We start from the raw sequence: 57,671 nt of genomic DNA on the forward strand, positions 1-57,671 counted from the left end.
GAGGTGGGTCTCATTATTTTAACCTTACTGGGTCTAAAATACTTGCCAGCGTGGGTCAAATTAGTGTGGCTTTTCCACTAAGAAACAACTCTACAGAGCCGGATTTTCGTTCTACTAATGATATGAAACAACTACTAATCTGCCATTGGAAAGCCCTGCTTTCTATTTTATTTGCCATTACAGTCTTTGTGTTTTGGTTCATTCCCGGCGTCAGTATCCTCAGTTACCAAGAACAATATCAACTCTTCCTATTCTCTTCCGAATACTTTTGGGAGCGTATCTGCGTTCCCGGAGGATTGGCCGACTACATCAGCGAGTTCTTGGTACAGTTCTATTACATCCCCATTCTCGGTGCCATCATCCTAGCCTTGTGTTACACAAGCATCCAAAGACTTACGTGGATACTGTGCCGTCGCCTTAGTAGTACAGACACTTGGTATATCCTCAGCTTCATTCCAGCTTTCGCACTATGGTTCTTTATGAGCGATGAAAGCGTACTTTTGAGCTTCACGATAGCTCTCATTGCTGCCTTATGTACTCTAATTGGCTACCATGCAATAAGCCGAAACGAAGCTTTTCCCACAAGAAGATGGCATAAAATCATCTTCCTGCTTATTCTTATTCCACTATTCTATTGGCTATTCGGAGCCTGCGTATGGGTCGTAGCAGCCTATGTAGCCGGCTATGAACTTATTAAACGCAGCTCGCCTACAAACTTTTTGGTAGGCATCTTAACCTTAATCTATACCGGAATCATCATTTACCTCCTCTCTTATAGTCTGCAATATCCCTTGTATCGACTCATGGGAGGTATCAACTATTACCGTTACCCGGCCTTGATCCCACGACTTCAGTGGGTAGTTATGGCTCTCATAGTGTGCATTCCACTGCTCATCTCACGTTTACACGAGCCGAAGAAAAGCCGCCTATGGCTATTTTCTTCTACGAGTATCATTGTCGCTGTTGGCTATTCATCACTTGCTTACGGCTATACTCGTCCACAATACGAACTCATAGACTATGATTATCTGGTACGTAATGAGCAATGGGACGCCATCATCGACAAAGCTACAAAGAAGCAACCATCATCTCCTATGTCGGTAGCTTGCGTCAACTTGGCTCTCAGCCAACGCAATGAACTATCCGATAGAATCTTTGATTTCTATCAAAACGGTGCCGAAGGACTCTTCCCCTCATTCAGTCGAGACATGACTTCGCCAGTCTCTACGGCCGAAATCTACTTTCGTCTCTGTATGGTTAACGAGGCTTTGCGCTACATGTTCGAGGCCCAAGAGGCCATACCCAACTTCCGTAAGAGTGGCAGACTGACCCAACGCATCATCCAATGCGAAATAGCCAATGGTCAATATGCCGTTGCCACGAAGTATCTGAGACGTCTACAACAGTCGCTCTTCTACCGCAAATGGGCTACATGGACGCTAGAAGTCATCGGCAACAAAGACAGATTGAAAATTGACCCGCTCTATTTGCGCTTGAGTTCCGATCGCCAACAGAAGACCGACTTCCTCTTTAGCGACCGCGAAATGGATCAGATGCTCGGCCTGCTTTTCGTGGGTAACTACCAAAACAAAATGGCTTACGAGTATCTGATGGCCTACGAACTGCTGCAAGGCGACGTACAACGATTCATGAAATACTATCCGTTGGGTAAATACGTGAACTACACCCATATCCCGAAAGCTTTCCAAGAAGTACTCGTGGGCGTGTGGCTGCAACAACATGGTAGCCTTCGAGACATTCCCTATAGTCTTGATAAGATGACGGTAGAGAACACGCTCAACTTCATCGGTACCTATATGCGCAACCAAGAGGCATCGGAACTCTCGCAGCCACCACTCTCTACCAATGCTTGGCACTACCTTCTTATTGGAAGCCGAAAGCAAGAGAAGCAAGGCAAACAGAAGATGCAACTCATCTATTGATTTCCATTAAAACATTAACGACATGAAACGTACCATCTCATACCTATTATATATACTCACCATCATGCTGATGACGAGTTGCACCGACACCCCGAAAAATGCCCAAAAGGTAGATAAACTACCGACCATCTTCCCCGATTACGTAGGCGTAACCATCCCTGTAGACATTGCACCCATGAACTTCGACTACACCGGAGGGACTTACGATGCTCTCAACATCGTTGTCAAAGGTTCGAAAAGCGGTGAAATAAACGAGAGCGGAAATGCCATAGACTTCGACATAGACGAATGGCACAACCTGCTCAAAGCAAATCGTGGGGGCAGCCTCAACTTCACGTTGAGCGTGAAAACCGATGGACAATGGACACAATACAAGAGTTTCAAGATGTACGTAAGCAAACATGCGCTCGACGAGTGGGGACTCACCTATCGTCGCATTGCACCGGGATTTGAGATCTATAGCAAGATGGGACTGTATCAACGCAACCTCTCCAACTTCGACGAAGAGCCTATCATCGAGAACACGACCGTTCCCGGAGCATGCCTCAACTGCCACACTTCCAATGGCACCAACCCTTCCCAATTCACCTTCCACGTTCGTGGAAGCCACGGAGCAACACTCATTTCCATCAATGGCAAGCGCGAATGGCTCAAAGCCAAAAGCGATACGCTGCATGGTTCGATGGTATATCCTTATTGGCATCCGTCGGGTCAATACTGTGCCTACAGCACCAACCAAACCCACCAAAGCTTCCATACCGTACGAAGCGAGCGTATAGAAGTGTTTGATCAAGCCTCCGATATCTTTGTCTACAAGCCTTCCACCCACGAATTATTACTCGACACGCTCGTCATGACCGACTCTCATTACGAGACATATCCCGTATTTTCGCCCAACGGACGCACGCTCTACTTCTGTTCTTCGGTAGCTCATCCCATTCCCGGAGGCTACAAACAGATACGTTATAATATATGTAAGGTAGCTTTCGACCCTGCTACAGGTAAGCTAGGGCAACGTGTCGACACGATCTTCAATGCTCGACAAATGGGCAAAAGCGCCACTCATCCGCGTCCATCTTACGATGGTCGATACATCATGTTTACCATGGCCGACTACGGGTGCTTCCCCATTTGGCACCATGAGGCCGATAATTGGCTGCTCGATTTACACACAGGCAAGGCTCAACCATTGACTGTTACCAACAGCCGCAACACCGATTCATACCACAACTGGACGCGTAATTCGCATTGGTTTGTATTTACAAGCCGGCGCGGTGACGGTCTTTACACACGTCTATACATCAGTAGTATCGACGACAAAGGCCGTGCCACCAAACCATTCTTACTTCCCCAGCGCCATCCGGCTCAATATTATGACCGCTTATTCGACTCTTACAACACGCCCGACTTCACCCTTCGTCCTGTAGAGCTCAATGCTCGCGAGGCTGCCAAAGAGATTTCCAGCGATGAAAGAGTCGTAACGAAAGCGAGATAAAGGCCTATTTTATCCGTTTCAGTTCCAACATCCAAAAGTTCATAGCTTCCTCGTTCTTAATCTTTTTGGTATGTAAGGATAAAGTTGTAGCACCTTTAGATAGGTTTATCTTGCCTACGAAACAAGGAGCAAAGCCTTTCGTATAAGACTCTTCTCTAGGAACTCGGTCTAAATCTGCACCGAGCATAGGCTGGTCATTTACTTGATTCAATGTACCTAGAGTACACAACAACACGGTATTATTTCTCATACAACTTAAAGTCTACTTCATCAATATTATAAATCTTTCCCACCCTAACTTTTAGCGGAAAGAATTAAAGTCTCTCGTGCCTTATTTGTAAATTAGTAATTGTAGTAATCTGATCATCATCAGAACCCATGAATGACATTCATGTGAACAAAAGTAGAAGAAGTATCCGACCTATCCAAGTGCTTAAGCGTTAAAAGTCGCTAAAGCTACTGTACAGACAGCTAGTCAGAAAGTATCATTTTCCACTTTGAGACCTCATCTCTCACGCTCGCAAGAAAAACCTAATGGCAAGTAGTATATAGCAATTAGTAAGCATGAAGCACAATGCTACGAACTCACTTAACAACTTATAAACTAAAAGACTTACAAACTAAAACCGAAACTCGTCTACTTGTAAACTTAAAACCTCGTTTACTTGTCTACTTGTTTACCTGTCTACTAAAACGATTGGGTCGGGGTGGGGCCATTGCAAAGCTTCTCCAGCATCGCTGCCTAGCCACTTCAGCAATGCTGCAAAGACTAGGCAGCAACGCTGAGTCGACCTTGCAGTAAGCTGATAGACAAGTAAACGAATTTACAAGTTGGCGAGTTGACAAGTTAATAAACACCATACTCCATATTGAAATGCTAGACAAAAGACACGAGGATTCTTGATTTATTTATATTTTTTTGTGTTTTTTATGTAAAATATCAACCATTCCACTCCCATCTCTTGCATAAAAAACAATTTATTATTTATACATTTGCAGCCGAAAACCAGAACTATCTGAGACGAATCCAAATAGTATTTAACCAAACATTTACAACAACAATGAAAAGAAATCTTTATTTATGCGTTGCAATGCTTTTACTTGCAACATGTTTTATGTTCTCTTCTTGCGACAAAGCCGGCTACGATCTACCCGAAAACACCAAAGAACTATTAATGGGTACATGGCAAACCGTATGGGAAGAATCTGAACTTATATCGGAAGGAGAGAAAGAACCTACCAAAGAAAGTCACGAATATACGAAGTATGTGTATACTTTTAACACAGATGGCTTCGGAAGTTCTCTCAACAAACTCAATGGTACCCCGGCAAAAATGAAGTGGAGTTTAGCCAAAGACCAACTCACTTGCGAAGCTGAGAATATTAAAGAAAAGTTTACTATAGTTGAGATTACTGAAACGAAACTCATACTACAATTGAATTTTACAGGTAAATTGAAAGGTTGGGTACGCTATACATTAAAGAAAGCAGGTAAATAATACGAACTCAACAAACTCTCATACACAAACCGGGGACAGGCTTAGCATTCGCCAGACTGCCCCCGGTTTGTGATAGATATAGCCCATCAGGCTATTAAAGATTTTATTCTGCGCTGAGTTCTATGACTCTACTACGCATGTCGCCGGCCGTAAAAGCATGGAGACCTACGTTCATTAAGAAGTCGCCCGAATAGACGTTGCCGTTCTCCGGCAACGAACTTTTGGCTCCGGGCATTAGGTTGATTTCCTCTATCCGGTACCTCTTAACCGGGTCTAAGCCTTGAAGTTTCACCGTCACCAACTTCTCTTCATAGCGTGGATGGATGTCGTAGCTGAACAACACAGCCTTGTTCTTCGCCTCATTCACATAGTTTACAGCAATATGGTTGCCCTCGTAGGGCGATACCAAACGATATTGTGCCCCATCCATAATTGCTGGTTGCAAGCGGTTCCAATTCTTCACAGCTCCTTGACAGAATGCCAACTCATCAGCACTCAGGTGTTGTAAACCTATATCAAAACCGAGTTTACACATCGAAGCCACATCGGTGCGAAACTTGACACTGGCACGTTTATTCCAGTCGGTGACGTGTGCACACATCGCTTTGACCGGATAGAACTGCGAAAATCCCCACTGTATATATAGACGTTCAACCGGATCGGTATCGTCTGAACACCAAAATTCTGAGAAATACTTCAATGCTTCGTAGTCATTACGGCCACCACCACCCGAACAAAGCATCAACGTGACGTTGGGATACTTGGCTCTTACTCGGTCACAAACCTTATATAGGCCACGCACATAGTCCACGTAAAGGTTGTTTTGATTCTTGGTGTAGTGCGAGAATATATTGGTAATAGGCGAGTTGCAGTCCCACTTAAAGAAAGTAACATCGGGATTTTCTGTCATGATACGGTCTATAACACCGAACACATGGTCTTGAACCTTCGGATTACTGAGGTCAAGTACCAATTGATGACGGTAATAATAAGGTTCACGGTTGGGCTGTGTAAAAGCCCAATCGGGGTGTTTCTCAAAGAGTTCGCTTTTGGGATTGACCATCTCCGGTTCTATCCAGATACCGAACTTAACCCCTGTTTCCTTGGCCGCTTTGACCAAAGCAGGGACACCACCGGGCAACTTGCTACGGTTAACTTCCCAATCACCCAAGCCAGCACGGTCGTCATTACGCGGATATTTATTGGCAAACCAACCGTCATCGAGTAAGAACAAGTCTACACCCAAAGTCTTAGCCTCTTTCATCAGAGCTGCCAATTTCTCTTGGTCAAAACTGAAATAGGTATTCTCCCAGTTGTTGAGCAGACTCATACGTGGCTCCTGTCCTTTATGAAGTTGATATTGACGTGCCCAATTATGCAAGTTCCGACTGCCTTGCCCCACACCGTTGGTACTCAAAGTGAAGATGAATTCGGGAGTCTTAAACGTCGTCTTGGGTTGCAACTCATATTCCGAAGCATACGGATTGATACCTGATATAACACGCAAGACACCTGAGTTGTCTATCTCAAAAGTAAAGCGGAAGTTACCTGTCCAGCCCAATGTACCGAGCAAAACCGTCCCATGGCGCTCGTTGGCAGGTTCGTCTAGCCCTACTTCGAAGAGTGGTTGCATGAACATATTAGCACGTGTGCCGAGTTTAGTATCTATTACTTTCTTACCGGGCAAAAGCTGTTGTGTAGCCTGTTGCGCCTCTTTAGCCCAGTCGCTGCTAAACTGTGTCAAATAGTATTTGTTGTTGTTGAGATACAACATGGCCGAAGCATACTGTTGCATCTTGATGCTTCGCTTCTCTTCATGGCGTATCTCGGCCCACTGTTTGATGACATTCTCCTTGGGATAAGCCACATAGTGTAACGTCACATAGACCGGATACTTGTTATCTTTCAGATTGAAGATATACTCCGTTCCACCTTTTACACTCTTCTCTGTGGCCGACTGGAAATACAAATACGTTGTGGCATTGTCATCGGCATGCATAATACCCAAAGCCGGCTCATAATAATCCTCTGCTCCAGAACAGTGATAAGCTTCCCAACCATCCACATTTGTCGCACCAACACGCCCTGCTCCCACTCGATAAGAGATTTTAGAAGCCTCGTCGGCAAACTTCAATTTCTTACCAAGATAGGTTTGATAGAGTCGTCCATTGTCTCCTACCTGCAACACAAGGTCGGTTTCGTCTGTACTGACTCGATAAGTCTTGTTGTCGGCAGCCATAGCTGTCGACATACTCATCAAGGCTATAAAGGCCAACAAGAGTTTCTTCATATATTTATATTTGTTTTTCATTTTGCTGATAAATGGTATGCATCGTTTAAACGATAGTTAGAAAAACCATCACAAAGATAAGAAGTTTGTTGAAATAAAGCAAACTCAAATAGAGTTTAAAATCACTTTAATACTGTCTATCAACACATAATAACCAAGAGCCACTACAATACCTAAAACAGATAATAGAAGACACATAAGGCATCACTTAAATCATCGTTTTTAGGTATTGTAACCCTTGTAAAACACTGTTAATTTTGCATTGATATTTTGGAAGCATCCAAATGCATACAGATAAATAGTAATATTTAAAATCAAATTTACACACAATTAATTCAAAAGATTATGAACAAGTCCTCTATTGTAGCTGGTTTCATGGCTATTTTATCTTCGGTTGTTTTGCTCTCTTGCAGCAAAGACGATATCAAACCGGGAAATGTGGAAGAAGGACAACCACAGAATCTAACGTCGTGCATCAAAGAAGAGGTGGCCTTAATTCGCCAAATTGCAGCAGCCAATAATATTGAAGCCGATTTCAAATCAGATAATCCTACAGAATGGGAGCGCAAAAATCTGACCATCGTATGGGAAGAAACTAAAGGCACCACAGGCTCTTCTATCTATCGTGTCAAGGAGTTGCGTAGCGGAAAAAGCAAAGATGGTGGTATCAAGTCGCTGGTACTCAACGATGAAAAGAATAATTTCCAACACCTACAGCGTATCGTCCTCAACTCGGCAGCATTGAAAGAGGTGAACTTGGCACATGCTCCGGCATTGCGAACATTGCTTATTGACGGTACGAGCACAGGCGCTACAGCTTTACAAAAAATCTCTTTACACGACCTAGCTGTACTCGATTCTCTGGAGTTGCAGAACCTTTTGGCGCTCGAAACGACCAGCGAAGACAACGGATTCAACATCTACGTGAACTATCACTATCCTAAATTATCTTACCTACACATCAAGAACACGGGTATTAAAAACCTGACTGTCGACCCCGAAAATCCACTGAAAGAACTAAAGTTGGAAGATAATAAGATGTTGACGACGCTTACACTTGCCACCACAAAGCTGGAAAACCTCTCGTTTGAAGCTAAGGATTATCCTGTATTGGAAAGTTTAAACCTTAGAAAATTAGACAAAAACTCAAGCAACACTGTCAATATTGCCGGTCTAACCAAGCTTACCTATACTAACATCAACAATTGTGAGTCAGTAAAAGGTATCAACGTTGACAATTGTAATAATCTGAAAGAGTTGACCGTATGCAACTGTAACCTGAAAGGAGAGACCTGTAAACTTGGCAATTTACCTAATCTCAAAGTACTCGACTTGAATGGTAACCAAATAGAAAGCATTGACCTTTCGGCCTTGAAGAGTGTAACCAACCTAAAATTAGCACACAACAACCTAGCTTCTAGCGACCAATTCAAGTTGCCGAAAATGGTAATCGACCTTGAATTACAAGGCAACGAGAAACTTATTAAAGCAGATTTCACACCTTATAAGCAGATAGAATTGATTAATCTGAAAGGTACTAAGAAAGGAGCGGAAAGCTACAATAAAGATACTCCTAATCCACTATCAGAGATTAATCTGAAAGGTCTTACCAATCTGAAACGTCTCATTGCTACCAACAACTCTTTGAGATCAATCTTTGATGGTACCGAGGTATTCGAGAAACTAGAGGCATTGGAAGTAGAATTCAACGGCATAGACCCTATTGGAATGATGAATATAGCCAAAGCCATTGAGGATATTGGAGTAAGAGTTTCAGCCAATTTCCAGACCTATGAAGCGACACTCAACGGCAGAACTATTGACTATACGACCGTAGCTAGTTATCTAGACGATAAAAGAGATGAATTAGAAGTAACCGTCAAAGATCAAGATAGTAAAGAGGTATCGACCGATTGCTACGATTTGAAAGACGGTCTGCTGACTTTCAAAAAGCCCGGTACATATAAATTATACGTTGGCGGATTCAGGAGAGTGGTTGATGGTATGTATACAACATTAGATTCCAAGGTCTTTACAGTCAAATAATTGAGAACTGAAATATATAATCAGCGGAAATCAACATCAATAAAAAGAAACGGGAGAAAGTCCCCGACTTTCTCCCATCAAATTACATTTTTTATATATAATGAACACAAAAACAAGATTACTGACTACACTCTTCCTCTGTGTATCCATATTCTGCCAAGCCAAAAAGGCGTTGCTAGTCATCGCACATGGCTCACCTAATCCTACATGGAACAAGCCGGCGATTGACTTAGAAAGCAGAGTAAGCGACACACTCAAGGCTCGTGGCATCAAAGACTTCGCTATTGTGCGCACGGCTTTGATGGAGTATACACACCCAAACATAAGTGAAGTGGTGAAAGACTTGGAACGTGAGCAAGTGGATACCATCTTCGCCATGCCCATATTCATCTGTCCTTCATCGCATACAGAAGAGGATATACCCAATCTTCTCGGCCATAAATACAACTCATATATAAGAGAAGGATTGGTAGAAGAGCATGCAGAGTTTGTCAAGACCCGCATCCCTATCACCATGGGGCCGACCTTTATGTTCAGCGATGTGTGCGAAAAGATTACACTTCACAACGTACAACAACTCTCAAAGAATCCTAAAGACGAGGCACTCATCATCCTTGCACACGGCGACGAAGCCTATATGCCCTTTTGGAAAGAACTGATAGAAAGTATAGATAGTAAGGTACGACGCGGTATGGGCTTCGATTACAGCAACCATGCGTTCGTAGAAATGGGACAAGAGTTTGTAAAAGACGCACTGCCTATCATCAAAGAAGCTGCCAAACACAAGAAACGCATCATCTTACAAGGCGTGTATCTCACTTCAGGCATCAAAGGAATGGCACAACGTTTCGGCTTAATTAAGGCTGTAGATGAAGCATTAGCCGGTCAAAATGTAGAAGTGGTATATGGCGAAAAAGGCTTATTACCCGATGGAGCTGGCGAAGTGAGCGGGTGGATAGTAGACTGTGCTCAGCAATGGTTGGATAGATAAACATATCAAAGATGACATTCTATCATATTCTACAATCCTTCGTGTGGGGCGGTTGTGTACTGTTTGGCAGTATGCAACCATTACCGTTGCAGGCCATTCATACCGTACAACAGAGTTCTACCGATGTATTACGCGGTAAAGTGACCGACTCACAAGGTGGCGAACTACCCGGAGTGACGGTCAAAGTAGAAGGTACTCGCCGAGTGACAGTGACCGATGCGCAAGGCAACTATACGCTCAATGTACGTCTGGGTGAAACCGTACGCTTCTCATACTTAGGCATGAAGGGTCAAAGCTTCAAGTATCGACGGCAGGCAAGAGCCAATATCTCGATGCAAGAAGACGACAACATGCTGAACGAAGTGTCGGTTAAGGCTCGCACCAACATCAATGCCATCGATGTAAGAGCACGTGCCGGCGTGGTAGACCAAGTGAATATGAAGCTTGTCACAGAGAAACCCAGCATCGATATGGGGCTGGCTTTACAAGGAGCAGTGCCGGGATTGCTCGTCATGAATACCGGAGAGCTGGGCAAAACACCCGAATTACGCATTCGTGGAAACTCTTCCTTGCGACGCGGAAACGTCTCCAACGAACCGCTCTATGTGCTTGATGGTAAGATTATCACAGCCGAAACGTTCTACAATCTGAATCCGATGGACATCAGCGAGATGAAGGTTTTGAAGGACGCGGTGGCCTGTGCTCTCTACGGAGTCAAGGCAGCCAACGGTGTCATAGAGATTACATCGAAGCGTGGAAACTCCGAAGGAACCACCATCAACTATAACTTCAATATGGGTATTACGACTCGTGGACGGCGCGGTCTAAAACTCATGGAGACATCAGAAAAACTGGAACTGGAGCGCTTGATGCGTAATCCGGCTGCTCCGGGCTATCGTTACAGTGCCGATTATTATAACAGATATGAGTCTGACAACCCCAACAAGGCACAACTAATAGCCGAAGGTGAGAAGCTTTTAAACAACCTCCGACAGACCAATACCGACTGGTTCAAAGAATTACTACGCAATAGTATCTACACCAGACATACGATAAGCATGCGCGGAGGAAATGAGGAAAGTTCATACTTCGCTTCGTTCAACTACACCAAACAGGGCGGAAGAATCAAAGGAAATGACAAAGAGCACATCGGAGTGAGCCTAAACTTGGATAAAACCTTGGGCAAGATAGGTTACGCCATGATTAGTATGAACGGCTCATATGCCAAAGTAAATACTCCGGTGGGAACTTCCAACGACCCCACACAGTTGGTTTACGACCTCAACCCATACGAGTCACCTGCCAGTGGGAAACTATATTCCTATCCCGGACGTACATTCTCCGACCTATTCAATCAATATCAAGAGAAGTCATCCGACAAATCTGTGGGCGTAAGTCTGAACCTCTCGCTCACACCAATCAAGGGATTGGACATCGAATACGTCGGTGGTATCGACTATTTATTGGATGAAAGCAATAAGTTTACGCCGGGTTCGTCGTATTCGGAACGCAATAGTGGCGTGGCGGAATATCAACGTGGTATTCTGCAACGTGCCAAAAACACCACCACCAACATTTCTTCCAATCTACGTGTAACATACGAAAAGACTTTCAACGAGAAGCATAGCGTGACCGTCGGAGCCAACTTTGACTACTATCGGTCTATTTATGACAATATCGGAACGATAGGCTACGGTGTCGGTGACATCAATTCCACATCGGCCATCAACCATTCTATCACGGGAGTACGCCGCGAACGCACATCGGGAAAGAAAGACCGCAATGCCCAAATAGGCGCCGGCTTGTTGGCAAGTTACACCTATAGCGACCTCTACGACGCATACGCATCATACAAAAGAGACGGTTCGTCCATCCTTCCAGCCGATAAACGCTGGAATAATGCATGGGCTGTAGGCTTGGGGTGGACTCCTTCAAACTACAATTTCCTCAAAGGCAACAAGCTATTGACACGCCTGAACCTTCGCACATCGTATGGTGTGATAGCCAATCTGAACGGAGTTTCAGCCTCATCTACAGTCGCCACATTCTCATATTTGGAATCCAGCTACGAGAATCAGCGCCAACTATCGCTCATCAGCCTGTTTAATGAGAACCTGAAACCAGAAGTTACCAAGTCGTTCGACGTGATGTTGACGACTGAACTCATGAAACGCTTGACGCTGAATATCAACTTATACAAGCGCAGAACGGAACAAGCGCTGCTCGATGTGCCCATCCCAACCTCCACAGGATTCAATACTTTGAAGCGCAACATCGGCATTTTAGACAACAACGGTATTGAGGCTTCGGCCAATTGGAGAGTATTGCAGCTCCCCGACTGGTCGCTATCGCTCTTCGGAAGCTTGGCTTACAATAATAATAAGGTGATAGATCTCTACTATGCACACGAGATTTACACCGCAGACGACGCCATTGTGCCCGACTACGAAGTAGGAAAATCCTACGATATGATATATGGTCCGCGCTCATTAGGCATCAATCCACTGACCGGTTATCCTGTTTTCTCAACCCCAAATGGCGAGAAACAGGCCAGCGAACCATTGACCCGCGAAGATGTAGTGGCCTTGGGACACTCCACACCGCCCTACTCCGGCAGCTTCGGAATGAACCTTGGATACAAGTCTTTTGAATTAGATATGAACTTCTACTATAATTTTGGTGGTAAGAAACAGTTCAACTACACCTATGTACGCAACTACGACCACGTGACAAAGAATGCTGCTTCGGGGCAGATAGACAACATGTGGTTCAAGAGTGGCGATGAGAATAAGATTTATCCGACACCATTCTGGACCTCGGCTGTGGCCGAAGACAACCTCAGCCGTTTTGCCAATTCACGTACACTCGGCAACAGCAACTTCATCAGACTGTCGATGTTATCGCTCCGTTATCGCATTCCGGGAAACCTACTCAAGCGCAATCTGCCTTTCATAAGGTTTGCCTCAGTGGCACTGCAGGCTTCCAACCTGTTTAATTGGACCTCTTATAGCGAGTCAGACCCCGAAAGTGGAACCCTAGCCGGTACACTTCAACCGGTCTATACACTAAATGTAAATCTTACATTTTGATACTTTTCAATTTCATGAAAATGACTTTCAAATACCTATCACATCTCTTAATGGCAGTCCTATGTGGCACTTTGCTCACTGCTTGCACCATCAATATACCGCCGGCCGATGAATATAGCGACCCGGATGCTATCTCTGGACTGAAGCAAGCACGCTCTTTGCTTGCTTCAACTTACGCCCTCTACCCCCATTGCGAGTTCGATTTGTCGGTCATGGGAGAAGACTTTATGCCCACAAACTATACCAATAAGGATATTAGCAAGCAGAACCTATACTCGTGGAAGGACAGTGAGATAACCACAATGGCCGAAAATCTGTGGTTACAATTCTACAACACCATCGCTTCGTGCAACACCTTGCTCGAACGAGTAGAGAAGATTGAGGTGACAAACGATAATGACAAGTTCTCGAAAACAGCTATTATAAGCGAGGCAAAGACGCTAAAAGCACTCTGTTACTTCAAGCTTCTACAGCTATACGCCCCCGCTTACGACCGCAACCCACAAGCCGACGGTATCATTTTAACCGATAAAGTGGGACTCAAATTCCCCAAACGTTCGTCAATTGCCACTTGTACCGACAGCATCCGCGCCTTGTTAACTCAAGCAACCGGCGTTAACAACATCCCCACGGCAAACGGTTGGTTGTCAAGGAAAGCCGCCATCTATCTGCAAGCAGAGGTGGAACTCTATGCCGAAAACTATAGTAAGGCTATCCAACTGGCCGAAGACATCATCAAAGACTGCTCTACCGACATGTTCACACAGGGCGGAATAGAAAGCCTTTGGACTACAACTAGCAACAAGAACCGCATCTTTGCATTTTACAACGACGGTAGTTACTACACCAGCATACAATTTGGAGCTGCCAATGGAGATTATTTCGCAGTGAATCCAAACATATCTTTCACTCCCGAAGACCATCGAACAAGCAGCTATGTGCTTACTTTCAACATGGATGGAGCCCCGCGAACGCTGCTGGGCAAGTACAATAAGAATCTGAAAGCAGGCACCGATAATCGCTACATAGACATGATGCGTCCGGCAGGAGCCTATTTTATTGCTGCCGAGAGCTATGCTCAATTGGGGCAAAATGCCAAAGCTATCTCCACCATCAATGCTTATCTCAATGCCGTCAAAGCTACTCCACTCACAGAAACGCTCACCGGTGAAACACTCATTGACGCAATCCTGCAAGAGAAACAGAAAGAGTTTGTAGGCGAAGGACAAGGATTTCTCGACTTGAAACGCCTCCACAAACGCTCCATTCACCGGGGTAGCGCCTTCAACAAGGGCATTATCTCTACCATCAAAGCCGACGATTACCGTTGGACATTCCCCATTCCGCGTTCTGAATATCGCTATAACGAGAATGTGACACAGAACGAGGGATGGCCACTGAATCGATAATTAAAAACGAATTTAAAATCAATAATATGAAACAGATTATTTCTTTGACGTTATCACTTCTTGCTTTCGTGCTCGCAACCGTATCATGTAGCAGCAACGAGGACAATGGATATCAAGGCAAAAACTACGTACAACTATCGACAACTGTAGACCCTTCGATGACAGAAAACAGCACCGAAGGCATCACGGTAAATTTGATGGCTACCTCGACCGTCGAGAAAGACGTCACCATCAAACTACAATTGGTTAACAACGACGACGGTGTACTAAAACTCAATAGTAATGTCGTAACGATGAAAGCAGGTACTAAGACGGCTCAGGTCACCATCTCGTCGAACCAGAAGAATCTCCTCAACGAGCAGCGTACAGTCGTACTGAAGGCCGCGGAGTTCTCCGATGCCAACATGGTGGCGCAGGGCGACCTCTCCATAACGGTACGCCCGAATCCCGCACTCCCCGTATTGACCGCCGAACAGATAAAACTTATCGACGGCTATCGTGCCAAGTACGGTATTAATCTGAACAATATCCTTGGCACGGTCAACTGCAAAGTAGAGGCAAAATCGCCCACCGACGAGGTTGGCGTGTACACCGATGCCGAGACAAAGACCTTCGAGGGCGTCACCGTCATCACCTTGAGCGAGGCCTCTACAGCCGATACACCGGTGCTTAAGATGACCGACAACCCCCTCGGACTCACCGCCTTCCTCGGCAACTGGCTCCATAAGGAGACCGATGAGAACGAGTTTTGGCAAGATGTATCGACCGCTTATCCCCACATGTTCAAGGCTATCGGCTTTGATAAAGCCAAAGAAACCTTCACCGCCACACTCGATGGCATCGCCATTAACCTAAAGGATAAGACCATCAGCTTTACAAGTAAGATCAAGGATAAGTACGACGAAGACATCACCACCGTTCCTTTCAGTTTCACATACACGGCTTGGGACCGCTGGAAAAAGATGAGCGACGAGGGCAAGAGCATTCAGACACCCAATGGAACCGACGAATCCGGCAACGTAAACGCATGGACTACACAGACCGTTAAAGAACTCATTGGCAACGGAATCACGCTCATGCCCGGTTATTTCTTGTTCAAGAGTACCATTGATAAAGACGACTGGGGAGAAACGCCCAGCAACTGGGTGGCTCCGAAAGGTACCATCGACTTCGGCAACGGAAACATGATCTACCGGTTTGCATTAGACCATGAGACAGCCTCCGGATACACACAATTCACCGTAACATATACTTTTAATCACTAATCCAAGTGTTGAATGAGATTAAAACTTCGATACTTGGCAGTTTGGGCATTGGTGGGAACTAGTATTCCTATCAATGCCTTTGCTGTTGATAAGCCCATCAATTTCCCTAAAACATGTATAGAGGGTAGACTAGACAATGGTCTACGCTATATCGTCATGCCCAATCAAGCTCCTCAAAACTGCGTAGAACTGCGCTTGGTATTGCGAGTTGGCTCCATGCAGCAGTCGGCTATGCAGGGCGGAACGGCTCATTTTTTGGAACACATGGCCTTTGCCGGAAGCAAGCAATACCCCGGATTAAGCATGATAGACAGCCTTGAGACGTTGGGAATGCAATACGGTCGCGACATCAACGCCATGACCGGGTTCGATAAAACCTACTACATGCTCACCGTTCCTGTAAAGGATAGGCAATCTTCTACGCTTTCTCGTACCTTGGGGATGCTTAAAGAGTGGCTCTGCAACCTCACTTTTACCGATGAATACATACAAAAAGAACGTGGCATCATACTCGAAGAGCTACGCCAATACGACATTTACGACCCCTTCTACGACCTGAAAATGGGCAACACCGTGTATCGCCGGAAGCTCCCACTAGGCAGTATAGACGACATACAAAAAGTTACCAAGGCCGATTTGCTTGACTTTTACCATCGTTGGTATACTCCCCAACTAGCTGCCATCGTCGCTGTAGGCAATCTAGATGCCCTCAAAACCGTGCAAACCATCCAACAATTATTTGGCGGAATACAACCCAGAAAGTTGCGAGGGTATCAAGTCTATCCTTTCAAACACGATAAAGGCATCTCCATATCCACGATGCTTGACACGCTCAAGAAAGGCGAGCAACTGGAAGTAATGGTGCCTCACGCCACCGTCATCAGCAAAACCATCACCTCTACTACACAGAAGCTACGAGGTCGCATGCTCATATCTGCTCTGAACAAACGCGCTTCATGGATGCAAGGCAGCGTAGATTTTTCCGACGCATGGTATCTGGCCGATAAAAACTTCTTCACCTTGTCGCTACAAGGTAGCAACAAACGCGAGTTATTACAGCGTTTAGAGCGAGTCGTAGCCTGCCTCCGACACACCTGTCAACAGGGTTTTTCGGAAGAAGAGATGGCACTGCTCATCTCCGAATCTACCAAGCATTTGGCATCAATCGATAGCGAACAGAGTTCGGAAGCATGGTGCGAGGACTTCACCGACTACTTGATAGCCGGCGACCGCAAACTCTCTACACCGGAGGAAGTGGAACTTGTGCGCGAGCAACTGGCCAAGACCACCGCGCAACAATTACAGACCATCTTAACAGAATGGTTAAAGGCAGCCGACCAAACCAAACTCGTAAGCTATGTACAACGTAGCGGCCATTCGCTCACCAAGCAAGAGATAGCTGGCATTTGGCACCGTGCGAAAAACCAAAAGGTCGAACCCTACGTCTACACACCGCACGTCGAATCGGTCGAAGAAGTCAAGCCTACCCCGGAATGTCTTGCCAAGAAGTACGTATTTGCCCCATTGGCTATCGCCAAAGAAACTCACTATCCACAAACCAACACTTATGATATCGTGTTGAAAAACGGATTACGACTCGTACTAAGGCCTACTCGCGATGAGAGTGGCATTTTCACGATAGAAGGATTCGGGCGTGGAGGCACGGCCGACTTGCCCGATAGCACTTATCACCAATATGCCGGAACGGCTGGATACATCGATATGGGCGGTTTAGCCAAGGTACCTTATGAGCAGTTATCTGACTATATGGCACAGAGCGGACTATCATTGGGCGTGAATATCGCTTCTTATTGGCACGGTTTTATAGGCAATGCCCCGGCAACAAAAGCCCAAGAGATGTTGAATCTTATCGCAGAGAAGACTCATCACCCGGAAGTTAATGAAACTGAATTCAACGAGACCAAGGCCGAGGAAGTGGCTTCGTTCGGAATCACTACACCCTTACAGATGCAACTGAAACAGGATGCCAACCGCATGCTTACAAATCTTAGAGACTCAATAATGGGCGATGCTCCGTCCATGATACGCCCACGCCAGACTTGCCAAGACTTGGAACGCCAAGACATTCACCACATGACGGCTTACTTCAAATCGCTTTATGCCGATCCGGCACAGCTCACAATAGTCATCGCAGGCGATTTCGATGCCGACAGTATGAAGCAAGTGACCGCAGCCACATTGGGCAGTCTGCAATCTCATAATATCCCCACAGTTTATCGCGAAGTGAGAAACGTCTTGCCAAACCAACGGACTACTCACGTCATAGATAGCCATGGTGACGAGCAAACCACGCTCCATATTCTGCTAAGTGGCAACTATGAACCATCATTACGCACCACACTTACGCTCAAACTGATGCGCGAACTCCTGCAAAAGCAGCTTATCGACATCATACGTCGCCGAGAAAACCTCACCTACTCGCCTTTCACCGACTTAGCTTATCACGGTATAGACGGCCATTCTTACTACTTCGACCTCATCTTGACACTCGATGAAGCCAACGTAGGTAAGGCAGAGAAACTCATACAGGGCATCTTGACCGACCTACAGACACACAAAGTAAAGGCTGAGACACTGGAGAATATCAAGCGTTCGTTCCGCATGACCAAGGCTAAAACGCTGACCGATGATGCCACCGGAGCATGGCGTGGAGAGATTGTTGGCCGACTCAAGAACGGCGAATCGCTAGCCGACTTCGAAAACTACGACGAATTACTGTCGTCTATCACACCCGACGACGTGCTCCAAGCATTCAAACAATACATCCATCAAAAGACAATAACAATTCTAAAACTCAAAGGAAAATCATGAAAAAGAAATATTTACTGCTCTTACTATTGGTAATGCCCCTGTTGACAATGGCCAAATCCGACTTGAAAGCATTCACACTGGTCGACAACGCAGGCCACGAAGTCCCATTCCAAGAGATGATAAAGCAAGCTTCCAAGAGCGATGTCGTCTTCGTAGGCGAAATGCACAACTGCCCTATCACCCACTGGCTGGAACTCAAAATAGCCGAAGCACTCTATGCCAAGCACAAAGACAACTTGATGTTGGGGGCAGAGATGTACGAGGCAGACAACCAACTCATCATGGACGAATACCTGAATGGCAACATCAAATACGAGCAGTTCACCGATGAAATGCGTCTATGGCCAAACTATGAGACCGACTACGAGCCGGTATTCTCGTTCGCCGAAGAAAACCATCTACGATTTATTGCCACCAACGTACCGCGCCGTTATGCCAACGTGGTGAAGTATCATGGCCTTGATTACCTCGATAGCCTGAGTGCAGATGCCAAGAAATATCTCCCTCCGTTGCCTATCCCCTTTACGATGGAAGGCAAAAGTACGGCCGCATTCTCGCTCATGGCATCTATCCATGGTAAGAAAGACGACCCCATACGCATGCACATGGCACAAGCATTAAAGGATGCCACGATGGCTTGGAACATCTCAAAGAACATCGGACGTCACCATTTCCTACATTTCAATGGTAGCTATCACACAGCTGGAAAGACGGGTATTATAGACTATCTCAACCGTTATCGTCCCGAAACAACTATCACCACCATCATGGCAGTGAAACAAGAGGAGATTGATAAACTCGATAGTGCGTATCAAGATCAGGCCGATTACTACATCATCGTGCCACAAGATATGAGCACTTCGTACTAAATCATATTACTGCAGGGCTTTGGCAGCAATGCTGCAAAAGCCCTGCAGCAATACTGCCGAACCTAGACAGCAAAGTTGCCTCGCCCCTGCACCAACCTATTGAAAGCTTTTTAAAGAGGTAAAACAAAAAAAAGAGAGACTCAAGGTTGAGTCTCTCCTTCTATATATTGTTCCATAAACATGTGCTCACCATCAAACACTGCGTAGGTAAACTGCCATATCCAATCACCCAAAATCATCATCCGAGCCTTCTTGCTAAGCATCAAGTCGAGTTCTATATGGCGATGGCCGTAAAGGAAATAGTCTATGTCGGCGTGCGTCTTCATGTACTCTTTGGTGAAAAGAACGAGATATTCCTTGTGCTCACCCATATAAGGAGCCTCCTTACCATCGGCTCTTTTCAACCTACTATGCTTGGCCCAATTAAGCCCAAGAGCCATTCCCCAACGCGGATGGATGGCACATAGCAGGCGTTGACAGGTGTGGTTGTGGAATACTTTACGCAAGAATTTGAACTTATTATCGGGATCTCCGAGTCCATCTCCATGTGCCAAGAAGAACACTTTGCCGTATATCTCGGTGGTTAAAGGCTTGGTATGCACAATGAGACCACACTCTTCTGCCAAATAACCATACGTCCAAATGTCGTGATTACCGGTAAAGAAGTGTACTTCCACGCCATTATCAGTCAGCTCGCTCAGCTTCCCAAGGAAACGTGTATAGCCTTTTGGAACCACATAACGGTATTCGTTCCAGAAGTCAAACATGTCTCCGAGCAGGTAGATAGCCGATGCCTTGTCCTTAATACTGTCAAGGAAACGCACCAGCCGACGCTCTTGCGTACGACCATGCTCTATGGCTAGCGATCCCAAATGGGCGTCTGAAAGGAAGTATACATTCTTCATGGGCATGCAAATTTTAGTCGAAACCGAGTTCCACGCGAGCTTCTTCGCTCATCATACTTTGGTCCCAAGCAGGTTCAAACACCAGATTCACACTGCTGGATACCACTCCTTCGACGCTATCTATCTTTGTTCTAACGTCCTCAAGAATGAAATCGGCAGCCGGACATGAGGGTGATGTGAAGGTCATATCAACCTCCACATTACCATCTTCTTGCACATCTACTTTGTAAATCATGCCTAAATCCCAGATATTCACAGGTATTTCAGGATCGTAGACGGTCTTCAACACGTCCACGATACGCTCTTCTATTGCTATTTTTTGTTCTTGTGTCATTGCTAAGTCTATTAATACACCTTCTTAACCACGTTCTTTTTACAAAGATAACGTTTTCGATGAATCCCACAAAGGATTCGTCTTATTTCTTCAACATCAACTCTACGGCACGTTTCAGTTGTTCATCGTTTCCCTGTAGATAGTCTTCAGGAGTGTTATATACCTTTATATCGGGCTGCAAAGTGTTGTTTTCGCCATACACACCATGCATATCCCGACAGCCAACTTGCGGGATTCCGAACACCATTTGGTTGTCCATGAGTCGCTCCCACCACACAGCTGTCATCGTACCTGCTACAGGTGTGCCGATAATCTTGCCTATTCCGAGAGTCTTATAGACGAATGGGAAACCATGGCCATTGCTGTAATCGTCTTCACAAACCATAACACAAGATGGTTTTACCCACTTGTTCCAAGGGTCGTATCCAATGAATTGGCCACGCGGAACGAAGCTTTGATACTGCTTACCCGACAGTAATGTGCACAAATCGTCGTGTAACCAACCACCTCCATTGTGTCTTTCGTCGACGATGACGGCCTCTTTCTGTCGATTCTTATCGCTCAACAACTCACTGAATACAGTGCGATAACTCTCGCTATTCATCGCTTTCACATGCACATAAGCCAATCGTCCGCCCGAAAGACTGTCTACAATAGCACGGTTACGATCCACCCAACGCTTGTAAAGGAGCTCATCTTGCTGCGATTTAGAGATGGGACGAACGGTCACATCAAACGATTTGCCACCATTGTTGACCGTTACTCGTACCGGTTTTCCGGCCTTTCCATCGAGCAACATATCGTAGGCTTTACCTGCTTCTATCCTCTGTCCATCGATAGCTTCGATGATACTACCACGCTGAACCTTTGTATTCTTCACGGCAAATGGGCCACGTTTGATGACTTCATCGACTTTCAGACCATCTCCAGTGTACGTTTGGTCGAAGAAAAGCCCCAATACAGCCGTCTTCAACTTGGCTCCATCGGGATAGAAACGAGCGCCGGTATGCGAAGCATTCAGCTCGCCTAGCATCTCGCTAAGCATGTCTCGGAAGTCGTAACGGTTGTTGATATAAGGTAAGAAACGCTCGTAGGTGGCGCGATAACCAACCCAATCTACTCCATGCAGATTAGTATCGTAGAATTTATCCTTCACTTGTTGCCATACATGGTCAAACAAATACTGTCTCTCTTTATAGGGTTGATAGTTGAATCGAGCCTCAAAACCGATAGCAGAAGAACTCTTCTTTGCCACATCAAACTTCTTAATGGTAGAGTTGCACAGGTAGATATTCTTGAAATCTTTATCAGCTTGCATACCGCCACGGCCTATATTCTTCTCTACTATCTCTGTTTTACCATCACGGATCATATGACGCCACAGGTCGTAACCACCTTCAAAAGCGGCTTGATAGTACAACGTATCGCCACCGGGACTAAGAATTGCGTCACCCATGTGGGAAGAATTGACCGTCAATCTAACCACTCTGTCGCGACAATTATCAAGATCAAACTTCAAAGGTTCCACCTTCTTAGACTTCTTCTCGTCTTTCTTGGCATCGTCTTTTTTATCTTTCTTCTTCGCTTCATCAAAGAGTCCTTTCTCTTCTTTGGTCATCTTGAACTGCTCGTAAGCATCCAAATCGAAGAACATCAAGTAGGCATCCGACTCCGAACCCCAACTTCCATGGCTACGGAAACCGGCTCTATCACTCTGGAAGAGCATGGCTTTACCACCCAATACCCACTTGGCATCACCGTCGTTGTAACCGCTTTCGGTAATATCATGGATTTCTCCGGAACCTGAAGCTGCCACCAGTGCGATGTCACTGTTGTTCCATCCGCCGGTACCAATGTAACTACTGAGCAACCATTTACTATCCGGACTCCACTCAAACCACTGGTCGCCGTCACTATAAGAGTACATATACTTACCGTCCATGAGCGTACGCAGGGCGTGACTCTTCACATCTACCGCCCTCAATGTGGTGCGATTCTCCAGATAGGCCACCGATTTACCATCGGGACTATAGCGAGGTTGGAACGAAGTTTGGTCGCTCTTAACCAACTGTTCTTCCTCTATCTCGGTGGCATAAGTGAAGAGCTTCTCTTCCTTTTTCTTAATGGTAGACTGGTAAATCTGCCACAATCCACCACGCTCAGAGGCGTAAACAATGCTTCGACCGTCCGGTGCGAAGTCAATACTACGTTCCTGTTCAGGCGTATTGGTGATTTGTTTAGTCGTCTTATATTCCACAGAAGTGACGTATACATCGCCATGTAGCACGAAAGCTATTTCCTTTCCACCGGGCGAGACTGCTATTTCCGTCGCACCACGTGTCAAGGTCTGCCGGTCAAGATCGATGTCGTTACGGTCGGACACCACTGTTACAGCCACCTTTTTAGGCTGTTGTCCCTCACGAAGGGTGTAAATCTCACCGTCGTAACCATAGCACAACATGCCATCGTTGCTACGCGATAAGAATCTCACGGGGTTACCCCTATAACTTGTCAGTTGCTGTTTTCCACTGCCATCTAAATTCCGTCGGTACACATTAAAAGTTCCGCTCTCCTCACTTAAATAATAATAGGTGTCGCCACTACCCCATACAGGATTGCGGTCTTCACCATTAAAAGAGGTCAATTTGCTGTATTTACCCTCTCGCTTTACCCATATATCGCGCGTAATAGGCGATGTATGATGCTTTCTCCAAAGATCTTCATAGCCTTTTTGGTCATGATAAAGAACGTCGCCACGGCTATTGATGCTCACATCGCACATCGTTAGCTCGGAGAAGAGCGTCGGTCTAGCCATGCCTTCGGTACTCACTTGATATACTTGAGGGAATGAACCGCTTGCAAAGATAATAGATTTAGAGGTCGGCATCAAGCTTGTTGAGTACAATACATGCATACCATCGCTGAACGCCATCGGTATTTCGTCGCCGCTATTATAGGTCAATCGCGTCGGCACACCGCCGTCTTTACCCACTACATATACGTCAAGACTGCCCTCACGACTTGATGCAAAGGCTATTTTTTGGCCGTCCGGACTCCATACAGGGTATGAGTCGTAAGCCGAATTGGTTGTTATCTGACGTGCACTTCCACCCGTCGTGGGCACCGTAAAGATGTCGCCTTTATACGAGAACGCAATGGTTTGTCCATCAGGAGAGATACGACTATAACGCATCCACAATGGGTTGGTTTGAGCCGAAGCCCATAGCGATGAGGCCAAAGCCACAGCCAAGAATAGTTGTCTTTTCATATTTGCCATTTATTTATTCCTTCACTTCTATGCTACCTTTTAATAATATATTGTCAGAAGAGCTACCCACGAGCACATCGAAACGCCCCGGTTCCACACGATGCTGCATGTTTCGGTCTACAATAGAGAGGTCGTCTTGGTCTACAACGAAACAAAAATGCTTGGTCTCACCCTTCTTGATCATTGCACGTTCAAAGTGTTTGAGCTGCTTAATGGGCTGAACGGTCGACGCAACCTCATCATGTAAATAGAGCTGAGCCACTTCTTCACCGTCCCGACTACCTGTGTTGGTAACGTCAAAACTTACTTCAAATTGCTGATTTCCCATCGACTTAACAGCCAGATTGCTGTATTTGAAAGTGGTATAGCTCAATCCGTAGCCAAAAGCATAGAGCGGACGAGCCGACATTTCAACATAGTTATGGGTTTCAGGAGCCTTCTTATTATAATAAACCGGCAATTGTCCTACCGCAGCAGGAACGCTCACGGGAAGTCGACCGGCTGGATTGTAATCGCCAAAGAGCACATCGGCAATGGCACGACCGCCTTCTTGACCGGGATAATAAGCGGTCAATAGGGCATCGGCATGCTCTGCCGACCATGTCTTATCAAGCGGACGGCCTTCGATATATACCACTACTAGTGGCTTACCCGTGGCACGCAGTGCACTAAGCAACTCGTTTTGGCGTCCCAACAGCGATAAGGTAGCACGATCGAACCCTTCTCCACAGTCCATATCGCTTAGACTTTTGCTGTCGCTCACTGCTGCTCCGGTCTCTTTATAGCTTGTCTTAAAGTCGCGAGCACTAGACCCTCCGACCACAGCCACGACCACATCGGCACGCCGCGCAGCCGCCACCGCCTCGTCTATATGTACATCTACGGTGTCACGCACGCCACAACCTTTCACGTATTCCACTTTTCCGACACCTATTTTCTGTCTGATTCCATCGAGTACAGTCTTCACATTACCCTCAGCTTGCGGTGCCGTGTAGTCGCCCAACTGATTGTAATCATTATCCGCATTAGGCCCTACGACAGCCACACGCATGGTCTTCGACAGCGGCAACGTGTTGTGTTTATTCTCCAACAGTGTCACAGCAGCCTGCGCCACCCGATAAGCCACATCCATATTCTCGGCCGTCCTCACTTCCTTGGTAGCCTGTTTCGGATCTACATACGGATGTTCAAAGAGCCCCATCTCAAACTTCATGCGCAGCACTTGAGCCACAGCAGAGTCGATAAGAGCCTCATCTACCATCTTCTTTTGGCAAGCATCGACCAGTGGTTGATATGCCAACGCGCCTAAATCTACATCTACTCCGGCTTTCAAAGCCATGACTCCGGCTTCTTGACGAGTCTCCGCCACGTGGTGAGTCTGCCAAATACCATCGATACTATACAAGTCTGACACCACGAAACCGCGAAATTTCCAATCTTGTCGCAGCACTTTCTTCAAGAAATAATCGTTTGCCGTACAGGGAATACCATCGAGCGAGTTGTACGAAGTCATCACCGATAGGGCGCCGGCATCAATGGCTCTCTTGAATGGTGGGAGGAAATTCTCTTGTATCTCACGCATTCCGAGGAACGTAGGATTACCATTCTGCCCACCCTCTGTCGTTCCATAACCGATGAAATGCTTCAATGTTGCTAGCGTAGCATAGGGATTTGAAAGGTTTCCACCGCCCAGTCCGCGTACCATTGCAGCCCCTATTTCGCCCGAAAGCGTAGGGTCTTCGCCCATCGTTTCTTCCACTCTGCTCCATCGAGGGTCACGACTCAGGTCGAGCACAGGGCCATAACTGATGTGTCCACCCTGCAAACGTATCTCCTTGGCAATCACCTTTCCGGCTGCTTCTATGAGCATCGGACTCCACGTGGCAGCCATTCCAAAACCCGTAGGGAATACAGTCGTGCCGATAGCCATGTGTCCATGGGGAGCCTCTTCTGCCAAAAATAGTGGAATACCAAGCCGTGATTTCTCCATCACATACTTCTGCATGGCATTGCCGGCCTTGGCAGCCAACTCCGGATTCAAGCCGTTTGAGAGTGATTTACGAGTCCAAGGGTCGGCACGATAGGTACCCCACAGCATGCCCACATGCTCTTGTCCCACTTCTTTTTCAAACAAGGCTGAAGGCACAACCTTCTTGCCTTGTATATCATAATAGTTCCAAGCCAGCGTACAACGCAACTGCCCTACTTTCTCTTCGAGTGTCATGCGCGACAGCAAATCGCTCACACGCACACTGATAGGTAGATTAGCTTGTTGATAAGGGAATTTCTTTTGGGCAGCCATAGCGTTCCCTGCCATGCAGAGCGACACCACGGCACAAAGTAGTCTGTCTCTATTTTTCATTTTTGTTAGGTTTACTTACAGAGTACGGAGCGTCTACCTGTTGCGTTCCACGTTGCTTGTTAGGAGTAGCCGACATCGTGAATCGGATATTACCACCATTCATTAAGTCGGCATGGCGCAGGTAGTTATGTGTGTAATTTTGCCCATTCAACAGCATAGAATTGATATAAGGCTCATGACTGTCGGCCTGAATTCTCATCGTTTTTCCATTTTCTAGGTGCAGTGTCATATCGGTAAAGTAGGGTGTACCGAGCACATACTCGTTGCTACCGGGGCATACCGGATAGAAGCCCATGGCCGAGAAGACATACCAAGCAGACGTCTGACCGTTGTCTTCGTCGCCACAATAGCCATCGGGAGCTGCTGTATAGAGTTTGTCCATAGTCGTGCGTACCCACTTCTGAGCCTTCCATGGCTGCCCACTATAGTTGTAGAGGTAAATCATGTGTTGGATGGGCTGGTTGCCATGTGCATAGTTTCCCATGTTCATAATCTGCATTTCGCGAATCTCATGAATTACCTGACCGTAGTAACTATCATCGAACACGGGTGGAAGATTGAACACAGAGTCCATCATTTCATTGAATATCTGCTTGCCACCCATGAGATTAATAAGTCCTTGAGGGTCGTGGAATACCGACCAAGTGTAGTGCCAACTGTTGCCTTCTGTGAATGCATCGCCCCACTTCAGAGGGTTGAAAGGCGACTGAAACTTACCGTTCTGCAAACGCCCACGCATCAATCGGCTCTCTCGGTCAAACACATTCCGATAGTTCATAGCACGCTGTCGGTACACTTTCAACTCGCGTTCCGACTTACCTAAAGCCTTACCCAGCTGATAGATACACCAGTCATCGTAAGCATACTCCAACGTACGAGCCACGTTCTCATTGATTTTCACGTCGTAAGGCACGTAACCCAACTTGTTATAATATTCCCAACCGAGTCGGCCGGTAGACGATACGGTGGGATGAACAGCTTGTGTCCCGTGTACAACTGCTTCCCAAAGGGTCTCCACATCGTATCCACGAAGCCCTTTCAAGTAAGCATCAGCCACCACCGAAGCGGAGTTGTTGCCCACCATACAACCACGATGACCGGGGCTGGCCCATTCCGGTAAGAAACCACTTTCTTTATAAGCATTCACCAATCCGGCCTGCATCTTCGTGCTTTGTGACGGATACATCAGGTTCAGCAAGGGGAAAAGGCTACGGAAGGTATCCCAGAAACCGGTGTCGGTAAACATATATCCGGGCAACACCTTGCCGTTATAAGGACTGTAGTGCACTGGTTTTCCATCACCATCCAACTCGTAAAAACTGCGTGGGAAGAGCAACGAACGATACAAACAAGAATAGAATGTGCGCAGATGGTCGGTAGACGACTCATCGCCAACCTCTATCCTACCCAGCATATCATTCCACTGCTGACGACCTTGTGCTTTCAGTTGCGCCATATTCTTACCGTCCAACTCACGTAGATTACGCTCGGCCTGCTTTTCACTGATAAACGACGAAGCCACGCGTACGCCTACTTTCTCGCCTCGTTTGGTACTAAATGTGACGATAGCACCAGCATGATTACAGCTAGCTTCGGTCTCTCCGTTCAACAACTCGCCATCCTTAGCGATGAGATATTGACTGATAGGATGGTCAAACACCATCACAAAGTAGTTCTTGAAATTATCGGGCACACCGCCACTGTTGCGGGTTGAGTAGCCTACTATCTTATTCTCGCTCGGTATCACGCGCACCTTCGACCCCTTATCAAAGGCATCGATGACCACGTTTGCCTGATCGGTAGCAGGGAAAGTGAACTCCATCAAAGCTGCACGCTCTGTCGGTGACAATTCGGCCGTCACGTCGTAATCGGCCAAATACACCTTATAAGCATAGGGAGTGGCCTCTTCCGACTTATGAGAGAACCAACTGGCGCGTTTCTCTTCGTCGAATATGGGATTGCCAACGGTAGGCATCAACGAGAACTGGCCGTAATCATTGATCCACGGACTGGGCTGATGTGTCTGCTTCAAACCACGGATTTGGTATGCCGTATAGCTGTATTGCCATCCATCACCCATCTTTCCGGTCTGCGGAGTCCAAAAGTTCATACCCCAAGGCATGGCTATAGCAGGATATGTATTACCTGTAGAAAGTTTGAATTCTGATTGTGTACCCACAAGTACACTCACATAATCGACAGCATTTTTTACTCCTACCGCATGTGAAGCAAAAGTAAACAACGCCGCGAAAATCGCTGCGATTATTCGTTTCATCTAATATTTAGGTTTGATTGATAATTGTTACTTGCAAAGATAATCATAAAAAATGAGAGTAAAAACGAATAGAGCGACAGAAAAACAAAGCAAAAACAAGGAATCGTAAGTGAAGAGATAAAGAAACTATCTTGGCTATCATAGATATACAACTCGTCTACTTGTCTGCTCGTTCACTTATCTGTCATCTGGCTGCAAAGGCTTGGCAGCGTCGCTGCCTCTGCCTTGCAACATTATTGTCTGCACTTTGCAGCATTGCTGTTTGGCTTTTGCAGCAAAACAGGCATGCTATATTTTGCCATGCCACAGGAATATATTACTTTTGTATAGTTACAATTTAACACGCCGATTTATGGCTTTTCTCGCTTTTATCAAGAAATGGACACTGCTCTGTGCCATCGTTTTTGGTTCTTTGGTCTACCTTTTGTTCTCCCAAGTTCCGATGCTCCAGCCCTTTGGGAACATCGTTGGACCACACTTGGTAGACGTCATGCCGATACTTATCTTCCTCATTCTGTACGTCACTTTCTGCAAGATAAGGATGGATGATTTTCGTCCTCACAAGTGGCATTTTTGGTTACAAGGCATCAGGACGGTCTTATCTGCATTGGTAGTATTGGCAATTCTCCACATCAAAGACCCAGAGCAAAAGATTTTATTCGAAGGAATTTTTATCTGCGTCATCTGTCCTACGGCCGCAGCTGCAGCCGTTATCACCGAGAAGCTAGGCGGTAGTATCGCTTCCATGACCGTTTATACCATCATAGCCAATTGCTTTACATCGGTTATTATACCGCTTTTCTTCCCTATGATAGAACGAGCTGCCAACATCACCTTTATGTTTGCCTTCTTCATGGTGCTGAAACGAGTGGTCATGGTACTTGTCGTTCCGCTGTGTTTGGCACTGCTTACACGCCGATATTTGCCCAAAGTAGCCGGTTGGTTCAAACGTCGTAAGAACTTGGCTTTCTATATTTGGAGTATCAACCTATCCATATTGATGGGCTTCACGCTCAAGACGATGCTTCACGCACAACTCTCTACCCACATGCTTCTGCTCATGTTGATACTTCCACTCTTCATCAGTCTGGCGCTCTTCGGTATCGGTAAGTTCGTCGGACACCAATATGGAGACAGCATCAGTGGCGGACAAGCACTCGGACAAAAGAACACTATCGTGGGAATATGGCTTACCATCACGTTCTTAAACCCCTTGGCGGTCATCGCGCCATGTGCCTACATGATATGGCAGAACATCATCAACACGTGGCAACTGTGGTATAAAGAAAAATACGGAATACTAAAATGGTAGATTATACAGGTATAGTCGGTCGGCAAATGCGGTGACAACGACTATACCAAATGGCCTTCATCGGCCCAAGCCAACATCTCTCGGTCGCCTCGGCTATCGCCATAAGCGGTAAGGTGAAAGGAGTTTCGGGCAGGCAACACGGCTTTCAGACGCTCTACTTTCTCTGCCCCGTAACAGTTTTTACTGCTAAAGAAGCCGGTCAACCGACCATCCTTAACCTCTATCTGCGTGCCTAATACCGTCACATCCAAGCCCTCTTCGGCCAAGAAAGGAGCTACCCAATTGTCCACACTCGCACTGACTACATACACATCGGCACCGTCTTGCAATGCCCGACGAAGGATATTAAGCATCGAAGGGCGCAAGACTTGTCGGCGCTCATGGGCGTATCGACGGCAGAGGCGGTCGAACTCGTCTAGCAAAACACCTCGAAAAAAATGGGCAAACACCTTCTGTTTCGCTTTATAATTAGGGTATAGATGTAGCTTCATCAACACCAATAGCGGACTATAAAGCAAAAATCCTAGTAGGAAACGGCCTGTTCCACAGGTGAAACGTATAAAATCGATGAGCGTATCTCGTGTGGTCAAAGTGCCATCAAAGTCGAAAGCGAAGATATGTTTCATGATTTATTGATTTTTAGAAGGAGTTATAGAATTAACAGGAGTTATGGAGTTAAAGTAGTTAAGCCAATAGCAAATAAACATATGACATAACTCCGTTGAGCAACACGAAACATAACTCCCATTAACTCCATAACTCCTAATATATAATCACTAAGAAAAACAGTATCCATGCCACCACTATCAACTGCATGAAACGGTCGGCTAAAAGTATCTTTGTGGGGTCTCCACTCTTCTTATCGACCACCGTTACTTGAATATAGCGTAACAATCCCACCAATACGAGGATAGAAGTGAGATACAACGAGTCTGTTCCGAAACGCTCGGTAACTTCCGAACTCACTGTATACATGATGTAACAAACAAGTGTTACGGATGCTGTGATGGTGATAGCTTGGTTGATGAACGTGAGATTATAGCGACTGGTATTCTTGCGTGGAGCCTCTCCCGTCTCGTTCATACGCACGACATCGTCGCGTCGTTTAGCGAAACTCATGAACAAGGTGACCAAGAATGTCATCAAGACTATCCACTTACTCAACGCAACATCGGTAGCCATGCCACCGGCCAAAAGCCTCAATACGAAGCCAAAGGCCACGATGCACACATCAATGATGGCATATTGCTTGAGTCGGGCACAGTAGATGAGGTTCATCACCCAGTAAGCCAGCAACACACCACCAGTCTCGTAACGATGAGACGGGAGCAAAGCCACAAAGCCAAGACCAAGCAAAAACAGTATGCCCATAGTCATATAGGCCTGCGCGATAGACACTGCTCCCGACGCAATGGGGCGATGACACTTCACCGGATGGCGTCGGTCATCGGCCACATCATATATATCGTTGAAACAATAAATGGAAGAAGCGACCATACAATAAGCCAACACGGTGATGATACCGGGTATAAGGACATTTGGATGAAGCAGCTGACCACCGAAAAACAGGGGTAACAGCACGAAAAGATTCTTCGTCCACTGCTTCGGACGTATTAGTTTGAGGAGTTGTTTCATGGGCTTATAATATCATTTTTTCCAATTGTCGGGCTATCCACATAACAAGTTTGGCAAACAACCAAGCCACCGGCAGGGTGATAACGACGCATACTAAGAACGTCGGCCAATAGCTCCAACGAGCCGGAATATACGCTAATACGAAATGTCGATGTACAAGATAGGCTTCCAAACTCAATGCTCCGACAAAGCTAAAGAAGCGATTGAACCACGCAGGAGTGCGTCGGAAGACACGATTCAACAGCAAAATCGATGTAATAGTGAGCGGAATATAGAGCATACGCTCAATAAAAAGAGGGAACTTTCCATGCAAGTTCTGCTCCATAAAGATACTGGAGAAGAGCGTCATAGCAAATGTCAGGAGTATCATCCAAATGGATGCACCGTCCATCGTATCCTTTCTTCGCACGCTTTCTCCCATATTGATGCCGATGAAATAGATGGGAATGCGACTCCAAAATATCTCTAAATGCCCCACAGTAGCATGAATGGGTGTCACATATTGTACCAATACACACCACAATATCATCAATACGGGCAACCAACGATAGATGGGATGGCGTCGAATCAATTCCATGTAAGAGGGCGTAAAAAGGTAAAGCATCATGATGGCAGGGATATACCAAAAGGTTAACTCGTCGTGTAACCAGAAGTCCCAATTGATGGTGATGTCGCCAATGAGGTCTATCCATGCCGCAACATCGCCTCCATGGAAGCGCGGAATATAGTAGAGCGAAGCCGCAATGAGCCATGCCGGATAAATACGGAGAAACCTTCGCACCATGAAATGACGTACCGAGGGAGTGCGAGTCCACGAAAACCACAGCCCAATTCCACTCAAAAAGAGAAACATATCGACTCCTACATTGCCCATTCTGCGCAATCCGAAGAACATATCCCAACGAGGTAACCCCACATGAAAGAGGATAATAAAGAGCATGGCAGCCCCCATCAGTTCACCACGGAATCGACTGATGTTTGAAAGTTCTATATCTTTGAAGAGATCGTCTTTCAATTTGGTCAATGAACCAAGTCTCTTTTCGCTCATAAGTTTAAGGATTTGGGATACGTTTCAAGAGTTCGCGGAAGAGCCAAGCCATGCAAATAGAAGCCACAACATAAAGAAGCAAGCCTGTATAGATGTCGCCTTGCCGGCTGATAGGAATCAATATCTTACGAGTCAACGGATGGCATATGAACAGAGCTGCGCTAATAGAGCCCACCCAAACAAAATGATTGAAGATTAGAGGGAAACGTCCCAACAACTTCACCAAACCGATACTGAAGCTGCAAATAAACACCGGGACGAAGTACCATAGCTGATAATTGTAGCTAAAAAAGACGATGCAAAGTGCCGAAACCACCATCATCATGTCGTAAGCACGGTTACTAAGCGCACGACCATAGCGAGAATAGAGCACTCCAAGACCGAAAGGAAGCATTCCACCAATCATGTTATAACGCAAACGGTTGAGGGTTTCACCTCCCGAATCACAGAAAACCTGAAGCAACCAGCACACCATGATGGCACCAACCGTCCATGTCCAAGGTCTGCGATAGATGACAAAGCGGTAGAATATGTACAATTGCAACATCAAACCAAAAAACCAATAGGGGCCCGGCCAGATGATTTTATCAGGCGACGGTAACAGATTGTTGAACATACCCAGTTGTGCCACCACATCCATGAAAGCATAATGATGCGCTCCGGGAGTGATTTGGTCTACCAAAATAAAAGCTACAAAGCCCACAATCATCATCTTGAAGAGCTTCAAGAAGTGGGTACGAACAAAGTCGTATGGTCTTCCTGCCTCCTTTACGGCATACTTCTGCTCTAGTCCGTAAGCACTCAAAAAGAGGAAAACGGGTACTCCGTAATGGCCAAAAAACGACAAAATATGCACAGGCAACAGCCCATCGGGATGCACAAGTACCCGACTCAACCAGTCTACATTATGTTGAAAATACTGATATTCATTCTCCTGTACGATGTGTCTAAGCCAATGTGAGTAGTTATGCATCACGATAGCGATAATGGCAAGGCCTCGTAATGCGGAACATTCTGCCCGCGAAAGGAGCGGCGGGGTGGCTTGTGGAGATGTCATAGGCATCACTTTTTATTTCTTTTGAAGATAGTTCAACCTCAACAAATCATAGTCGGCGGTGTTCTTGAGGATACGTTTCCGCCCCTCATCGTATTGAGGACTCAACACATTATAGGCCGCTTGATAATACGGTGTATGGATTCCAGCCAAGTAAAGCAACAAATGTGGTAGCGCATCGGTCATGTACTTACGATTGCGGGCAGCTACTATCTCCCTGTAAATCTCCGGATGTTGATGGGCATAACGGGGTGAACAATAAATCCAAAAAGGTATCTCGAATTCGTATTTTGCCAACGGATAGTCAATGGCAGAACTGTGATTACGGCATATAAAACCGCGAGTTTCCTCGTAGCACTCTTCTCCATGATCGGGCATATAAATCACAATGGCATCGCGATTTTCAAACCGTTGGATGATTTGATCCACCACCGAATCGTTGTATAGCACCGCATTATCGTAAAAACTCAGCATCTTTCGCCTGTTATCATTGAGTTCCGGACGCTTGTCTTCATAGCTGCTTGCATAGAATTTCGTTTGGTTTCGCGGGAAACGATCACGATAATTAACATGCTGTCCTAGCAAGTGAAAGATGGTCAAGTTATATTTTTTATCCTGTTGACGTAGTCTATCATAATCTCTTAACAAGTCTTCGTCAAATCGATGGAGACTATCGTTGCGCGTATCAAACTGTGCTTTGCTCAACACTGGATTGTTTAAGAAGAAGCCACCACTAAAGTCGTAGACTGCCTCCTTGGCTTTCGGGAGGAACTGATTGGTGATAAACGTGACATGATAGCCGGCTTTTCTGAACAGTTCGGGGAAGAGTGGATAGTCGCACCACTCCCCTTTCTGCCCGATGACATGGGTAGAAAACACGTTCTTAAAGACGAAACTAGTGAGATTCCAACACGAGACAACATCGGTAAAAGGCACCAATCTGCCACTTTTCTCACGGGCAATCTGTCGCGGAGTGGTCGGCATGAAGTATCCATACTGCTGTGAATGATGTCTACCGAGGCTCTCACCGATAATCAACACGATCTCTGGAGAGCGATAAGAACAACTGTCCACCTGCACCTTATCAGCCGAAGCTATGAGCTTATCTATCTGTTGTGAGGCCAAAGAATTGGCATATACGCTAAAAACCAACCTCTGCATGGGGGTGAAAAGTACCGCGTGGTCTTTAGCCGTAAGTGTATGTTCCACATCACCGATGTTACTACCGGTCATCAATTCCACTGTAGCCACCTTGTTATGTGCACTCGTGATACCACCCCAAACTAGTAGAACGGTCGTCAATAAACCCATAACAGGGGCACCCCAAGGCATATTTGGCAATCCTTTAGCGGGATTATTAATGATTTCGCGAGTAAAAGTTTGCTTTACATAGCGACTCCACCACTTGCGACAAACCACCAAGATATGCACCAATATCAACAGCAATACCCACCCCACGCGACTAAACATCACGTCGGGAGAGAGTGTTGAAGTCAAGAATTCGCGTGCTTCGCGGCCGTTAGTCTCATCTACCAGCAACAGCATTGTGGGCGTAATGGTCGAGTCGTACTTCACAAAACAGTAGGTATCTACAAGAGTTACCGCATACATCACGACATAAAACACAGCCCTTGCCACCGCTCTGAACTTGCGAGGAAGCAGTGCCAACACCACACAAGCAGCATAAACTTCGAGCAACATTTCCAAATAGAGGTTATCATAGACCCTTGCCCAACTCGTATTAGGCAATGTGAGCCATGCGCTGAGAATTCCCAACGCATACATGAAAACAAAAAACAGCGCGTTCAAGCGAATCGGTAAGAAGACGACCTCAAACATTCGCCGTAGCAAGTTAACGATTTTCATCGGCTACCTATATTTAATATAGACATCTATTTGGATATTTCGAGTTTCTCGTCTCGTTTATTTGCGGAAACGTTCTGCTTGCTGACGTATCAGTTCGGCATCGTTGAAATAGTCTATACGCATAGCTTTACGCACCTCATCCATGGTCTTTGCTGCCACTTCACGAGCATCTTCCGAACCTTTTTTAAGGATGTCGTAGATGGCAGGAATATCTTGTTCAAACTCATGACGGCGCACCCGAATAGGCTCCAACATCTTATTGAGAATCTGATTCAGGAACTTCTTGCATTTCATATCTCCTAGTCCACCGCGTGTATAATGGTCTTTCAGTTCCTGAAGATTCTTATATTCCGGCCAAAACTCAGCGAAGTCATCATCGGTAGAAAATGCATCAAGATAAGTAAACACTGCATTTCCCTCCACTTTTCCGGGATCGTCGACACGTAAATGGTCAGGGTCAGTATACATCGAACGAATCTTCTGCCATACCGTGTCGGCATCATCGCTCAGATAGATACAGTTACCAAGGCTCTTACTCATCTTCTCTTTGCCGTCGGTACCTGGCAAACGGCGAGCCGTAGCATTCTCCGGCAGCATGATATTGGGTTCTACAAACACCTCAGAATAGGTCTGATTGAAGCGTCGAGCAATCTCGCGGGTCACTTCCAACATCGGTTCTTGGTCTTCACCAGCAGGAATCGTCGTGGCATTGAAAGCCAAAATATCAGCTGCCTGACTCACTGGATAACAGAAAAAGCCCAATGGTATGTTGGCTTCAAAGTTGCGCATCTTAATCTCTGTCTTCACCGTAGGATTGCGCTGAACGCGAGATACCGTGATGAGATTCATCAAATAAGTAGTCAATTCGGCCAATTCAGGTATCTGACTTTGTACATAGAGTGTACACTTATCGGGCGACAAACCTGCTGACAAATAATCCAATGCCACTTCAATCAAGTTTTGTCTAATCTTCTCTGGGTTATCGGCATTGTCCGTCAATGCCTGTACGTCGGCCATAAACACAAACATACGGTCGTAGTCTCCGGCTTCTTGAAGTTGCACACGACGACGCAATGAACCAATATAATGACCGAGGTGTAATTTTCCGGTGGGTCGGTCGCCCGTCAAAATAATTTTTCCCATTATCTATGCTTTATATTTTTCTCTTTGTCTATTCTGCAAAGATACGGCTAATTCAAATAAATCCCAAACATAACGAATAAAAAAGGGGCATACAAGATTCTACATCATCAGAATGCATCTGAATCTTACAATTGCAATAGGAGCCCTTAATCCTAGCCCCATACCATATAAACTAACATAAGCTAGACTAATTATAAGTATCCACAAATTTGGTGAACATCTAGATTCTTTGTAACTTTGAGGCTCTTCATTTATAATCATATACCTATTTAACATGAAACATAGCTTATTACTTACGCTTTTATCAGCCTGTTTCCTTACAGGCATGGCGCAGCAACGAGCAGACCGCCAATCGCTCAACGACCCCAATTCATTCTCTTTCATACTCATGGGCGACCCGCAAGGATATACCAAGTACGATGTCAATCAGCCGCTGTTTGAGCTTTGTACAGCATGGTGTGCCGACAATATAGACCATCTCAACACAAAGGCTGTACTCCTGACCGGCGATTTGGTGGAACAAAACGAGAATTATGTGCCCATTCCAAGGATAAGCAACCAAACGAGTAAACAGATGTGGGAGTGGGCTTCGCACTGCATGAAGCGTCTTGACAACCGCGTTCCCTACATTATCTCTACCGGAAACCATGAATATGGTTACGTAAGAGGAGACGAAGGATTCACCCATTTCCCAGAATATTTCCCCATGGAACGCAATTCCAAATGGAAAAACTGCGTGGTTGCCACCTATCCCAATCGCGAAGGTAAGGTATCACTCGAAGATGCTGCGTATGCTTTCCACGAGAAAACATGGGGAGACATCTTAGTGATTGCCTTAGAATGGGCACCACGCGATGAGGTATTAGAGTGGGCTAAGAAACTTGCAGCAGACAAAAAATACAAGGATTACAAAGTATTTGTAATCACACATTCATTCTTGAAAGGACGAACAGCCGAGCGAACAGCTAACGAGAATTACAAAATCAAGCCGGCAAACTACGGCAAGGATATATGGGAGAAGTTGATTTTCCCCTCATCCAATATTCGTCTTGTTATCTGTGGACATACCGGTCAACCGGGGTCATTTGAAGATAATGTAGCCTACCGATGCGATAAAAACACTGCAAACAAGTCGGTTCACCAGATGATGTTCAACGTACAATGCCTTGGTGGTGGTTGGGAAGGAAACGGAGGAGATGGATGGCTCCGCATATTAGAGTTCAACCCCGATGGAAAGACTATCAGTGTTAGAACCTATTCTCCATTATTCGGCATCTCGTCTACTACCAAACAATTTGCCCATCGCAAAGGAAAATGCGATGAATTCGACATAAAGATAGACTAAAAACAGATAATGCCACGCCCTCAACACGATACTTTCTACAGCGACATATATAGTATGGTAACGCAAATACCGGCAGGACGTGTCGTCACTTACGGCGAACTGGCACGTCTAGCCGGTTGGCCTCAACATGCTCGCATGGTGGGACGAGCACTTAGAGAAGTCCCTCCAGCCCTGCATTTACCTTGTCACAGAGTTGTCAATGCGGCCGGTCGAACGGCTCCGGGATGGGTCGAACAGCCTCAACTCTTGCGTTCCGAAGGTGTCGCTTTCAAATCTAACGGATGCGTAGATATGCGAGTCTCGGCATGGAAACCATTGGAATCATTCGTCTGAAGCGCCTCAACTACGTGTCACTAAGAGGGTACCTGAAAGAACATCAATAGCAAAAAGGACTCTTATATATCATACAAAGAAAATAGCGGAGGGCGTTTAACGTCCTCCGCTATTAATTATTTGAGCAGGTTCAACTTATGTTTAGGTTCCAGAATTTGATGTACTTTCACAGTGTTACCCTTTAGTTTGAGAGTAGCGCTATCTTTGATGTCGCGGCTGGAAGCACCCACCTTAAATGTATATACGCCCGAATCAGTTACCCAAGCATTTGGCTTCTCATTGAAAGAAGCCAACTCCAACTCACTTTATTTACTTTCCTTGAACCAATGACATGGTATCGCGAGCAATCACAATCTCCTCGTCTGTCGGGATCACGCAGACTGTAACCTTACTGTCGGGGGCAGAGATGATAGCCTCTTTACCACGTACATTGTTGGCTTCGGCATCCATCTTAACACCCAAGAATTCCAAACCTGAGCAAGACTGCAAACGAGTTCCAACTTGGTTTTCACCTACACCGGCTGTCCAAACGATGATGTCGACACCACCCATTGCTGCTGCATAAGCACCGATATACTTCTTAATACGATAGTCGTACATCTTCAAAGCCAACTGAGCACGCTCGTTTCCTTCCTTGGCAGCGCTTTCTATTTCGCGCATATCGCTAGAGATACCGGTGATACCGAGTACTCCGCTCTCTTTGTTTAAGAAATCGGCCATCTCTTGCGGCTTCTTTCCGAGCTTGTCCATGAGATAAGTTACAGCCGACGGATCAATATCGCCGGAGCGCGAACCCATCATCACACCTGCCAAAGGAGTAAGTCCCATAGAGGTATCTACGCACTCGCCATACTTCACAGCAGTTACACTCGCACCGTTACCGATATGGCATGTAATGATTTTCTGGGTCTTGATGTCGCGTCCCAAATACTCACACACACGCTGAGAAACGTAGCGGTGGCTAGTTCCATGGAAACCATAACGACGTACATGGTACTTCTCGTAGAGTTCGTAAGGCACGCCATACAAGTAAGCGTAGTCGGGCATGGTAGAATGGAATGCGTTGTCGAAGACGCAAACCTGCGGAGTTCCGGGCATCAAAGCGTCTACAGCGCGGAGTCCACGTAGGTGTCCAGCGTTGTGAACAGGTGCCAAATCGCACAGTTCTTCGATTTCCTCTTCCACCTTTTCGTCTACGATGACGCTCTGGCAGAACTTATCTCCCCCCTGCACGATGCGATGTCCGACAGCATCTATTTCCTTCAAATCCTTGATAGCACCTATTTCTGGGTCGAGCAAGCACTTGAATACGAAGTTCACGCCTTCCTTATGGTCGGGCATGTCATGCATAATCTTCTTCTTATCACCGCTAGGTAACGTTACTTTGATGAAAGCCTCGTCGAGACCGATACGCTCTACACCACCCTGAGCCAGCACGGCTTCGGTATCCATGTTGTACAACTTGTACTTGATAGAAGAGCTACCACAGTTCAATACTAAGATATTCATATACTCTACTTTTATTTGATTTAACGAGACTTTACGGCATCTTGTGCCTGACAAGCAGTGATGGCAACCATGTAATAAATGTCTTCTACAGAACAACCACGGCTCAAATCGTTCACCGGACGAGCAATACCTTGGAGGATTGGACCGATGGCGATGGCGTTACCCAAGCGCTGAACGAGTTTATAACCGATATTTCCAACTTCCAAGTTGGGCACTACGAGCACATTGGCATTGCCTGCAATAGCACTACCGGGAGCTTTCTTCTGACCTACGGAAGGTACCAAAGCAGCATCAGCCTGCAACTCTCCGTCGACTTTCAACTCCGGACAACGCTGCTTTACCAAGCGTGTTGCCTCAACCACCTTATCTACTACTTCGTGCTTAGCACTTCCCTTGGTAGAGAAACTCAGCATCGCTACACGTGCTTCTTCAAACCCTGCCACGCTTTGAGCGGTTGCTGCGGTACACACAGCTATCTGTGCGAGCTGGTCGGCATCGGGCATTGGCGTCACGGCCACATCTCCCATAACGATGACACCATCTTCTCCATACTGCTTCTGCTCTGTTACGAGTAGCATAGCACCACTGACACAGGTGATACCGGGAGCACATTTAATAATCTGTAGAGCCGGACGAAGGGTATCACCGGTCGTACTTAATGCACCGGAAATCTGTCCGTCGGCACCTTCGGTCTTGATAATCATACAGCCAAGATACAAAGGATTCTTCACCAACTCGCGTGCCTGCTCAATGGTCATACCTTTTTTCTTGCGTAGCTCTGCCAACTGTTCGGCATATTCTTCGCACTTGGGATTGTTCAACGGGTCAATGATGGTAGCCTTATCAATATGGGTTAAGTCCCATGCCTCGGCTAGTTTATGTATTTCATTGGGATTACCAATGAGGATGATGTTAGCGATGTCGTCGGCCAAAACACGGTCGGCTGCTCTCAAGGTGCGCTCTTCAGTGGCTTCAGGAAGCACAATACGTTGCTTATCTGCTTTTGCTCTGGCAACGATTTGTTGTAATAAATCCATAGTTTTATGTTATGATAATTCTATAATATGTTCTGTGGGATGGCGTCACACAGCCCGTTTTGCCACTCCCACTTTGCAAAATTAACAAAAATAAATGACACAGTATTTGTCTATCGGATAAAAAAACATAATTTTGTAAGAACGAAACTATCATTTCGATTACATGTTAAAATTCAAAGCTTTGACCACTGCCGACAAGCAGATTATTCAGGATTATACCCTCTTGGGGGAACGCCAAAACTGCGATTTGTCATTTGCCAACATCTTCAGTTGGCGATTTCTATATAACACCGAGTGGACAATCGTAGACGATTTCCTTGTTTTCAGATTTTATACAGGTCAGCATTTGGCCTATATGATGCCTATTCCACATGCTAAAATCGACGCCGATGGAAAACGGAAGGTAGAGATTTGCGATGAATGCTCGGCTCATGTGATTCGCGAAATACGCAACGATTCCATCGCTATGGGTCATCCTTTCTTGATGTTAGGAGTGTGTAACTTCTGCGTAGACATCATTGAAAATGCATTTCCAGATACATTCAGCATCACCCCCGACCGCGATTACTCTGATTATATCTATCTGCGAAGCAAGTTGATAACGCTTTCCGGCAAGAAATTACAGAGCAAACGAAACCACATCAACAAGTTTAAAAGTCTCTATCCCGACTACGAATATCGTGCACTCACCACCGACATGATACCTGAATGTCAACGACTGGCGGGTGAATGGCGAGCCGGCCAAGAGGATGATACCGAAGGACATAGCATCTATAGCGAGATGCGTTCGATGACAAGGGCGTTCGACCACTGGGACGAACTGGGCTTAATGGGCGGCACGATATGGGTAGATGACAAGTTGATAGCTTTCACTTACGGCACGCCTATCAACCAAACGACGTTCGATGTATGCGTAGAAAAGGCAGATACCAACTACGAGGGAGCTTTTACCATCATCAATCAAGAGTTTGCCAAACATATTCCAGAACAATATATCTATATCAATCGCGAAGAAGATATGGGCGACGAGGGACTCCGTAGAGCCAAACTGAGCTACAAACCGGATATTCTCTTGGAAAAGAACGTCATCATGGAAAAACGTCCACTGGCTCAGTTTGAAGACCAAGGTCGTATCAAGGAAGAAGTAATGAAGCTGTGGAAAGACACTTTCCACGACTCCGACGCGTTCATCAAACTCTATTTCGACCGCGTATATCGCCCCGAATACAACATTTGTTGCCAACTCGATTACCATGTTTCGGCCGCTCTACAAACCTTGCCTTACCCACTTCTCTATCACGGAACGGAGGCTAAGACGGCTTATATCAGCGGAGTGAGCGTGGAAGAGGAATCGCGAAAGCAAAATATCGGCAGCAACTTGATGGCTCAAGCCCACTTCAATCTGTTCCATCACGATGTAATCTTCGCCACATTGATACCTGCCGAGCCATGGCTCTACGACTGGTATGGCAAACAAGGCTACGCCCGTTGCATCACATGTAAGCCCAACCCGACCGATGCGGCAACTGTTTCTTTCGCTGAATACGACAAGCGTCAACGCGAGCGTACATGTACATTATTACATAGTGAAGAACAACTGGCCGTGGCACAAGAAGACATTCGACTGGCAGGCGAACACTACAAGCCAACCACAGAACCTATTCCCGGTATGCTACGCATCATCAATGCCAAACTGGCATTGCAATTATGGGCCGAGCAACATCCCGATGCCAAGTGCTCAATACGTGTCAAGCACGACCGAGACATACCGATGAATAATGCTTATTACATCATCGAGAATGGACAAGTAAGAAAGACCGATGAACCGGATTCAAACGCAACGGTTATGCGAATGGCTCAACTGGCAGAATTCATTTTTGCCGATGAAATGGCGGAAATGGAGCTTATGTTGAACTAAAATACCGAGAGCATCTTTACATCTCTTGTGTTAAGATGCTCTCCAATTCCTCTGCCGAGAGTCGAAGATGGAACTCTCCCTTGATAGCAACGGATATACGACCTGTCTCTTCAGACACGACTACGGCAATGGCATCGCTGCTTTGCGATATACCCATGGCCGCCCGGTGGCGCAATCCCAACTCCTTGGGAATATTCAAGTCGTGAGAAACAGGCAAGATGCACCCCGCAGCCTTGATGCGCTTCTTCGATATAATCATGGCACCATCGTGTAATGGCGAGTTCTTGAAAAATATATTCTCTATCAACTGTTGGTTGATATTAGCATCAATCTCATCGCCCGTAGCCACAATATCATCAAGAGGAGCCCCACGCTCTATCACCATGAGGGCACCAACCTTACCGCGCGACATGCTCATACAAGCCAAAACAATCGGAATTATCGACTCTTTATCTACCTTCGTCTCATCCCTGCTGGTAAAAAACTTAGTGATTCTCTTGAATCGTTGATGTGCTCCAAGGGTATAAAGAAACTTGCGTATCTCTTCTTGAAAGAGCACAATAAGTCCGATAACACCCACACTCACCAACTTATTGAGGATAGCTCCGAGCAGACGCATCTCTAATACCTGACTCACAAAAAGCCAAACGAGTACGAATACCATGATTCCGATGAACACATTCAGCGAACGGCTCTCCTTCATCAAGGTGTAGATATAGTAGAGTATCAGCGCTACTAGAAAGATGTCAATTACATCTTTTATTCCAAAGTCAAAGGGCATAAGACATATTTAGTTCATTTACAATTTTTACCGATTCCATCGCTGCTTTCACATCATGTACGCGTAAGATGCCGGCACCTTTCATGAGAGAAATCGTATTCAGCACCGTGGTACCGTTCAACGAGGTCAATGGTGTTCCACCTATCAATTTATAAATCATCGATTTACGCGATATTCCTACCAAAATCGGTAGTTCCAATACCTGTAACTTTTCTGCTTCTTGCATCAATTGATAGTTTTGTTGCAGCGTTTTCCCAAACCCATAACCGGGATCAAGGATAATATCTTTCACTCCAAAATCGCGTAATAGCTGTACTTCATCGGCGAAAGCTATCAACATTTCTTTCAATGTAGGCTTCACAGACATCAAGATATAAGGTACTTTCAACTCTCCAACAGTAGCAAACATACTCTCATCTTCGTGGATAGGTTGATTTACGATACCTGTCAATCCGCCTTCCGATACATCGTTGATAATGTCGGCTCCCCACTCTTCTACACACTTTCGCGCCACACGGGGGCGATAAGTGTCTACCGAAATAGGTAGTTCCGGACATTCGCGATGTACAATTTCCAATGCAAACTGTAGTCGACGCGCCTCCTCTTCTTCACTTACTTCCGATGCTCCGGGACGTGTAGAAAAAGCTCCTACATCCACGATGGAACCGCCCTCTTTTGCAATTTGTTGCACACGTTCGGCTATCTCAGCCTCGGTTTGTTTCCTGCTTCCTTCAAAAAAAGAATCAGGTGTGATGTTCACAATGCCCATCACTTTCGGCGTAGAAAGGTCCATGAGTTGACCACGTACATTGATTGTATAGTCCATGACAGCTTTTTTATTTGACTTTCGCAAGTTTATGCATAGCTTAGAATTGATTGGAGATAACGGAAAGTAACCGGAGATAACGGACATTTGTCCGATAACTCCTCCTAACTCCCTTTAACTCCCGATAACTCTAAAGTTGAGCATACATGCGAAACTTAAATCTTTTATATAACGACAAAAGTAAGAAAAAAGCACGAAAACAACAAAAATAATTCACTGCAAAGGCACTTCAGCGATACTGCGAAGCCCAAACAGCATTGCTGAAAAGCCGAGACAGCAATATTGCCGAGCCGCTGCAGAAACCTCTCCCCATCCCTCTCTCAAGGAGAGGGAGCCGCCGATAGACTATCATCATTACTTTTTAATCAGCGAAGTCTCTTTATCCGGCATACGCAACCTAATGGTATCGCACTTCCAAGTTTTTACTTTCCATATCAAACGTTGCATACAATGACGGTATTCTGCAGGATAATAGAGTGCGAGAGAATAGAGTTTACCACCTCGTTGAATACCATGTAAATAGTAACGATAATCTTTTAAATCCTCCATTTCGCCCTCACGAATGTATTCCAATCGCCGTTGATCGTCCGCATCAGACACCTTGCTTTCCAATATGACGTTCATTTCGTGGGCATGATAGCCAAAAGCCACAGAGCCATCCGTTCGCTCTTCGCGTACAAAGAAGGAAGGATACATAAAGGTATAACAATAATTAGAATCTACAAATTTAACCCATTTCACCGCATTCATACCTTCTCGAAATGCCTGAGGAAACGGTCTTCTATCACCTATGGGCATCAACCATTGCACCAATAGGCATATAACAACAAACAAAGTAAAGGCTATTAAAATCTTTTTCATTTGCAAATCACTAAGGAACTATTTGCAAATATAAGAATTTCCAATACAAATCACAGGACGAGCCTGTATTAAAAATCAGGAAACAAACTTAATAATAGTTCCCTATCAAAACAAATAAGGGTGATGGACATCCACGTACCATCACCCTTATTTATTTAATCTTTATCTTTATAAATCACATTGTTTGCACCACTTGTGATTTTTAGAGCTTCCGGATGTTCCTTGATGAAGCTATCAATATGTCGAACTCGCTTATCTTCCAATATTTCATCGACTGCTATCAAGATACCGGTCTCTTCCACATCACCGAATCCATAATTGATAGCAGTGCCGAATAACTTCATTGTCGGACTGAGATTCATATAAGCATTTACCAATGGAGGAATATTATAACCTAACTTGCGAATCTCGCGATTCAATATTCTATAATCTGCACGGAAATCAGTTTCTGTGAATATTGCCTTTAGTTCTTCATCAGAAGTCTCTATTTTGAGCGGTTTCATCGGTAATATGAGACGCTCTTTATCATCGAAATGCTTCTTCAAGAAGTAAAGTATCATATCGCGACCACGACGGATATAAGAAGGATACATCGTCATCTTACCGAAGAAATATTTCAGTTTGGGATTGATAACCGTCAACGCGCCTAGCCCATCCCACAGATTATCGAGTGCAAAAATAGATTTCGTGTTCGTACGAACATTCTGATATTCAAGCGAAACAAACGATCGTCCTAGCTCAACCGTGTACGGCATATAGTTTTTGATGAACTCATCAGAGAAGTGGAACATATGACTTGTGGCCAAAGCCGGTTGCCCATTATCGTTCAATTTCCAGTCAGCCCCATACTGATAACGGTATCCTCCGATAATCTCATCGGCATCGGGATTCCACACGATCAACTGTTTGTAGCAATTATCGCCTACATCAAACTCATCGATATCCATCGACTTACCCGTTCCACCACCTGCAGTACGGAAAGCAATTTCACGTAATCGCCCTATCTCGCGCATTACATAAGGAGAGTCGTTGCCCGTAACAATGTAGATTTCATTGTGACTCTTATTGGTCATACGGAGCTGCTTGTCGGGCGTTAATTCGCTCTTGAGCAACTCTTTACTGACAGGCTGGATAATCTCTTCTTCCATTTGCTCTTATTTGGTCTTTATTATAGTTCATAAACACGGTCTTCGACAAATTTCGCCCATTCCATCGAAGATTTGCTTTTATCAAAAGTTTGCCAAGGAATAGGTTTTCCTATAGCTACCCGAAAAGTCTTATGCACATTCTTGTACATCTCGTCGACCAAAAACAACATGGCTACATTGAATTTCAATCCGAGCGCTTTACAGGTATTAGCAATGCGATAAAACTTTTCAGAATTTTGTCCACCGAAGTGAATAGGCACTACATCTCGCTGATATTCCACACTCTTTGAGATGAATGTTTTTTTCCACGGGATGTCGTGTATCTGCCCATCTATCTTGCGACTACAAAGTCCTGCAGGAAACATCAACATGTGATTATCGCTTTGGAAACCCGCTTCTACCATCGCGGGAAAGTTGCGACTCTGACCTCCTGTCTTATTAATACCAATGCTTACAGGCTTCAATCCCGGCAGATTGAGCAGCAAATCGTTTACCAAATAGCGGAAACGACCATCATAATGCCGCCCGATGATAGAACCTAATGCTACCCCATCGGCACCTCCCAAGGGATGGTTGGATACGAAAGTGTAGAGTTTTCCATCGTCTTTATCGGGTAAGTTCTCCACGCCAACGATGTCGAGTGTCATATCAAGATACCGAACACATTCTTCAAGCCACTCGGTTCCCACTTTATCCCGGCTTTCCCAAAGATAACGGTTTACCTCGTCTTGATGAACAATGTGCTTGAGCCACGAAACAACAAAGCCGGGAACATACTTAACCTTTGCTCCCATCTTGCTTTTCAGAATATCATCAATATCGATAGTATTCTCTATACTTTCACTCATTCAACTAACACTAACTACATGCAAAAATAACATAAGTTTTTTAAATAAGTTACATTTAGTCTGTTTTTTATTATTATTTTTTGACGAATGTAAGATGTACGACATCACCACACACAAAAAGCTAAGCATTAACAGCAAAGTAAGCGCCTTTTCACCTATGGAGAATGGTGTTTTCAACCACAAAAAATCAAAGCTTTCAAAGCGCGTCACTACAGCATTAAAAACAAAAAACGAGAGTTTAAAAAAGATTTGTGGGGAAAAGTGGAGAATAATGGGGAATTTTATGTATCTTTGATGCGAAATTTCATATTATATAAGAACGCATGCGCTTTTTAGGTAACATAGAGGCTAAAACCGACGCCAAAGGCAGAGCTTTTCTGCCGGCTACATTCCGCAAGGTGCTTCAAGCATCGGGCGAAGAAAGCCTCATTATGCGCAAAGATGTATTCCAGCCCTGCTTGGTATTGTATCCAGAATCTGTTTGGAACGCACAACTTGACTTCTTACGTCAACGTTTAAACCGCTGGAACGCGAAAGACCAGCAAATCTTTAGACAGTTCGTATCCGACGTAGAGATACTGACGCTCGATGGGAATGGGCGTTTTCTGATTCCAAAACGGTATCTGAAGTTGGCCGATATTGAGCAAGAAATCAAGTTTATCGGCATGGATGATACCATCGAAATATGGAGTAGACGCGCTGACGACAGGCCTTTTATGAACAGCGAAGAGTTTGGAAAAGCGCTGGAAGCTATGGGAAAAGAAGAATAAAGATACAAAATACCACCCATAGCAATTTTCTCCGGTTCTCTCACCAAAAGAGATAGCAAAGGACATAAGAAACAAATATATGGCAAAAACCAAATATCATCAAACAAGATCAACAACCAATAACACCCCTTCCTCCTTGGGAGAAAGAGAGGGAGAGGTGTTATATCACACCCCTGTATTGCTCCATCCCAGCATCGATGGGCTAAACATTCACGATGGCGGGGTGTATGTTGATGTTACATTTGGCGGTGGTGGTCATAGCAGAGAGATTCTTTCGCGATTGCCACAAGATGCTCATTTATACAGTTTCGACCAAGATGCCGATGCCGAGCAAAACATCTACCAGTCAGAAGATGGGAATGAGGCACAAGCTATAAGATTCACCGACGACCCACGATTCACCTTTGTACGTTCCAACTTCAGATATTTGAAGAACTGGATGCGCTATTATGGTGTGGAACATATAAACGGACTACTAGCCGACTTGGGCGTTTCGAGTCACCACTTCGACGATGAGACTCGCGGATTCTCATTCCGTTTCGACGGCCCGCTCGATATGCGAATGAACAAAAGAGCTGGTATGACGGCCGCAGACATTGTAAATGACTACCCGGAAGAGAAGTTGGCTGATATCTTCTATTTGTATGGCGAATTGAAAAGCTCGTATCGTATCGCCTCAGCCATCGTCAAGAGCAGAGCTACGAAACGCATTGATACAACACAAGATTTTCTAGCCGTGATGGAACCCTTGTTCAAACGCGAACGTGAAAAGAAAGATATGGCACGCTTGTTTCAAGCCCTACGCATAGAAGTGAATCACGAAATGGATGCACTCAAAGAAATGTTGACAGCCGCAAGCGAACTGCTATGCGAAGGTGGAAGACTGTCGGTCATTACCTATCACAGTTTGGAAGACCGTATCGTAAAAAACTTTATGAAGGCCGGGAACGTAGAGGGGAAAATTATACAAGACTTCTATGGCCGCATAGAGACACCTTTCACACTCGTCAACAACAAAGTGATAGTACCCGACAACAATGAACAAACAGTTAACCCACGTAGTCGTAGCGCCAAATTAAGAATTGCTGCAAAGAGATGAACAAGACAGAACAAGACATAGACATAAAGAAGAAAGAAGCTATAGAGAATACCGATACAGGTTTATCTCTTAAAGAAACCATTGAGGAGCAGGCCAATGAAGACGAAGCTCCCCACTCTTCCGACTTCACACTGCGCAAAGTGTTGGGTGGCGACATATTGACTACACAAGCCATTCGACGCCAAATATGGGTATTTCTGCTTATCACTTTCTTTGCCATCGTGTACACAGCAAATCGCTACAGTGTACAGAAAGACCTGATAGAGATAGACCGTTTGAACAAACAACTGCAAGATACGAAGTATAAAGCCTTATCGAGCAGCAGTAATCTGACGGAACTTTGTCGCGAAAGTCATGTACTGGAGATGCTCAAAAACAGCAACGACAGCACACTAAAGATAGCTAGCCAACCCCCATATATCATCAATGTGCCCGACGGGAAATAAGTGATTCATGAGTAAATTTGAATATAAGAAGATAATGCCTCGCTACAGTGCCATCGCCATCGTGATGACATTGATAGCTCTTGCGGTGATTGGGAAGACGCTATACCTCATGACTGCGAAGCGAGACTACTGGATGCGGGTGGCCGAACGCGTCAAAAAAGACAGTGTAAGCGTGAAGCCTGTCAGAGGAAACATCCTAAGTTGCGACGGTCAACTGATGGCTAGTTCGCTTCCGGAATTCAAGATTTACATGGATTTCAAGGCACTAAGCGACGCCGGTAATGATTCACTGTGGGATGAAAAAGAGGATTCTATCTGCCAAGGATTAGCTGCTATCTTCTCCGAAAAACCTGCATCGGCATTCAAACGCGAGTTGGCTGAAGGCAGAAGCAAGCAGAGTAGGAACTGGCCGATATGGAGTAAGCGCATTGACTACAACACTTTTACCGAGGTGAAAGCTCTCCCTGTATTCAAACTTACATCTTATAAAGGTGGATTCCATTACGAAGAATTCAACGCTAGAAAGCGGGCTTTTGGTTCTTTGGCAGGCCGTACCATCGGTACGATGTTTGGTGCTAAAGATACCGCGCGATTTGGATTGGAACTCTCTTATGACTCCATCCTACGTGGAACAAACGGTATCATCCACCGTCGCAAGGTGCTTAACAAGTTCCTTGACATCATGGACACACCTCCAATAGATGGTGCCGACATCGTAACAACCATCGATGTGAGTATGCAAGACTTGGCCGAACGCGCCTTACTCGACGAGTTGAAGTTCATCAATGCCAATGTCGGTGTAGCCATCGTAATGGAAGTAGCTACCGGCGACATCAAAGCTATCGTGAACATGGAGAAATGTGTGGATGGCGAATACCGCGAAATACACAACCATGCAGTGAGCGATTTGCTCGAACCCGGTTCTGTTTTCAAGCCCGCTTCCATCATGGTAGCTCTCGAAGACGGCATGGTAGACACCTCATATACCGTAGAGACGGCCGGCGGAGTGTGGCCTATGTACGGCAGAGAGATGAAAGACCATAACTGGCGACGCGGCGGTTACGGGCTCATCACACTTCCCCAAACACTGATGTACAGTTCAAACATCGGTGTAAGTCGCATTATTGACGACCATTACCATAACAATCCGGAAAAGTTTATACGTGGAATATACCGTACAGGACTTGCCGACAATCTGCATATACCGCTTGTCGGTGCCACCACGGCACGTATACGAATGCCTAAAAAGAACAGCCGTGGACAGTATACCAACTGGAGTAAAACCTCATTGCCATGGATGAGCATCGGTTACGAAACGCAGATACCGCCTATTTCGACCCTTACATTCTATAATACGATAGCTAACAACGGTCGAATGATGCGTCCGCGATTCGTCAAACAAGTCGTAAAAAATGGCGAAGTCATCATGGATTTCCCACCACAAGTGATGCGTCCACGTATTTGTAGCGACAAGACCTTGCACGAAATACAGACTATATTGGATCACGTTGTGAGTCAAGGACTAGGTAAGAAAGCCGGTTCGCCATCTTTCAGAGTGGCAGGTAAGACTGGTACGGCACAAATTTCGCAAGGTGCAGGAGGCTATAAGACCGGTCAAACCAACTATCTGTTGAGCTTCGCAGGCTACTTCCCCGACGATGCACCGCGCTATAGTTGCATCGTTTGCATCCAAAAGAGTGGCCTACCGGCATCGGGTGGCGGCATGAGCGGAGTAGTATTCCACGATATTGCAGAAGGTATTATGGCTCAAAGTCTGAAACTTCACGTGACGGACGCACGCGATTCGGCCTCCATCTTCGTCCCCGATGTAAAGGCAGGCAATATATTGGCCGCTGATTATGTGCTGTCTCATCTAGGCATTAGCGCCAATAAAGGATGGGGAGGATCGTATGCTGACGGGAATCCTATATGGGGAAAGGCTCGTATTCAAAGCAAGAACAGTGTGAATTTGACACGCGAGAAGACCTACGGACATCGCGTTATACCCGACGTACACAACATGGGAGCCCGCGATGCGGTATTCTTATTGGAGAGCAGAGGGGTGAAAACCTACCTCACCGGACGCGGAAAAGTAGTGAAACAATCACTCGAGCCCGGTCACAAGATAGCCAAGAAAGAAAAAATTGTACTGACTTTAGAGTGAATATAAATATAAGGTGAGAGACAGAAACCAAAACATCTGCACACTCATCTACAATGATAAGAAAGATAATGAAACTAACAGAATTACTGAAAAACGTCAAGCCTATCCGCTTGGAAGGCAATGCCGACGTTGACATCACAGGAGTAAACATCGACTCACGACGCATTGCAAAGGGTCATTTGTTCGTTGCAATGAGGGGCACACAGGTCGACGGACACAAGTTTATACCCAAAGCCATTGAGCTAGGGGCAGTTGCCGTGCTCTGCGAAGACATGCCCGAACAACCCACCGAAGGCATCACTTATGTGCAAGTGGAATCTACCGAAGATGCAGTAGGCAAAGTAGCGACCTTATTTTACGGCAATCCTTCGCACAAACTGAAGCTCGTCGGTGTCACCGGAACAAACGGGAAAACCACCATAGCCACCTTATTATATAATATGTTTCGTAAGTTAGGCTATAAATGTGGGCTTCTCTCGACCGTTTGTAACTACATAGAAGACGAGGCAATTCCTACAGATCATACCACTCCCGACCCCATTGAGCTGAACATGTTGCTCGGTAAAATGGTCGAAGCCGGCTGTGAATATGCATTCATGGAGTGCTCTTCTCACGCCATTGCACAGAAACGTATCGGAGGATTGAAGTTCACTGGCGGCCTATTCACCAACCTTACACGCGACCATTTGGACTATCACAAGACTTTCGAAAACTATCGTGATGCCAAGAAAGCATTCTTCGATGGTCTCGGTAAAGACGCTTTTGCCATTACCAATGCCGATGATAAGAACGGCATGGTGATGGTTCAAAACACCAAAGCGGCTATCAAAACCTACAGCACGCGCAGCATGACCGACTTCAGAGCGCGTATCTTAGAGTGCCACTTCGAAGGAATGTATCTCGAAATCGACGGCCGTGAAGTAGGCGTACAGTTCATTGGCAAATTCAACGTGAGCAATCTGTTGGCCGTTTATGGCGCCGCCGTCATGCTAGGACAAAAACCTGAAGACGTATTGGTGGTCATGAGCACACTCCATAGCGTTAGCGGTCGTCTCGAACCCATCCATTCTCCCGAAGGATTTACGGCCATCGTAGACTATGCCCATACCCCCGATGCCCTCGAGAATGTACTCAACGCCATCCACGAAGTGCTCAATGGAAAGGGACAAGTGATTACCGTTTGCGGTGCAGGTGGTAACCGTGATAAGGGCAAACGTCCACTAATGGCGCAAGAAGCTGCGAAACAAAGCGACAAGGTCATCATTACAAGCGACAACCCTCGCTTTGAAGAGCCACAGGATATCATCAACGACATGCTCGCCGGACTTAATAATCAACAACTCAAGAAAGTTGTCAGCATCGTAGACCGGAAAGAAGCCATCCGCACAGCATGCATGATGGCGAAAAAAGGCGATGTGATTCTCATTGCCGGAAAAGGTCACGAAGACTATCAAGACATCAAGGGCGTAAAGCACCACTTCGATGATCGCGAGATTGTAAAAGAGATTTTCAACAATTAATAAAAACGATTAGCCCCATTAGACCAATAGGACTAAGTATCAACCCAAGAAACAATACACTATGCTATACTATCTTTTCAGATTTCTAGAAGAATATGGTATCTCCGGTTCACACCTCTGGGGCTACATCTCTTTCCGTGCCTTACTGGCTCTCATATTCTCTTTGGCCATCTCAGCATGGTTCGGTGAGAAGTTCATTGCTTACCTGAAGAAGAAGCAAATCACCGAGACCCAGCGAGATGCAAGCATCGACCCGTTCGGCACCAAGAAAATTGGTGTTCCCTCAATGGGCGGTATCATCATCATTGTTGCCATACTTATCCCCGTATTATTACTCGGTCGACTCCGCAACATCTACCTCATCTTGATGATTATCACCACCCTTTGGCTCGGTTTCCTCGGTGGAATGGACGATTTTATCAAGATTTTCCATCGCAACAAAGAGGGTCTCAAAGGTAGATACAAGATTATCGGACAGATTGGTATAGGCCTTATCGTAGGATTGGTATTATGGATGTCGCCCGACGTCAAGGTCAATGAGAATATCGCAATAAAGAAACAAGGACAGGAAATCGTGGTCAAACACCGTGCCGACAGTCGTAAATCGCTCAAGACCACCATTCCTTTCTTCAAGGGACACAACCTCGACTATTCACGTATCATGAGCTTTTGCGGTCAATATAAAACTGCAGCCGGCTGGATACTCTTTGTCATTATGACTATTTTAGTGGTCACGGCCGTGTCCAATGGAGCTAACTTGAACGATGGAATGGACGGAATGTGCGCCGGCAACTCGGCCATCATAGGCGTCGCACTGGGTATCTTAGCCTATGTGAGCAGTCATATCGAGTTTGCCTCCTACCTCAATATCATGTATATTCCCGGCTCCCAAGAGTTGGTGGTATTCATGTGTGCTTTCGTCGGAGCACTCATCGGATTTCTTTGGTATAACGCTTATCCGGCTCAAGTATTCATGGGCGACACCGGTTCACTCACCATTGGAGGTATCATCGGAGTTGGTGCCATCATCATACACAAGGAGTTATTGCTGCCTATCTTGTGCGGAATATTCTTTGTTGAGAGCCTCAGCGTCATTATACAGGTGTACTATTTCAAGTTAGGTAAGCGTAAGGGTATCAAGCAGCGCGTCTTCAAGCGCACGCCGATACACGACAACTTCCGCACCACCGACGACCAACTAGACCCTGAATGCCGCTACCTCATCTCGCGACCACATGGTGCCAAGCACGAGGCCAAGATTACAATACGCTTTTGGATTATCACTATTATCCTCGCAGCATTGACTATTATCACATTAAAAATCAGGTAACAATCCACTAGACTCAACAGTCTAAGCAGACTAATAAGTATTAGCAACATGAGCAGAATCGTAGTTTTAGGAGCAGGAGAAAGCGGCGCAGGAGCAGCCGTACTAGCTAAGAAAGAAGGATTCGACGTATTTGTATCGGATATGTCGGCCATCAAAGACCGATATAAGAAGATGCTCGACGACCACGGAATAGAGTGGGAAGAGGGCCGACACACCGAAGAGAAGATACTCAATGCCGACGAAATCATCAAGAGTCCGGGTATTCCGAAGGAAGCACCCATGATTCAGAAGATTCTCAAGCAGGGCATTCACATCATCAGCGAGATTGAATTTGCCGGTCGTTACACCCAATCCAGAATGGTATGTATCACCGGTAGCAACGGCAAAACCACCACCACGTCGCTCATCTACCATATTTTCAAGACAGCAGGTTACGATGCTGGACTGGCAGGAAACATCGGTAAGAGTCTGGCTTTGCAGGTAGCCGAAGACCCACACGAATATTATATCATCGAATTGAGTAGTTTCCAACTCGACGATATGTACAATTTCCGTGCCAACATCGCCATCTTGCTCAACATCACACCCGACCATTTGGATCGCTACGAGTTCAATATGCAAAACTATGTAGACGCCAAGATGCGCATATTGCAAAACCAAACCGAGGAAGACAGCTTCATCTTCTGGGGCGACGATCCCATCATTAAGCGCGAACTAGAGAAATACGACATCAAAGCCGTGTTGTGTCCGTTCTCCGAGATCAAGGAGAAAGGCTCTATCGGATATATCGAAGAGGGACAATACAAGATAGAATATCCCACTCCGTTCAACATGGAACAAGAGGAACTATCGCTCACCGGCAAGCATAACATATACAATAGTTTGGCCGCCGGCATCGCTACCAACATCGCAGGTATCAAGAAAGAGATTATCAGAAAGAGCCTGAGCGACTTCCCCGGCGTCGAGCATCGCTTGGAAAAGGTTTGTAAGGTGCGTGGCGTACAGTATATCAACGACTCCAAGGCCACCAACGTAGATGCTTGTTGGTACGCACTTGAGAGCATGAAGACACCTACCGTACTCATCATCGGAGGCAAAGACAAGGGTAACGATTACGACCAAATCAAGGCATTAGTAAAACAAAAATGCCGTGCCGTAGTCTATCTAGGTGCCGACAATCAAAAACTCCACGACAACTTCGACACCCTCGGAGTAGAGATTCGCGACACCCACAGCATGAAAGACTGCGTAGCTGCCTGCTACGAACTGGCTCAACCGGGCGACACCGTACTCTTAAGTCCCTGCTGTGCAAGCTTCGATTTGTTCAAGAACATGGAAGACCGAGGCAAACAATTCAAGACATTGGTAAGAAATCTATAAATGGATAAGAAACTAGCAAACATCTTCAAAGGAGACAAGGTGATATGGATGATATTTTTCTTCCTCTGTGTCATCAGTGTCGTCGAGGTGTTCTCGGCGTCCTCTTCGCTCACATACAAGGGCGGAAGTTACTGGACTCCGATGATTAAACACTTGGGCATCCTGTTGATGGGTATCTTTTTCATGGTCGTTACCCTCAACATCAAATGCAAATATTTCAAGATTCTGACTCCTTTCCTTTTAGGTATTTCGCTCATCACACTGCTATGGGTGATTATAGCCGGGCAGTCTACCAATGGTGCCCAACGCTGGATAGGATTCCTCGGCATGCAGTTCCAACCTTCAGAGATAGCCAAGGGAGCACTCATACTGGCCACGGCTCAGATACTTAGTGCCATGCAAACACCCACAGGAGCCGATAAAAACGCGTTCAAATACATTCTCATCGTGTGTGCATTCATCGTCCCGCTCATCATGGTCGAGAATCTTTCCACAGCTGCACTCATCTGTCTAGTCATCTTCATGATGATGGTCATAGGACGCATACCCATGCCACAGCTAGGCAAACTGCTAGGTGTCGTGGCGTTGGCAATAGTCGGTGTCTTCACACTGGTGATGTTATTGGGTCATGCCAAGAACACCGAGAACACGAAGAAGAACCTCACCGAGGAGGTAGAAACGGCAGAGACAGAGAAGACCGCCCCCGGAATGCTAGGCAAAGTGTTCCACCGTGCCGATACTTGGAAGTCGCGTATCATGAAGTTCTCCGACAACAAAGAAATTAAGCCGAGCGAAGTAGATCTTGACAAAGACGCACAGGTAGCGCATGCCAACATCGCCATAGCCTCGTCAAATGTCATCGGTAAGGGCCCCGGAAATTCTGAAGAGCGCGACTTTCTGTCGCAGGCTTTCTCCGATTTCATCTACGCTATCATCATCGAAGAGATGGGTATCACGGGAGCTATCTTTGTAGCTGCACTCTATATCTTCCTGCTCTTCCGTACAGGTTACATCGCCAACCGGTGCGAGAACAACTTCCCTGCTTTCCTAGCAATGGGATTAGCACTGCTTTTAGTGAGCCAAGCGCTCTTTAATATGTGCGTGGCCGTAGGACTAGCCCCTGTTACCGGGCAACCGTTACCGCTGGTTAGCAAGGGTGGAACGTCGTCTATTATCAACTGTATCTACGTGGGTGCCATCCTCAGTGTGAGCCGTTCGGCCACCAAGAAGAAAGGAATTATCGACGAAAACAATGTCGCTAAGGCTACACAAATGGCTTGACCACAGACTGTAGGAATCTACATGGAATTGCTGCAATGCAAGAGCAACACTGCTGTTCGGCCTATGCAGCATCGCTGAAAAGCCCATGCAACATTACTGACAAGCCCTTGCAGTAACCCGCGAAAACCACGGTCAAAAGGCCAAT

The 57,671-nt window shown here is 45.8% G+C and carries 43 protein-coding genes; 22 read left to right on the forward strand and 21 right to left on the reverse strand.

Annotated features, from left to right (window positions below):
* Nucleotides 1-122 precede the first annotated feature (122 nt).
* Together AC1EK4_RS07520 and AC1EK4_RS07525 are read left to right on the forward strand one after the other, a co-directional pair.
* Nucleotides 123-1,943, forward strand: coding sequence for a DUF6057 family protein (locus AC1EK4_RS07520; protein WP_480357681.1), 1,821 nt, complete (start codon nucleotides 123-125; stop codon nucleotides 1,941-1,943).
* A 22-nt stretch (nucleotides 1,944-1,965) separates the two neighbouring features.
* Nucleotides 1,966-3,438: a TolB family protein gene (locus tag AC1EK4_RS07525; RefSeq protein ID WP_480357683.1), complete on the forward strand. Its 1,473-nt coding sequence runs from the start codon at nucleotides 1,966-1,968 to the stop codon at nucleotides 3,436-3,438.
* Between the two features lie 4 nt (nucleotides 3,439-3,442).
* On the opposite strand, the gene AC1EK4_RS07530 is transcribed toward AC1EK4_RS07525, so the two are convergent.
* A complete protein-coding gene (locus tag AC1EK4_RS07530) occupies nucleotides 3,443-3,688 on the reverse strand; it encodes a hypothetical protein (protein ID WP_036896061.1) in 246 nt (81 codons plus the stop codon).
* An 811-nt stretch (nucleotides 3,689-4,499) separates the two neighbouring features.
* Between AC1EK4_RS07530 and AC1EK4_RS07535 the strand changes: the two genes are divergently transcribed.
* A complete protein-coding gene (locus AC1EK4_RS07535) occupies nucleotides 4,500-4,937 on the forward strand; it encodes a lipocalin family protein (protein WP_082721649.1) in 438 nt (145 codons plus the stop codon).
* A 103-nt stretch (nucleotides 4,938-5,040) separates the two neighbouring features.
* Here AC1EK4_RS07535 and AC1EK4_RS07540 read toward each other — a convergent pair whose 3' ends face one another.
* Nucleotides 5,041-7,227 carry an alpha-galactosidase gene (locus AC1EK4_RS07540; RefSeq protein WP_480357685.1) on the reverse strand — a complete coding sequence of 729 codons (2,187 nt, stop codon included), beginning with the start codon at nucleotides 7,225-7,227 and terminating at the stop codon, nucleotides 5,041-5,043.
* Between the two features lie 345 nt (nucleotides 7,228-7,572).
* Here AC1EK4_RS07540 and AC1EK4_RS07545 point away from each other — a divergent pair, with 345 nt between their 5' ends.
* The 7 genes from AC1EK4_RS07545 (at nucleotide 7,573) to AC1EK4_RS07575 (ending at nucleotide 19,728) form a co-directional block, all read left to right on the forward strand.
* A complete protein-coding gene (locus AC1EK4_RS07545; RefSeq protein ID WP_480357688.1) occupies nucleotides 7,573-9,273 on the forward strand; it encodes a leucine-rich repeat domain-containing protein in 1,701 nt (566 codons plus the stop codon).
* A 100-nt stretch (nucleotides 9,274-9,373) separates the two neighbouring features.
* Nucleotides 9,374-10,264 carry a sirohydrochlorin chelatase gene (locus AC1EK4_RS07550; protein WP_480357689.1) on the forward strand — a complete coding sequence of 297 codons (891 nt, stop codon included), beginning with the start codon at nucleotides 9,374-9,376 and terminating at the stop codon, nucleotides 10,262-10,264.
* 71 nt (nucleotides 10,265-10,335) lie between these two features.
* Nucleotides 10,336-13,353 (forward strand): SusC/RagA family TonB-linked outer membrane protein, encoded by a 3,018-nt coding sequence (locus tag AC1EK4_RS07555; RefSeq protein ID WP_480357729.1) that lies wholly within the window; start codon nucleotides 10,336-10,338, stop codon nucleotides 13,351-13,353.
* A 14-nt stretch (nucleotides 13,354-13,367) separates the two neighbouring features.
* Nucleotides 13,368-14,762 carry a RagB/SusD family nutrient uptake outer membrane protein gene (locus tag AC1EK4_RS07560; protein WP_480357690.1) on the forward strand — a complete coding sequence of 465 codons (1,395 nt, stop codon included), beginning with the start codon at nucleotides 13,368-13,370 and terminating at the stop codon, nucleotides 14,760-14,762.
* 26 nt (nucleotides 14,763-14,788) lie between these two features.
* Complete coding sequence (locus AC1EK4_RS07565; protein WP_036896183.1) at nucleotides 14,789-16,027, forward strand: DUF4929 family protein; 1,239 nt, start codon at nucleotides 14,789-14,791, stop codon at nucleotides 16,025-16,027.
* Nucleotides 16,028-16,039: 12 nt separating this feature from the next.
* Nucleotides 16,040-18,859 (forward strand): M16 family metallopeptidase, encoded by a 2,820-nt coding sequence (locus AC1EK4_RS07570; protein WP_480357691.1) that lies wholly within the window; start codon nucleotides 16,040-16,042, stop codon nucleotides 18,857-18,859.
* Nucleotides 18,856-19,728, forward strand: coding sequence for a ChaN family lipoprotein (locus AC1EK4_RS07575; protein ID WP_480357692.1), 873 nt, complete (start codon nucleotides 18,856-18,858; stop codon nucleotides 19,726-19,728). Before AC1EK4_RS07570 ends, AC1EK4_RS07575 begins: the two co-directional genes overlap by 4 nt.
* A 140-nt stretch (nucleotides 19,729-19,868) precedes the next feature.
* Here AC1EK4_RS07575 and AC1EK4_RS07580 read toward each other — a convergent pair whose 3' ends face one another.
* The 5 genes from AC1EK4_RS07580 to AC1EK4_RS07600 all read right to left on the reverse strand — a co-directional run bounded on the left by AC1EK4_RS07580 (nucleotide 19,869) and on the right by AC1EK4_RS07600 (nucleotide 28,872).
* Nucleotides 19,869-20,633 (reverse strand): UDP-2,3-diacylglucosamine diphosphatase, encoded by a 765-nt coding sequence (locus AC1EK4_RS07580; protein ID WP_036896185.1) that lies wholly within the window; start codon nucleotides 20,631-20,633, stop codon nucleotides 19,869-19,871.
* 13 nt (nucleotides 20,634-20,646) lie between these two features.
* Entirely contained in the window at nucleotides 20,647-20,967 is a 321-nt protein-coding gene (locus AC1EK4_RS07585) for a metal-sulfur cluster assembly factor (RefSeq protein ID WP_036896074.1), read from the reverse strand.
* Between the two features lie 82 nt (nucleotides 20,968-21,049).
* On the reverse strand, nucleotides 21,050-24,235 hold the full coding sequence (locus tag AC1EK4_RS07590; RefSeq protein ID WP_036896187.1) for a S41 family peptidase: 3,186 nt from the start codon (nucleotides 24,233-24,235) through the stop codon (nucleotides 21,050-21,052).
* A gap of 13 nt (nucleotides 24,236-24,248) precedes the next feature.
* Nucleotides 24,249-26,597 (reverse strand): glycoside hydrolase family 3 N-terminal domain-containing protein, encoded by a 2,349-nt coding sequence (locus AC1EK4_RS07595; RefSeq protein WP_036896076.1) that lies wholly within the window; start codon nucleotides 26,595-26,597, stop codon nucleotides 24,249-24,251.
* On the reverse strand, nucleotides 26,587-28,872 hold the full coding sequence (locus AC1EK4_RS07600) for a GH92 family glycosyl hydrolase (RefSeq protein WP_036896078.1): 2,286 nt from the start codon (nucleotides 28,870-28,872) through the stop codon (nucleotides 26,587-26,589). The genes AC1EK4_RS07595 and AC1EK4_RS07600 overlap by 11 nt, the downstream gene beginning before the upstream one ends.
* Nucleotides 28,873-29,224: 352 nt before the next feature.
* Here AC1EK4_RS07600 and AC1EK4_RS07605 point away from each other — a divergent pair, with 352 nt between their 5' ends.
* Nucleotides 29,225-30,184, forward strand: a complete 960-nt coding sequence (locus AC1EK4_RS07605) for a bile acid:sodium symporter family protein (protein WP_036896080.1) — start codon at nucleotides 29,225-29,227, stop codon at nucleotides 30,182-30,184.
* A gap of 41 nt (nucleotides 30,185-30,225) precedes the next feature.
* Here AC1EK4_RS07605 and AC1EK4_RS07610 read toward each other — a convergent pair whose 3' ends face one another.
* From AC1EK4_RS07610 to trpS, 6 genes are all read right to left on the reverse strand, one after another.
* Nucleotides 30,226-30,813 (reverse strand): HAD family hydrolase, encoded by a 588-nt coding sequence (locus AC1EK4_RS07610; protein ID WP_480357731.1) that lies wholly within the window; start codon nucleotides 30,811-30,813, stop codon nucleotides 30,226-30,228.
* A 133-nt stretch (nucleotides 30,814-30,946) separates the two neighbouring features.
* Complete coding sequence (locus AC1EK4_RS07615; protein ID WP_036896083.1) at nucleotides 30,947-31,819, reverse strand: decaprenyl-phosphate phosphoribosyltransferase; 873 nt, start codon at nucleotides 31,817-31,819, stop codon at nucleotides 30,947-30,949.
* Nucleotides 31,820-31,823: 4 nt separating this feature from the next.
* Nucleotides 31,824-32,867 carry an acyltransferase family protein gene (locus tag AC1EK4_RS07620; RefSeq protein WP_480357694.1) on the reverse strand — a complete coding sequence of 348 codons (1,044 nt, stop codon included), beginning with the start codon at nucleotides 32,865-32,867 and terminating at the stop codon, nucleotides 31,824-31,826.
* A 4-nt stretch (nucleotides 32,868-32,871) separates the two neighbouring features.
* Entirely contained in the window at nucleotides 32,872-33,924 is a 1,053-nt protein-coding gene (locus AC1EK4_RS07625; protein WP_062432542.1) for an acyltransferase family protein, read from the reverse strand.
* 12 nt (nucleotides 33,925-33,936) lie between these two features.
* Nucleotides 33,937-35,787 (reverse strand): phosphoethanolamine transferase, encoded by a 1,851-nt coding sequence (locus AC1EK4_RS07630; RefSeq protein WP_480357695.1) that lies wholly within the window; start codon nucleotides 35,785-35,787, stop codon nucleotides 33,937-33,939.
* 57 nt (nucleotides 35,788-35,844) lie between these two features.
* Nucleotides 35,845-36,930, reverse strand: coding sequence for a tryptophan--tRNA ligase (trpS, locus tag AC1EK4_RS07635; protein ID WP_036896088.1), 1,086 nt, complete (start codon nucleotides 36,928-36,930; stop codon nucleotides 35,845-35,847).
* Nucleotides 36,931-37,204: 274 nt separating this feature from the next.
* Between trpS and AC1EK4_RS07640 the strand changes: the two genes are divergently transcribed.
* Both AC1EK4_RS07640 and AC1EK4_RS07645 read left to right on the forward strand, forming a co-directional pair.
* On the forward strand, nucleotides 37,205-38,275 hold the full coding sequence (locus tag AC1EK4_RS07640) for a metallophosphoesterase (RefSeq protein WP_036896090.1): 1,071 nt from the start codon (nucleotides 37,205-37,207) through the stop codon (nucleotides 38,273-38,275).
* A gap of 9 nt (nucleotides 38,276-38,284) precedes the next feature.
* Nucleotides 38,285-38,608, forward strand: coding sequence for an MGMT family protein (locus tag AC1EK4_RS07645; RefSeq protein ID WP_036896092.1), 324 nt, complete (start codon nucleotides 38,285-38,287; stop codon nucleotides 38,606-38,608).
* 116 nt (nucleotides 38,609-38,724) lie between these two features.
* On the opposite strand, the gene AC1EK4_RS07650 is transcribed toward AC1EK4_RS07645, so the two are convergent.
* From AC1EK4_RS07650 to pta, 3 genes are read right to left on the reverse strand one after another with little or no spacing between them, the layout of a single operon-like run.
* Nucleotides 38,725-38,901, reverse strand: coding sequence for a hypothetical protein (locus tag AC1EK4_RS07650; protein WP_156431011.1), 177 nt, complete (start codon nucleotides 38,899-38,901; stop codon nucleotides 38,725-38,727).
* 16 nt (nucleotides 38,902-38,917) lie between these two features.
* Nucleotides 38,918-40,117, reverse strand: coding sequence for an acetate/propionate family kinase (locus AC1EK4_RS07655; RefSeq protein ID WP_480357697.1), 1,200 nt, complete (start codon nucleotides 40,115-40,117; stop codon nucleotides 38,918-38,920).
* A gap of 20 nt (nucleotides 40,118-40,137) precedes the next feature.
* A complete protein-coding gene (pta, locus tag AC1EK4_RS07660; RefSeq protein WP_036896098.1) occupies nucleotides 40,138-41,154 on the reverse strand; it encodes a phosphate acetyltransferase in 1,017 nt (338 codons plus the stop codon).
* 163 nt (nucleotides 41,155-41,317) lie between these two features.
* Between pta and AC1EK4_RS07665 the strand changes: the two genes are divergently transcribed.
* Nucleotides 41,318-43,072, forward strand: coding sequence for a GNAT family N-acetyltransferase (locus tag AC1EK4_RS07665; protein ID WP_036896100.1), 1,755 nt, complete (start codon nucleotides 41,318-41,320; stop codon nucleotides 43,070-43,072).
* A 16-nt stretch (nucleotides 43,073-43,088) separates the two neighbouring features.
* Here AC1EK4_RS07665 and cdaA read toward each other — a convergent pair whose 3' ends face one another.
* From cdaA to glsA, 5 genes are all read right to left on the reverse strand, one after another.
* Entirely contained in the window at nucleotides 43,089-43,853 is a 765-nt protein-coding gene (gene cdaA, locus AC1EK4_RS07670) for a diadenylate cyclase CdaA (protein ID WP_036896101.1), read from the reverse strand.
* Nucleotides 43,843-44,679 (reverse strand): dihydropteroate synthase, encoded by an 837-nt coding sequence (folP, locus tag AC1EK4_RS07675; protein ID WP_480357699.1) that lies wholly within the window; start codon nucleotides 44,677-44,679, stop codon nucleotides 43,843-43,845. Before folP ends, cdaA begins: the two co-directional genes overlap by 11 nt.
* Before the next feature lie 354 nt (nucleotides 44,680-45,033).
* A complete protein-coding gene (locus AC1EK4_RS07680; protein WP_036896104.1) occupies nucleotides 45,034-45,540 on the reverse strand; it encodes a hypothetical protein in 507 nt (168 codons plus the stop codon).
* Between the two features lie 155 nt (nucleotides 45,541-45,695).
* Nucleotides 45,696-46,688, reverse strand: a complete 993-nt coding sequence (glsB, locus tag AC1EK4_RS07685; RefSeq protein ID WP_062432517.1) for a glycine N(alpha)-acyltransferase GlsB — start codon at nucleotides 46,686-46,688, stop codon at nucleotides 45,696-45,698.
* A gap of 20 nt (nucleotides 46,689-46,708) precedes the next feature.
* Nucleotides 46,709-47,536, reverse strand: a complete 828-nt coding sequence (glsA, locus tag AC1EK4_RS07690; RefSeq protein WP_036896108.1) for a lyso-glycine lipid O-acyltransferase GlsA — start codon at nucleotides 47,534-47,536, stop codon at nucleotides 46,709-46,711.
* A 323-nt stretch (nucleotides 47,537-47,859) separates the two neighbouring features.
* On the opposite strand from glsA, the gene mraZ reads away from it, so the two are divergent.
* The 8 genes from mraZ to AC1EK4_RS07730 all read left to right on the forward strand — a co-directional run bounded on the left by mraZ (nucleotide 47,860) and on the right by AC1EK4_RS07730 (nucleotide 57,526).
* Nucleotides 47,860-48,306 (forward strand): division/cell wall cluster transcriptional repressor MraZ, encoded by a 447-nt coding sequence (gene mraZ, locus AC1EK4_RS07695; protein WP_062432520.1) that lies wholly within the window; start codon nucleotides 47,860-47,862, stop codon nucleotides 48,304-48,306.
* A 79-nt stretch (nucleotides 48,307-48,385) separates the two neighbouring features.
* On the forward strand, nucleotides 48,386-49,405 hold the full coding sequence (rsmH, locus tag AC1EK4_RS07700; RefSeq protein ID WP_480357701.1) for a 16S rRNA (cytosine(1402)-N(4))-methyltransferase RsmH: 1,020 nt from the start codon (nucleotides 48,386-48,388) through the stop codon (nucleotides 49,403-49,405).
* Nucleotides 49,402-49,851 (forward strand): FtsL-like putative cell division protein, encoded by a 450-nt coding sequence (locus tag AC1EK4_RS07705; RefSeq protein WP_156431012.1) that lies wholly within the window; start codon nucleotides 49,402-49,404, stop codon nucleotides 49,849-49,851. The genes rsmH and AC1EK4_RS07705 overlap by 4 nt, the downstream gene beginning before the upstream one ends.
* Nucleotides 49,852-49,858: 7 nt before the next feature.
* A complete protein-coding gene (locus AC1EK4_RS07710; protein WP_480357703.1) occupies nucleotides 49,859-52,015 on the forward strand; it encodes a penicillin-binding protein in 2,157 nt (718 codons plus the stop codon).
* 68 nt (nucleotides 52,016-52,083) lie between these two features.
* Nucleotides 52,084-53,535: a UDP-N-acetylmuramoyl-L-alanyl-D-glutamate--2,6-diaminopimelate ligase gene (locus tag AC1EK4_RS07715; protein ID WP_480357705.1), complete on the forward strand. Its 1,452-nt coding sequence runs from the start codon at nucleotides 52,084-52,086 to the stop codon at nucleotides 53,533-53,535.
* A gap of 61 nt (nucleotides 53,536-53,596) precedes the next feature.
* Entirely contained in the window at nucleotides 53,597-54,865 is a 1,269-nt protein-coding gene (mraY, locus tag AC1EK4_RS07720; RefSeq protein ID WP_036896119.1) for a phospho-N-acetylmuramoyl-pentapeptide-transferase, read from the forward strand.
* 48 nt (nucleotides 54,866-54,913) lie between these two features.
* On the forward strand, nucleotides 54,914-56,245 hold the full coding sequence (murD, locus tag AC1EK4_RS07725; RefSeq protein WP_036896121.1) for a UDP-N-acetylmuramoyl-L-alanine--D-glutamate ligase: 1,332 nt from the start codon (nucleotides 54,914-54,916) through the stop codon (nucleotides 56,243-56,245).
* Nucleotides 56,246-57,526, forward strand: coding sequence for an FtsW/RodA/SpoVE family cell cycle protein (locus tag AC1EK4_RS07730; RefSeq protein ID WP_036896123.1), 1,281 nt, complete (start codon nucleotides 56,246-56,248; stop codon nucleotides 57,524-57,526).
* The last annotated feature ends 145 nt before the right edge of the window (nucleotides 57,527-57,671 follow it).

This window comes from Prevotella sp. C0026C3, assembly GCF_056590795.1.

Excerpts from the sequence above, each read along its gene's own strand:
- AC1EK4_RS07520 (WP_480357681.1), top strand. The coding sequence starts at position 123 with ATGAAACAACTACTAATCTGCCATTGGAAAGCCCTGCTTTCTATTTTA.
- AC1EK4_RS07525 (WP_480357683.1), top strand. The coding sequence starts at position 1,966 with ATGAAACGTACCATCTCATACCTATTATATATACTCACCATCATGCTG.
- AC1EK4_RS07530 (WP_036896061.1), bottom strand. The coding sequence starts at position 3,688 with ATGAGAAATAATACCGTGTTGTTGTGTACTCTAGGTACATTGAATCAA.
- AC1EK4_RS07535 (WP_082721649.1), top strand. The coding sequence starts at position 4,500 with ATGAAAAGAAATCTTTATTTATGCGTTGCAATGCTTTTACTTGCAACA.
- AC1EK4_RS07540 (WP_480357685.1), bottom strand. The coding sequence starts at position 7,227 with ATGAAGAAACTCTTGTTGGCCTTTATAGCCTTGATGAGTATGTCGACA.
- AC1EK4_RS07545 (WP_480357688.1), top strand. The coding sequence starts at position 7,573 with ATGAACAAGTCCTCTATTGTAGCTGGTTTCATGGCTATTTTATCTTCG.
- AC1EK4_RS07550 (WP_480357689.1), top strand. The coding sequence starts at position 9,374 with ATGAACACAAAAACAAGATTACTGACTACACTCTTCCTCTGTGTATCC.
- AC1EK4_RS07555 (WP_480357729.1), top strand. The coding sequence starts at position 10,336 with ATGCAACCATTACCGTTGCAGGCCATTCATACCGTACAACAGAGTTCT.
- AC1EK4_RS07560 (WP_480357690.1), top strand. The coding sequence starts at position 13,368 with ATGAAAATGACTTTCAAATACCTATCACATCTCTTAATGGCAGTCCTA.
- AC1EK4_RS07565 (WP_036896183.1), top strand. The coding sequence starts at position 14,789 with ATGAAACAGATTATTTCTTTGACGTTATCACTTCTTGCTTTCGTGCTC.
- AC1EK4_RS07570 (WP_480357691.1), top strand. The coding sequence starts at position 16,040 with ATGAGATTAAAACTTCGATACTTGGCAGTTTGGGCATTGGTGGGAACT.
- AC1EK4_RS07575 (WP_480357692.1), top strand. The coding sequence starts at position 18,856 with ATGAAAAAGAAATATTTACTGCTCTTACTATTGGTAATGCCCCTGTTG.
- AC1EK4_RS07580 (WP_036896185.1), bottom strand. The coding sequence starts at position 20,633 with ATGAAGAATGTATACTTCCTTTCAGACGCCCATTTGGGATCGCTAGCC.
- AC1EK4_RS07585 (WP_036896074.1), bottom strand. The coding sequence starts at position 20,967 with ATGACACAAGAACAAAAAATAGCAATAGAAGAGCGTATCGTGGACGTG.
- AC1EK4_RS07590 (WP_036896187.1), bottom strand. The coding sequence starts at position 24,235 with ATGAAAAGACAACTATTCTTGGCTGTGGCTTTGGCCTCATCGCTATGG.
- AC1EK4_RS07595 (WP_036896076.1), bottom strand. The coding sequence starts at position 26,597 with ATGAAAAATAGAGACAGACTACTTTGTGCCGTGGTGTCGCTCTGCATG.
- AC1EK4_RS07600 (WP_036896078.1), bottom strand. The coding sequence starts at position 28,872 with ATGAAACGAATAATCGCAGCGATTTTCGCGGCGTTGTTTACTTTTGCT.
- AC1EK4_RS07605 (WP_036896080.1), top strand. The coding sequence starts at position 29,225 with ATGGCTTTTCTCGCTTTTATCAAGAAATGGACACTGCTCTGTGCCATC.
- AC1EK4_RS07615 (WP_036896083.1), bottom strand. The coding sequence starts at position 31,819 with ATGAAACAACTCCTCAAACTAATACGTCCGAAGCAGTGGACGAAGAAT.
- AC1EK4_RS07620 (WP_480357694.1), bottom strand. The coding sequence starts at position 32,867 with ATGAGCGAAAAGAGACTTGGTTCATTGACCAAATTGAAAGACGATCTC.
- AC1EK4_RS07625 (WP_062432542.1), bottom strand. The coding sequence starts at position 33,924 with ATGACATCTCCACAAGCCACCCCGCCGCTCCTTTCGCGGGCAGAATGT.
- AC1EK4_RS07630 (WP_480357695.1), bottom strand. The coding sequence starts at position 35,787 with ATGAAAATCGTTAACTTGCTACGGCGAATGTTTGAGGTCGTCTTCTTA.
- trpS (WP_036896088.1), bottom strand. The coding sequence starts at position 36,930 with ATGGGAAAAATTATTTTGACGGGCGACCGACCCACCGGAAAATTACAC.
- AC1EK4_RS07640 (WP_036896090.1), top strand. The coding sequence starts at position 37,205 with ATGAAACATAGCTTATTACTTACGCTTTTATCAGCCTGTTTCCTTACA.
- AC1EK4_RS07645 (WP_036896092.1), top strand. The coding sequence starts at position 38,285 with ATGCCACGCCCTCAACACGATACTTTCTACAGCGACATATATAGTATG.
- AC1EK4_RS07655 (WP_480357697.1), bottom strand. The coding sequence starts at position 40,117 with ATGAATATCTTAGTATTGAACTGTGGTAGCTCTTCTATCAAGTACAAG.
- pta (WP_036896098.1), bottom strand. The coding sequence starts at position 41,154 with ATGGATTTATTACAACAAATCGTTGCCAGAGCAAAAGCAGATAAGCAA.
- AC1EK4_RS07665 (WP_036896100.1), top strand. The coding sequence starts at position 41,318 with ATGTTAAAATTCAAAGCTTTGACCACTGCCGACAAGCAGATTATTCAG.
- cdaA (WP_036896101.1), bottom strand. The coding sequence starts at position 43,853 with ATGCCCTTTGACTTTGGAATAAAAGATGTAATTGACATCTTTCTAGTA.
- folP (WP_480357699.1), bottom strand. The coding sequence starts at position 44,679 with ATGGACTATACAATCAATGTACGTGGTCAACTCATGGACCTTTCTACG.
- AC1EK4_RS07680 (WP_036896104.1), bottom strand. The coding sequence starts at position 45,540 with ATGAAAAAGATTTTAATAGCCTTTACTTTGTTTGTTGTTATATGCCTA.
- glsB (WP_062432517.1), bottom strand. The coding sequence starts at position 46,688 with ATGGAAGAAGAGATTATCCAGCCTGTCAGTAAAGAGTTGCTCAAGAGC.
- glsA (WP_036896108.1), bottom strand. The coding sequence starts at position 47,536 with ATGAGTGAAAGTATAGAGAATACTATCGATATTGATGATATTCTGAAA.
- mraZ (WP_062432520.1), top strand. The coding sequence starts at position 47,860 with ATGCGCTTTTTAGGTAACATAGAGGCTAAAACCGACGCCAAAGGCAGA.
- rsmH (WP_480357701.1), top strand. The coding sequence starts at position 48,386 with ATGGCAAAAACCAAATATCATCAAACAAGATCAACAACCAATAACACC.
- AC1EK4_RS07705 (WP_156431012.1), top strand. The coding sequence starts at position 49,402 with ATGAACAAGACAGAACAAGACATAGACATAAAGAAGAAAGAAGCTATA.
- AC1EK4_RS07710 (WP_480357703.1), top strand. The coding sequence starts at position 49,859 with ATGAGTAAATTTGAATATAAGAAGATAATGCCTCGCTACAGTGCCATC.
- AC1EK4_RS07715 (WP_480357705.1), top strand. The coding sequence starts at position 52,084 with ATGAAACTAACAGAATTACTGAAAAACGTCAAGCCTATCCGCTTGGAA.
- mraY (WP_036896119.1), top strand. The coding sequence starts at position 53,597 with ATGCTATACTATCTTTTCAGATTTCTAGAAGAATATGGTATCTCCGGT.
- murD (WP_036896121.1), top strand. The coding sequence starts at position 54,914 with ATGAGCAGAATCGTAGTTTTAGGAGCAGGAGAAAGCGGCGCAGGAGCA.
- AC1EK4_RS07730 (WP_036896123.1), top strand. The coding sequence starts at position 56,246 with ATGGATAAGAAACTAGCAAACATCTTCAAAGGAGACAAGGTGATATGG.